Here is a 56,396-nt window from a genome sequence, read left to right as displayed (position 1 = left end):
GGACCACTCGGCACACGACGCTTCCGATGCCGACCCCGACTATGACTCATGGTGCTTCTACCTCTCTCGGTGCCCGGAACAGGCTGGGCGGGAACTCATTCGACAGACCTGATGGACTGGATGTAGGACTTGCCGCCGGTGGTCGTCGTGCGGATGACCTGGCGATAGGTGATGGGCGCAGCGTCGGGCTGCAGTTCGGTGAGCACGACCGAGTACTCGCCGGGCCCGCGGTCGGAGACGATCAGGCAGTGCCGGGTCCCGAGCGGTCGCTGGTTGATGTACTGCTGCATCACATACTCGGAGGCCACCGCGCCAGGGGCCGCGACAGCGCGGGCCGCCCTCGCCGAACGCAACACGTAGTAGGCGTGGTTGAACGCACGGATCGCTCCGGCGCCCGACTCCTGGTTGCCGGCGTCGTCACCGTCGGACACCGTGGTCCCCGACCCCACCGGACGCTGCGTACAGGCAGGCTCACTCGCGACAGCCGACGTGGACGGCATCGAAGAGTCAGCGGCATCGCTGCTCGATGCTGACGCAGTCGTCGGAGCGGGCTCGCTGCCTTGAGTGAGAAACACGCCCAGAACTGTGGCCACAATCACAACAATCGCCGCTGCCGCACCCGCGATTCGTAGTGGTGAACCGAAACCCGAGCGGCGTTCTCCGCGCGTGACCGGCCCGTTCTTGCGCTTCGCACGCACCGACTTCTCGGCTTCGGCCAAGAACGCGTCGAGCTCGGACGAGGGACGGGGAGCCGCTGCGTCCACCGCGCGGGCCGGGGCCCGGGTCGGCTCCTCGACCACCGGCACCGGACGCTCGAGGACGGCCACCGCCGCTGGCTGCGAAGTGGTGTGAGCTGGGCGTACGGAATGGTGTCGGGCCAGGTGAGCGGCCAGATCGGCGGCGGGTGTCGCCTCGAAGGCGGGCCACGGCGGGACGTCGGGAAACCACAATGCGGGAACACGTGGCGGCACCAAAGATCCCTCCCCCCGGCCGGTGATCATGTCGTCGTGAAGTTGCGCTCGACGACGGCACGACGCAGGGGGTCCCCCGAATACGTCGGCATTGCCGTCGCTGACCTCGGGTCACCCTACAACAGCTCTCAGCGGCCTCTCAGCTGTCATCCACAGAGGTGACACGCACGTCGGACCGCAGGTCATGCACGACATCGACCCGCTCGCTAAGGTCGAAGACTGTGCTTCTCACGGCCGCAGTCGTTCGCGGGGTCGCCGACGGAACCGTCGACCTCGCCTTCCGGCGATGGGGCCATCCGCGCATCCATCCGGGCTCGAGCTTCATAGCGCTCACGCACGTGATCGAGGTGACGTCCCTGGAGCGCGTCGACCCCGAACGGATCACACCGGACGAAGCGCGTCGCGCAGGCTTCGACGACGCGGACGCCGTGCGGGCCACCTTGTGCGTCAACGTCCACAACCCGACCTACCGGATCGGACTGCAGTGCATCGGCGAGGACCCGCGGATCGCTCTGCGCGCCGATGACAATCTGTCCGACGACGATGTGGACGAGATCCGGACCCGCCTCGATCGGATGGACGCGCGCTCCACGCGCGGACCGTGGACGCGCGAAGTCCTCGACGTCATCGCCCGCCGCCCCGGTGTGGTGTCGACCGATCTCGCGGCCGAACTCGGCCGGGAGAGAGCAGGATTGAAGCAGGACATCACCAAGCTCAAGAAGCTCGGACTGACCGACAGCCTCGTCGTCGGTTACGAACTGTCGCCTCGTGGCGTCGAATTCCGTCGTCGCGACTCCGGGTAGCGGTCGCCGAAACGCCGTGCCGGACCGTCCGGTCGACGACAATTCTCTTCATGAACCGCATCCGAGCCGGGGTCGCGTCGGCCATGACCGCGGTGGCGGCGATGAGCCTGTGCCTCGTCGCGGGCACCGCGTACGCCGCGCCGTTCCCTGTCACGACCGACGCGGCGACCGCCATCGCCTCCCGGTACCTGAGCCCGGCGTCGGAGTCGCCTGCCGGCTCGAATCGTTTCGACTGCCGGGACCGCGAAGACCGCAACCCCGTGGTGCTGCTGCACGCGACGGCCATGAACCAGGGCGCCAACTGGGCGTACCTCGCGCCCATGTTGGCCAACGCGGGTTACTGCGTGTTCAGCCTGACCTACGGTCAGACCAGTTGGAGCGGCAACACCGGAGGCCTGGGGAACAAGGAGGAGTCCGCCCGTGCGGTCTCCTCCTTCGTCGACCGAGTCCTGACCGCGACCGGTGCCGAGAAGGTCGACCTCGTCGGCCACAGCCAGGGTGGCGCGATCGCTCAGCTCGTCACCCAGATACCTGGACGCGCGGCACAGGTGGGCACGATCGTCGGACTGTCCGCGTCCAACCGCGGATACTCACGTGTCGGTTCGATCACCGACCGGCTGCCGGCCCGCGCTCCCGGTCAGAGCTACTGGGGTCCGCGACACCCCTCGATCCGGTACGTCAATCTCGCGACGCGGTACGACGAGATCTCGACCCCATACGTACTGACCTTGATGCCGCCGGGGCCCAACATCACCAACACCGTGGTGCAGGATGTGTGCCCGGCGTCGAGGATCGGTCATGTCGGGATGGCCTACTCGCCGACCGTCGGGACGCTGGTCCGCAATGCGCTCGATCCGGAGCGTCCGGTGCCGGTGGTCTGCGGTACCGACTTCCCGGGTTGACCCGATCGACGCTCCGGCGGAGCCATCACCTGCCGTCGACGACCCGGGTTTTGTTCGTTCTCCGACCCTCGCTAGACTCGTCAGCGCTGCCTCGCGTAGCACGCCGCCCTAGCTCAGTCGGTAGAGCAATTCACTCGTAATGAATAGGTCAGGGGTTCGATTCCCCTGGGCGGCTCCATTTCTGTCCCGGCTTCGTGCCTTCGACGACCGCCGAGCGACGTTCGAACAGTTACGACCCCGGCGCGTCGCGTAGATGTCCCGATTTGCGTCATTCAGACGACACCATGCCCCCCGTGCATCGTCTACTATCTGAGCGACAAAGAGGGGACCCAGGGGTGGCATCACATCGGCGCGGCACGCACCGCGCCGTCGACAACGACGGCGTCGGTCCTCTTCGGCGACCCTCGGGTTTCGCCGGCACGTCCCTCACCCTCGCCGCGCTCTCGCTCTGCACGGTGATCCCGACGGCAGTCGCGTCGATCAACACCACCACTCTGGTACACGCCTTCGCCGTGCCGGCCACCGTCCAGGTGTCCACCCAATCACCGACCGCATCATTCGGTCCGAGCCGCGCCCCGACGTCGGAGGTCGGGACCGCCTCGCCGGGCACGTCACTCGCGGCGCCGTCGACCGACTCCGGCTCGCTCATCGCACGAGACGTGCCCGTCACGGGCGCACCTCGGACTGTGGTCATCGACCACCCGCAGTCGATCGGCCCCATCATCGTCAGTGGCCCCAGCACCCGCGCCGTACTCTCGACGGAGTTCGACGACGAGACCAAAGAACGCGCCGTGCAACAGAACCTGGCGGTGATGACCGTCATCGCCGGACTGGACGCGGACAGCCCGTTCGTCGTCTACACCGGCGATCCCCAGGCATCCGGCGGCCCGGGCGGGACCGACGGCAACACGAGCCTGACCCCTCCGCCGAGTACCGGCGGGCCGGTCATCGTCCTGGTGTCAGATCCGCGGGGACCGTGGAGTATCCGGGCGTGGCTCGAAACCATCCCGTTCGTCTCGGCACTCCTGAGGTCGCTCGGACGAGACGGCGTCCCCCCGAGAACCGAACGGCCTCACGAGACACCACGGACCGACGTCGACACGCGCGGCGAGCCGGACACCGCCGAACCACCTCGGGGGCGGCCCATCGAGCCGAACCCCGACACCCGCGACACCGACACGCGCGACACCACTTCCGACGCCGGAACCGATGTCGAGACGTCCCGCGACCCCGTGGAACCGCGGCAAGTGGATCGAGACACGCTGCCGGACATCGATGCCGACAGCGTCGAGGGCACGCCGGACGAGCGCGAGGACAGTGCGACCACCGACACCGATTCGCAGTCGGACGATGAGGGCGACGACAGGCAGCCGGAGGAATCCCGCGACTCGGAGTCCGGTGACTCAGCAGGCCATACCGGTTCCGAATCGGGCGACGACGGCTCCGCATCGAGCGACCGCTCCGGGAGCTCCGGTTCCGGCGGCGAGTCCACGGACTCCACAGCCTGATCCGACATCGGCGGTCAGCGGTTCAGCCGAACACGCACGCGAGCGGACCGGCCGAGTCCGGTGACAACGGCGAGGCGAGCATCACCGGCCCCTGAGCCATGAATCGCGGTGTCGCACCGCGGTGTTCGTCAGCTGCATGCACCGTGAACGGGTGGACGACATAGACGTCGCCGGGACGCCCGGTCGCGTAGGCGACCCGACGGTCACGACTCGCCGCATCGAGGAGCGGGCCGACCTCGAAGGCACTCTGCCCCTCGTCGTCGAGGACGTCGACGGCGTCGAGATGCGATCCCACCCGGATGCGGGTCGGCGCGTCGGACGGTCCGACCTCGGACAACAGGGTCAGGACCAGCACGGTGTGGGGCCGCCGGCTCACCACCCACGATCCGTCGTCGCACGGGGTGTTGGCGTCGATGTGCCAGCCTCGGTCATCGACGGTCGGCGGCACCGGGAAGCGAACAGGGATGTTGCCCAGCGCTCCCCGTGGTGTCCAACCCCCGACGCCGCAGATCGCGTCGAGCGCCTCGGTCAGCTCCGGACTGTTTGTCAGCGCTCCGAACGGGCCGGCTCCCACCATGTCCGACGCCCAGCGCACGGGTTCGGTCCAGCCCGCGGGATCGTTCTCCGAGAGTCCCAGTTGGGCCCACAGACCCGCTCGCGCGCGGTCCGCCGCGCTTCGCAACGACGGACGCTCGATCTTGACGAAGCCGTTCTCGACGAAGGTCTCGGCGATGGAAGAGTCGGTGTCTGGGTCGATCACCGTCGCAGGATCGCACCGATCACGATCCATCGCCAGCGATTTTCACACCCCCCCGGCTGGGCCGCGATGAACGACCGCTGTCGATTCCGCACCGGCAAACGATGCACACTCGACGAGGGCTCGTGGCGCGCAACGCCTCCCATGGATTCATGTCAGCGGAGCGCCTGATCGATCAGGACTTCGGCGGCGGCACGCGCATCGTCGGCGGGACGGACCGAACCGGCGATCGCCGCCGTGGTCTGAGCACCTTCGGCGAGGATCGAGAGCTGTGCGCCGAGTCCGCCGGGGGCGCCCAACTCGGCGACCAGGCCGGCGACGTACTGCTGGAAGTCGGCTTTCTGGGCACGGACCGCCGAAGCCACGGACGGCATCTCGGCGCCGAGTTCGCCATAGGCGTTGATGAAGGCACATCCGCGGAACTCGTCGGTGCCGAACCATTCGAGCAGGAAGTCGAACACGGCGAGCAGCTTGTCCCGCGGCGAGGACAGTCCGTCGGCGCACGCGGCGATCCCCGCGTTCCACTGCCGGGTCCGGTCGTCGAGCACCGCGAGGATCAGCGCTTCCTTCGACGGGAACATCGCGTAGATCTTCTTCAGCGACACCCCCGCGGCGTCCCGGACCTTGTCCATCCCGACGGCGTGGACACCGTGGGCGTTGAACAGCTGGTCAGCGGCACGGACCACTCGTTCACGCGGGTCCACGGCATCGGTCACCACACACTCCTCTTCTGCGATTCCCGGCTTGGGGTTGCGCGGGGAACGATCGTTCTCTAGTGTAGCAATCACCGGCGAGAACGACCGTTCTCCACACGCCGTATCCGATACCGATCCCGATCGGATCGCCTCATCAGAGAGAAGTGATCGCAATGGGTTACATCACCGTCGGCACCGAGAACTCCACCGACATCGAGCTGTACTACGAAGACCACGGAACCGGTCAGGCCGTCGTGCTGATCCACGGCTACCCGCTCGACGGCAACAGCTGGGAGCTACAGGCCCGCGAGCTGATCGACGCCGGCTACCGCGTGATCACCTATGACCGCCGCGGCTTCGGAAAGTCCAGCAAGGTCGGCACCGGCTACCACTACGACACCTTCGCCGCGGACCTCAACACCGTGCTGGAGACGCTCGACCTCCGCGACGTCATCCTCGTCGGATTCTCGATGGGCACCGGCGAATTGGCCCGCTACGCCAAGAACCACGGCACGGACCGCATCGCGAAGTTCGCGTTCCTGGCGTCGCTCGAGCCGTTCCTGGTCAAGACCGACGACAATCCCGAGGGCGTCGACCGTTCCGTCTTCGACGGCATCGCCGCAGCCGCGAAGGAGAATCGTTACGCCTGGTACACGCAGTTCTACAAGGACTTCTACAACCTCGACGACAACCTCGGCAGCCGCATCACCCAGGAGGTCGTCGACGCGAACTGGAACACCGCGGTCAGCAGCGCTCCGGTCGCCGCCTACGCAGTCGTCCCGACCTGGATCGAGGACTTCCGGGAAGACGTTGCCGCCGTTCGTGACTCGGGCAAGCCGACGTTGATCCTGCACGGCACGGCCGACAACATCCTGCCGATCGACGCCAGCGGACGCCGCTTCCATCAGGCCGTTCCGGACGCCGAGTACGTCGAGATCCCCGACGCCCCCCATGGCCTGCTCTGGACTCACGCCGCCGAGGTGAACGAGGCGCTGTTGGGGTTCGTTCAGAAGTGAGCACCCCGGGGTGAGTTCAGCCGCGAGCACACCCGCGTGGAGCAGGACGGCCGCCGGATGGTTTCCATCCGGCGGCCGTTTGTCGCATGCGCCCTACTTGACCTCGCCCTCGGCCTGTTCCGGGTCAGCGGCCTCGTCAGACGCGTCCGCATCCTTGTTGTCGGCGAGCGGGTCGTAGCCCGGGACACCCTCGAGCACCGTGAGTTCCTGGTCGATGGCGGCCGAGACGGCCTTGGCATCTTCCTTGATCTTGCGGATGAAGTCCGACATCGCCTACTCCTCGCTCATCGTCGCGCTCGCGGCTCGCGACCGTCGCTTCATGATAGGTCGCCGTCCGGGCCGGCTCCGGCGATCATGTCTAAGCGCGATCCGATCAGTCCCGGAACATGGCCGCGTAGGGCTCGGACAGCGCCGGGTAGTACGCATCCCAGTCAATCGTCGCGACATCGCGGCCGGACTCCGCGGCCACCAGACGATCCAGGTAGTACTCCCAACCGGGACCGACGTTCTCGGCGGACTCGGGTCGCGGCAGCCCTTGCGCGAAGACGAGGGTGGTCGTGCCGTCGGTCTCGCTCAGATCGAGCTCGAGCAGCCACACCTCGTCGCCTTGTTCACCGGTGGTCGTCGACGTCATCGCGAGTCTCTGCGGCGGTACGCATTCCAGGATCGAGAACCGTTCGGACTCGACGTCGTCGCCTTCGGCGGTCATGCGGAAGTCGACGGACCCGGTCGCCGGATCACCAGTCCACGTGCCGATCCACCGTTCCATCCGCGACGGGTCGGTGACGGCCGCCCACACGGCGTCGATCGGTGCGGCGAACGTGCGCTGGAGGATCACATAAGGCACCCCCGCACGAATCTCCCGGCGGCCCGTCGCCGCGATGTCAGTACTCACCCTGTCTCCTTCTGTCTGCTGCTCGAATCTGCTGTCGGCGTGGCGTCGTCGGCGCCCGCCTGCTCACGCACCGTGCGCCGCACCTCGAGATCGAGGGCGTCGAGATGGTGCTCACCGAACCTGGGCGTGGCGGTGCCGGCGTCCACCGCGTCGAGGAACTCGCGCACCTCGGCAAGAGCCCCAGGCACGAGTTCGTAATGACGCTCGCGCCCCTGGTCAACCGCGGACACGACGCCGGCCTGGCCCAGCACCCGCAGATGCCGCGAGATGGCCGGGCGGCTGATCGGATGGTCGGCGGCCAGGTCGACGACACGCGCGGACCCCCGAGCCAGGCGCGCGATGAGCGAGCGACGTACCGGGTCTGCGATCGCCTCGAATCCGTCCATACCCATTGGTAACACATCGGTTACCAATTTCCAAGGGTCTACTTACCGGGACTGAGACCGAGATTCAGCGGGCTTCGACTACACGTCGACCCGTCGCGCGAGCGCGAGTCCGATCCGCGCGACCATGTCGTCGACGGCGAACTTAGGCTTCACGTTCATGTCGAGGGCCTCCCGGCACGCGAGTACGGCCTCGACACATTGGAGCAGCTGCTCCGGCTTGGCGTAGCCGGCGAGCGGGTTCGCGATGTCCTCGGCCTTGTCCGGATGCATCGCAGTGACCTGAGCGCCCACACCGACGACGAGCGCGTCGCGGAAGAGCGCGGCGAGGTCGACCAGGGCGCGGTCGAGGACGTCGCGCCCGACCCGGGTGGCCCGCGACTTCTGTCGCCTCTCCAGCTCCTTGAGCGCGCCGGCACTACCGCGCGGCATCCGTGCGGTGCCCTTGCCGGTACCGCCCGCACCCAGCGCGGTCTTCATCTCCTCGGTCTCGACCACGTCGAGCTCGGCACTGATCGCCTTGGCGGCCTCGTCGGCCGACCGGACCAGGTCCTCGGCGGCGGCGTAGGCCGTCGAATCCCGGGCCGCGGCACGTGCCAGCCCGAGCGCCTTCTCGCGTTGCGTGCGCGCCTCGGGATCGGTCGCCAGCCGACGCGCACGACCGATGTGGCCGCCGCACACCGACGCGGCCCAGTGCGCCTGCTCCGGGTCGAGGCCGTCACGCTCGACGAGGACGCGCTCGATGTCGGCGGTCGTCGGCGTGACGAGTGCGACGTGCCGGCAGCGGGACCGCAGCGTCACCGAGATGTCCTCCGGGTCGACCGACGGCGCGCACAGCAGGAACACCGTTCGCGACGGCGGCTCCTCGACGACCTTCAGCAGGGCGTTCGCGGCCTGCTCGGTGAGCCGGTCGGCATCTTCCACGATCACGATCTGCCACCGGCCCGTCCCCGGTCGGCGAGCGGCGGCCTGGACGATGTCGCGCATGGCCCCCACGGCGAGACTGAGCCCTTCCGGCACCACATGGCGGACGTCGGCGTGGGTCTTGGCCATGACAGTGACGCACGCGCGGCATTCGCCGCAGCCGACGTTCGCGGCGTCGGGCGACTGACACTGGAGTGCCGCGGCGAAGCACTGCGCGGCCACCGAACGACCGCTGCCGGGCGGTCCGGTGAACAACCACGAATGGGTCATCGACGCCCGCGACCACCCCGCGTCGACGGCCGGGATCTCGTCGTCGGGCAGGAACAGGTCGTTCGAGGTCCCCGCGTCGAGCCTCACCGCGAGCACACGAGCGGCACGCGCGGCGGCCCGCAGATCGTCGGCGATGGCCTCTTGCCCGGTCAGCCGATCGAAGACATTTGTCACAGCAACACCCTAATCCGCAGTTCGGACACGCCTGAGACACGGAACCGTGTTTAACGATTGCAAGCAGCCAGCTACCGTAGTCTCCGTGGTTCAACAACGGTCGCGGTGGTCAAAGGGCCTGCATCTGGCCCGATGGCTCATTCATACGCCGTGGCCGATTCTCGCACTCGACATGCTCCGGGCGAACCTCGTCGGCGCACTGTTCACCTTCGCGTTCCTGCGCTTCGGCATGCCGATCCAGGACTCGATCAGCCTCGACGAGATCACCGCGCTGAACCAGGTCATCTTCGCGGCCTACCTGCTGATCGCCATGGTCATCGGGGGCTTCGCCAGCATCCAGCTGTCCCTGCCGGTGCTCATCTGGCATCGTCGCCGCACCCGACTCGACAACGAGGCCGCACGACGACGCGCACTCGCCCTGCCGATGCTGCTGACGGCGGTCAACGCCGCGCTGTGGGTCGTCGGCGGCACGCTGTTCACACTGGTCAACCTGACCGTGTCGTCGAAGAACGCCTTCATCGTCGCGATCGCCAGCACGATCGGCGCGATGGTCACGTGCGCGCTGAGCTACATGCAGGCGGAGAAGGTCATGCGGCCCATCACCGTCGCGGCCATGGCCAACAACCCCGACAACGCGATCGCGCCCAGCGTCACCACCCGTATCACCGCGTTCTGGGTGATCAGCGTCGTGGCTCCGATGCTGGTGATCATCGGGATGATCGTGCTGCATCGACTCGGGATCATCGAGGCCGACTCCACCGGCCTGGAACGCCCCATCCTGTGGATGGCCATCTCCGCACTCGCATTCAGCGTCATCGCGATCGTGCGTGTCGTGGCCGCCATCAACGACCCGATCAAGCAGCTGCGCCGCGCGCAGTCCAAGGTCAGCGAGGGCGACCTCAACGTCGCGGTGAAGATCTACGACGGCAGCGACCTCGGCCTGCTGCAGGCCGGGTTCAACGACATGGTCGCCGACCTGCGCGAACGTCAGGAGCTGCGCAACCTGTTCGGCCGCTACGTCGGCGAAGACGTCGCGCGCCGTGCGATAGAGACCGGCACCGAACTCGGTGGCGAGGAACGGTACGTCGGCGTCCTGTTCGTCGACATCGTCGGCTCGACGCGACTGGCGGTCAACCGGCCGCCACGCGAGATCGTCGAGCTGCTCAACGAGTTCTTCCGGGTCGTCGTCGGTGTCGTCGGACGCCATGGCGGGTTCGTCAACAAGTTCCAGGGCGACGCCGCGCTCGCGATCTTCGGGGCTCCGCTCGACCTCGACGACTTCGCCGGCCGCGCCCTCGCGTCCGCGCGCGAGCTGCGCGCCGAGCTCTACGAGTCCCTCGGTGACACCGACATCGGCATCGGCGTGTCGGCCGGCAAGGCAATCGCCGGACACATCGGCGCCGAACAGCGACTCGAGTACACGGTCATCGGCGACCCGGTCAACGAGGCGGCCCGCCTGACCGAACTCGCGAAAGACGAACCCACACGCGTTCTCGGGTCGGCGCGCGCCGTGTTCCTGGCATCCCACGAAGAAGCCGAGCACTGGGAGATCGGCGAGGGCGTCGAACTCCGCGGGCGCGGGATCGAGACACTTCTCGCACGCCCGCACCTCGAGCCGGACCGGCAGAGCTGAGCGACTCGGCCCAAGGCTGCGAGCTGCAGATCACCGCTGCTCCTACGCGGTACTCCTACTCGGCGTCCGGGGCCGCCTTCTTGGCCGCGGTCTTCTTGGCGGTCGCCTTCTTCGTCGCGGTCTTCTTGGCGGTCGTCTTCTTGGCTGCGGCCTTCTTCGCGGTCGTCTTCTTCGCCGCCGTCTTCTTGGCCGGAGCCTTCTTCGCCGCCTTCTTGGTGGCCTTCTTGGCCGGCCCGCGCGCCCGGCGATCGGCGAGCAGCTCCATCGCGCGTTCCGGCGTGATCGAGGCGACCTCGTCGCCCTTGCGCAGGCTGGCGTTGGTCTCGCCGTCGGTCACATAGGGTCCGAAACGGCCGTCCTTGATGACCATCGGCTTGCCGCTGACCTCGTCGTCCTTGCCGAGCTCACGCAGCGGCGGTGCGGCCGCCTGCCGACCGCGACGTTTGGGCTCGGAGTAGATCTTGAGCGCCTCGTCGAGGGTGATCTCGAAGAGCTGCTCCTCGGAACCGAGCGATCGCGAGTCCGATCCCTTCTTGAGGTACGGACCGTACCGGCCGTTCTGCGCGGTGATCTCGTCGCCGGACTCCGGGTCGACGCCGACGACACGCGGCAACGACAGCAGCTTCAGTGCATCGTCGAGGGTGACCGTCGAGATGTCCATCGTCTTGAACAGCGAGCCCGTGCGTGGCTTGGGACCGGCCTTCTTCGCAGCCTTCTTCGCGGTTTTCTTCGCCGCGGGCTTCGTCTTCGTGGCCGTGCCGCCACCGGGCGCGTCGAGTGGGACGACATCGGCGTCGGCGGAGTCGGAACCTCCGGCGCCACCGCCGGCCCCACCGTCACGCGGTGTCGGGCCCGCGGGAATGGTCGCCGGGGTGTCTCCGTCGTCGTCATCGTCGTCCGACGGCAGGACCTCGGTCACATACGGGCCGAATCGGCCCTCCTTGGCGACGATCTCGTGACCGGTCGCCGGGTCCGTCCCCAGCGAACGGCCCTCTTGCGGTGTGGCAAAGAGCTTTTCGGCCACTGCGAGGGTCAACTCGTCCGGCGTGATGTCGGCGGGCAGGTTGGCACGCTGCAGGTCGGGCTCCGCGTCGGGCGACGTGGCGACGTTGCGTTCCAGGTACGGACCGAATCGGCCGACCCGCACGTAGATCGGGCGTCCCTCCTCGTCGTCGAACAGACGGATCGAGTTCACCTGCCGGGCGTCGATCTCCTCGAGATTGACACCCACGAGCTTCTTCAGACCGCCGTGCTGCGCGATCGCCGACTGGGCGGAACGGCTCTCGCCGTCGGCGGGGCTGCGATCCTCACCGAAGTAGAACCCCGACAGCCACCGCGTCCGGTTCTCGTTGCCGGTGGCGATCTGGTCGAGATCGTCTTCGAGGGTTGCGGTGAAGTCGTAGTCGACGAGGTTCTCGAAGTACGCCTCGAGCAGCCCGACCACCGCGAAGGCGATCCACGACGGCACCAGGGCGTTGCCCTTCTTCACCACGTAGCCGCGGTCCTGGATGGTGCCGATGATCGAGGCGTACGTCGACGGCCGGCCGATGCCGAGTTCCTCGAGGACCTTGACCAGCGACGCCTCGGTGAAACGCGCGGGCGGGTTGGTGGAGTGGCCGTCGGCGGTGAGGTCGGTCGCGGTGAGCGCCTGCCCCTCCGTCAGCTGCGGGAGGCGGTTCTCGGCGTCGTCGGCCTGACCGCCGGTCTGCTCGTCGACGGTCTCGACGTAGGCCGACAGGAAGCCGGGGAAGGTGATCGTGCGTCCCGACGCGGCGAACGTCGCGCGCTCCCCGGAGGAAGCCGTGCCGGCGATCCGCAGGCTCAGCGTGGTGCCCTTGGCGTCGGCCATCTGCGAGGCGACGGTGCGCTGCCAGATCAGCTCGTAGAGGCGGAACTCGTCGGCCTCGAGCTGTCCGGCGACCTGCCCCGGGGTGCGGAAGGTCTCGCCGGCGGGACGGATCGCCTCGTGCGCCTCCTGCGCGTTCTTGACCTTGCGCGTGTACTGCCGCGGCGTCGGGTGGACGAAACTGTCGCCGTAGAGCTCGCGGGCCTGGTTGCGTGCGGCGTTGATCGCCGACTCGCTCAGGCTCGTCGAGTCCGTACGCATGTAGGTGATGAAACCGTTCTCGTACAGCCGCTGGGCGATGCGCATCGTGCGATCGGAGGTGAACCGCAGCTTGCGACCCGCCTCCTGCTGCAGCGTCGACGTCATGAAGGGCGCGTACGGACGGCGCGTGTACGGCTTCTCCTCGACCGACGTGACGGTCATCGCCGCGCCCCGCAGGCCGGCGGCCAGGCTCTCGGCACGATCGGCGTCGAGCACGATCACGCCGTCCGACTTCTTCAGGGCACCCGTGGCCTCGAAGTCGCGTCCGGTGGCCACACGAGCGTCGTCGACGTTGACCAGTCGCGCCTTGAAGGTCTGCGGGTTCGAGTCGTCGGCGCTCTCCGCGTCCATCGTCGCGGAGATGTCCCAGTATTCGGCCGACACGAACGCCATGCGCTCGCGTTCGCGCTCGACGATGATGCGCGTGGCCACCGACTGCACGCGGCCGGCCGACAGCTTCGGCATGACCTTCTTCCACAGCACCGGTGAGACCTCGTAGCCGTAGAGGCGGTCGAGGATACGGCGGGTCTCCTGGGCGTCGACGAGGTCGATGTCGAGGTCCCGGGGATTCTCGGCGGCTGCCCGGATCGCCGGTTCGGTGATCTCGTGGAAGACCATCCGCTTCACCGGGATCTTCGGCTTGAGCGTCTCGAGGAGATGCCAGGCGATCGCCTCCCCCTCGCGGTCACCGTCGGTGGCGAGGTAGAGCTCGTCGACGTCCTTCATCAGCGCCTTCAGTTCGCTGACGGTCGACTTCTTGTCCGGGGACACCACGTACAGCGGTTCGAAGTTGTCGTCGACGTTCACGCCGAGGCGTGCCCAGGGCTGGCCCTTGTACTTGGCCGGGACGTCGGCCGCGCCACGCGGAAGATCGCGGATGTGCCCGCGGGAGGACTCCACCACATAGTTCGACCCGAGGTAGCCGGCGATCTTGCGGGCCTTGGTCGGGGACTCGACGATCACGAGGCGTCGAATGCCCCCACTCGAGCGGGATGCGGTGCTGGTCTCTGCCACCGGGGCGTCCTTTGGTTGACTGGGTGGAGAACGTTCCTGCGTGTCAGGTCAGGTGTGTTCGTTGGGTTTGTACCTTATGTATAGCGCCGTTTGCACATTTGAATTCCGCGACGGATCGGCCCGGGCGACGGATCCGCCGCCACATTGACACGTTCTACCAGCTCAGAAGCCCGAGTGTGGGATGGCTAATGCTCGTCCACCGGCGGCCAGTCCGCGACGGCCTCGGCGCAGGGCGGCACCCCGACGTACTCGTGCAGGCGCGACAGGCGTCGATGGCCGGCGATCCGCAGTGCCGGCGATTGCCCGCGCGTACCGACGAGGGTCGGCGCGATCCCGACTCGCATCAACGCGGTCGCGAGGGCGGCGTGCGACTCCGGGGCGTGAGGATCCAATCCGAGCTGATAGCGGCCGGCATCGCTGTGACCTGCGGCGATCACCCACAGACGCAGCGCCCGATAGCTCGGGACCCAGCCGGACGGCATCGCCTTCACCGCGCCGGACGACCATGCCCTGTGCAACGGGTCCAGCTCATGACAGGAGGCGGTACGTGCCAGGGGCGTGCCCTCATCCGACGTCGTCGACTCGGCGTCGAGGCCGGCGGCACGCATCTCGACGACGATCTGCTCGGCTCGCCAGCGATCGGCGACCACGATCGAGACCCGCGTACCGGTTTCGGAGCGGACGGTCTGTCCGTGCGCCGCGAGCAGCCCCGCGAGGTCGGTGTACGCGGGCTGTTCGGTCTCCGCGGAGAAAAACGACAACTGGCCCACGAGTCGAGACTAGGTCGTCCCCGGGGCCGGAGCCGGGGTTTGGGGTCGGCGGGTTCACGACGCCGCGGAGCACGTGCCGCCCGCGCACGCCGGGCACAGACAACAAACCGCTCCCGCCTCGACGAATCGAAACGGGAGCGGTGGTTTGCCCCGACTGCGTGGTGCAGTCACACGCGGGTGTTCTCAGACGGCGCGGACGCCAGTGGCCTGCGGACCCTTGGTGCCCTGACCGACCTCGAACTCCACCCGCTGGTTCTCCTCGAGGGTGCGGAAACCGGATCCCTGGATCTCGGAATAGTGGACGAACACGTCGTCGGAACCCTCATCAGGCGCGATGAAGCCGAAGCCCTTTTCCGCGTTGAACCACTTCACAGTTCCCTGTGCCATTCTTGCAATCCTTTACATATCAACTGTCGCGACACGATGGGTCATCGTGTCGTGGCCGGTCGACCGCCATACCTCAAAGAGCCCCGCGAAGATCTGCATCGATCCGCCAAACTAACCTCAGTACCACGGCTGCAACATGCTTGTCGCCCACCGGGCGGTGGGTCGCGAAAGCTGCGGCCGGAACCAGTCAATCATGTTCGGTCCCCCAGCGATAGTCACACGAACCAAAGTGAGTGAAAACCTCGTCAAACTTCAGATCAACGACATCAGCCGGTAACATCGCCGCAGGTCAGGGACCACGCAGCGACACTATTTCGAAGAGTTGTCACCAGAAGATGCAGTACTCCACATTCGGGACAGGGCTGCTGGCCCGGACCCTCGCGGGTTCCGACGCCGACCCCTCCCCTCTCACTCACCTGTCGGTAATCCCGTCGCGCTCAGCATCTTTCGACGACTGGCCGGAGTGGGTGCCGCAAGCTCTGATCGACGCCTATGCCGACAACGGCATCGAGAAGGTGTGGACTCACCAGGCGCGCGCGGCCGACGCCGCATTCCACGGAAATCATGTCGCTATTTGCACGGGTACCGCCTCAGGCAAATCGTTGTCGTATCAAATGCCCATTCTCACCGCTTTGCTGAACGAAAAGAATGCGACGGCGCTATACCTCGCACCGACAAAAGCACTCGGCGCCGACCAGATCCGGGCGGTGTCGTCGATCATCGCCGGACGGCCGGAGTTCGGGCATCTGCAGCCGTGCGCATACGACGGCGACACCGACCCCGAGATCCGTCAGTGGGCGCGCGCCCATTCACGCTGGATCTTCACCAACCCCGACATGCTGCACATCGGGATTCTGTCCCATCACCACCGCTGGCGTCAGTTCTTCCGGCATCTCCGATTCATCGTCGTCGACGAATGCCACCACTATCGTGGGGTGTTCGGGTCCCATACCGCGTTGGTGATGCGGCGATTGCTGCGCATCGCGCGGGCGGCCGGCGCCGATCCCATCGTCATCGGGGCGAGCGCGACGGTCGCCGAGCCGGCAGAGGCGCTGGGCAGGCTGATCGGCGAGCCGGCCGTCGCGGTGACCGAAGACGGATCTCCCCGCGGCGAGCGGACCGTCGCCCTCTGGGAGCCCGACTTCCTGCCCGTGGTCACCGGCGAGAACGGCGCACCGGTCCGCCGCTCGGCCGGCGCCGAATCCGCCCGTCTGCTGGCCGATTTCGTGGTCGAAGGGGCTCGCACGCTGTGCTTCGCCCGTAGCCGGCGGGGTGTGGAGCTCACGGCGCTCAGCGCGCGGCACCTGTTGTCGCAGAGCGCCCCCGAGCTCGAGTCCCGGATCGGCGCCTACCGGGCGGGTTATCTCGCCGACGATCGACGGCGTCTCGAGAAGGCCATCTCCGACGGGGAGCTGCTGGGCGTGGCCACCACCAATGCGCTCGAACTCGGCGTCGACATCAGCGGGCTCGACGCCGTGATCGTCAGCGGTTATCCCGGGACGGTCGCCTCGTTCTGGCAGCAGGCGGGGCGGGCGGGGCGCCAGCGCGAGTCCGGCGACTCGCTCGTCGTACTCGTCGCGCGCGACGATCCGCTCGACACCTACCTCGTGCACCATCCCGAGTCGCTGCTCGGCAAACCCGTCGAGGCCACCGTCACCGACCCCGCCAACCCGTACATCCTGGGTCCGCATCTGCTGTGCGCCGCCATGGAGAAACCGCTGTCGGACAAGGAGATCGACGCCTGGAACGCCCGCGACGTGGCGCACGACCTGGCGAGCGAAGGTCTGCTCCGCAAACGCAAGTCCGGGTGGTATGTCACCGCCGGGACCGAGCCCCACGCCGACGTCGACATCCGCGGCGGGATCGGCGGGCAGGTCCTCATCGTCGACACCACGACATCGCAACTGCTCGGTACGGTCGACACCGGTCGTGCGATGTCGACCGTGCACCCCGGCGCCGTCCACATCCACCAGGGCGAAACCTATCTGGTCGACGAACTCGACCTCGACGACGGTCTCGCGCTGGCCCACCCGGAGGATCCGGACTGGACGACGTCGGCGCGGGAGACGACCGACATCACCATCACCGCGACGCTCGCGAGCCGACGATTCGGTCCGTTGACGGTTGCGTTCGTCGAGGTCGACGTCACGCACCAGGTCGTCGGGTATCTGCGCACGTTGCGGACCGGCGAAGTACTCGACGCCGTCGAACTCGACATGCCCGAACAGACACTGAACACCCGCGCCGTGATGTACACCCTCACACCGGAGTCGCTGGCCGACGCCGGAATCGACGAGACCCGGTTGCCGGGCTCGCTCCATGCCGCCGAGCACGCGGCGATCGGCCTCCTTCCACTGGTGGCGACCTGCGACAGATGGGACATCGGTGGTCTCTCCACCGACCTCCACCCCGACACCGGGCTGCCGACGGTCTTCGTCTACGACGGTTACATGGGTGGCGCCGGTTTCGCCGAGCGAGGGCACTCGGCTTTCCTGACCTGGATCGACGCCACCCGCGACGCCGTCGCCAGCTGTGGTTGTGAGAGCGGCTGCCCATCGTGCGTCCAGAGTCCCAAATGCGGCAACGGTAACGATCCGCTGGACAAGAATGGCGCAGTAGCCGTCCTGGATCTTCTCCGTCGGGAATACTTGGCCCATGCATGACGAGGCATCCGACCGGGGGACACATACCTATCGTCAGGTCACTCGACCCTCCCGGGCCTTCTTCCTGCTCGCCCGACCGACGCAGAACACCGACCAGTTGCCGTCCTCCATCGGCGAACGCGATGTGTTCTTCTCCGAGGAGGAGGCACTCGACGCCCTGGACCTCCACTACGCGTGGTGCGCCGCCCGTTCCGGAGGATTCACCGACGTCGTGACGACCGCGCAGTGGTACCTCCAGACGGCGATGGTCGGCCCGCGGGTCACCGCGTCACTCGGCGAGGTCTACCTGGCGTCGTCCGATGCGCAGTCCGGCGAGACGTGGGCAGCGGCAGGAGGTTTCCTCACCGAAGGAGAGCTCATCCACTGGTCGTCGTTCGTTCGGGCCGCCCGGACGTGGATCCCGATGAACACCGGCACCGATGCCTTCGAACTCGCCTACCGCGGTGACACCGACGTGCACTTCCACCAATTGTGGTTTGCTCCCATGCAATCCATCCGGGTGTATCCCAAACGGATCTCGGTGGACGCGGACGGGCGCGGCTAGGTCCGGCGTCAGCAGTCGCCGACTTGACGTCGACTCAGCCGACGGGTCCCGCCCGGGCCTGTGCCGTCGCGTCGTTCGTTCCGAAGCTCCCGAGTTCGACCGGCACCCGTACCGTCACCACCACGTCCTCCCCGACGATGCGGCACCCGACGAGTTCGGCGCCGGAGGATTGCCGCCCGGCCAGGTCTCGCGCGGACGCACACGGATCCACCTCACCGGCGACGTGATCGATTGCCGCGGCCAGCGCCGACAGATCGGCTGCCGACTGGGCCCGATGGCGCGCCAGCACAGCACCCCCGACGTAGATCACCATCACGAGGACACCGGCCAACGCCGCGATCACGAACGCACCCAACACCGTCGCGTGACCATCGTCGTCGGCGACGAGTCCCCGACCGGCCCTCACGGTCCGACCCCGGGCGCGAACACCACCTCGTCGGCACCTGTCGGCTCCTTCGCCGCCACTGCCCGCGCCGAGATCGTCAACCCCGGCAGCATCGCCACGTCTGACCGGACCTCGACGACGACATGCTCGTCCGAGGCCGAGATCGACACCCGGGCATCGTCTCCGGCGAGCTGTTGCGCAGCCTCTCGCGCCGCGACATCTCCCGCGGCGGACAATCGCGCCACCTCGCGCGCCGCGTCGGTGCATCGGATCTGCGTGGTCACCGCGGCGATGGCGCCAACGGCGATCAGTACCATGACGACGATCGCCGCGACGGCGTACGCGGCCTCGACGGTCACCATCCCCGATTCGTCGGCGACGAAGCGTCTCAACCGATTCCGACGGCTCATCAGCCGACCGAGGTGTTGAGAGCCTTTCCGATGATGCCGGTCAACGCACTCACGATGTTGTCTCCGGTGACCACGGTATAGAGGATCGCACCGAAGGCGGCCGCGGCGATCGTCCCGATCGCGTACTCCGCGGTCGACATTCCTTCGTCGTCGGTCATGAGGCGGGTCATGTGTGCGCCGAGACGTCCGATCGTGGCGCCGCGATCGTGCCCCGAAGCGGCAGGGGTGTCGTGGTGAGTCCGGAACATGATGCGTGACATGGTCTCTCCTGGGAGTCGATGGAACCGCGGGAAACGGTGTTGCAAGTACTTGCGGTGTTACAGCTACTTGGACGCACCGCGTCCCGGTTCGGATCCCTCGGATTTCGAGACCATGCCGGGCCTGCGGGCAGACCCGGCCGGAGGTCGGCTACGAGGTCGACCACACCCCGAGTTCGTTGCCGCTCGGGTCCGTGAAATGGAACCGGCGGCCGCCGGGAAACGCGTAGGGCCCGTTGACGATCTCACCGCCCGCGGCACGCACCTTCTCCGCGGTGGCGTCCAGGTCGTCGGAGTAGAGCAACACGAGCGGGCCACCGCGAACGACGGCGGTGTCGCTCGTCGCGAGGCCACCGACCTCGGGCAGATCCGGGCCGCCCGGATTCACGATCCCGGCGTACGCGGGCCCGTAGTCGTTGAACTCCCAGCCGAACGCCGCGGCGTAGAAGGCCTTCGCCTCGGCGGCGTCGGTGACGGTGAGTTCGATGTAGTCGATCGCGTGGTGTCGAGATCCCGAGTCGCTCATGGAGGCCATTGTGCGTCGGCGTACCGACAGTGCGTCAGACCGAACCCAGAACCGTCGAGGCGAGCCCGACGACGACCGGGACGATGCCGAGGCAGATGAACGCCGGGAGGAAGCACAGTCCGAGCGGGCCGCTGATGGCGACACCTGCCCGCTCCGCGGCCGCGAGGGCGTCGTCGTGCGCCCGGCGCCGCACGTCCTCGGCGAGTTCGGCGAGTCCGCCCGCAAGTGACGAGCCGGCCCGCGCCGATCGGCGGGCCATCGCGGCGAGCGCATCGAGATGGTCGTCGGACGACCCGCCCCCGTCGGTGAGGACCGACCATGCCGCGTCCGGATCGGCACCGAGCTGCAGCAGGTCCGCGACGTGGGCGAGTGGGCCGGCCATCGAGGCCGGCGCGCGTTCGGCTACCACCGACGCCGCGGTCCCCACCGGCAACCCGGCGCGCAGGAACACCGCGAACAGGTCGAACGACGACGCGATCGCGAACGGGTCGTCGGGGGCGGGCCCGGCACCCAGCCAGCGCGGCGTGCGAGCAGGGGGTGTCGGCGGCTCGGTCACGCGATACAACAGCCACCGCGGCGCGGGCCAGATCCACAGCGCCGCGGCGAGCAGGACCGCCGAACACGCCGCACCCGTCATCCCACCAGGGGTCAATGCGCCAGCACCTTTCCGGTGATGCGCTCCGACCAGCCGATGCCCGCAGCCACCAGGCCGCACCCGGCCATCAGCAGAATGCCACCCAGCCCTCCGCCGAGGAGGACCTGGATCGGTCCCGCACCCGTTGCCTGTCCCAGCGCTATCCCCAGGAGCGGCAGACCGGCCAGGACCGCTGCGGTTGCCCGGGGCCCCGACAGTCCGGCCCGGGTTCGATCGGCGAAACCCCGCCGGGCCTGTAGATCCGAACGCACCGCACCGAGGAGGTCGACCATCGGCAGACCGCGGTCGTCGGCGATCTGCCAGGCCACTCCGATGCGACGCCACGACTCCCCGTCCGTTTCCCCGCCCACGCGGGCGTCGGCCCCGGACGCCGGGTCGATCACCGAACCGCCCAGTGCGGCACGACAAGCCATCGCCTCCAATCCGTCCGCGATCCCGGACCCGGAGCCCGCATCACCCGGATCACGACGACGGAGTTCGGCGACCGCGACCTCACAGGCCCGCACCGGCGGTGCGCCGACCGACAGTTCGGCGATCATCAGCGACAGCGCGAGAAGCAGTTCGTCCATCCGGCGATCACGTCGCTTCTCGGCCAGTCGCCGTCGGCGGACCCACAGCACGATCGTCACGACGATCCCCGCCGCGACGGCGGCCGGTAACCCGCCCACCAGGAGGGCACCGAACGGCGCCGTCATCGGGAGCAGCACGGCCGGTGTCGACGACCACGCAGGTGCGGTGTGTCCGCACACCGCGAGGAGCCGGGGGGTCGCCCGAGGCGGTGCGGACATCAGCACCGCGACACCCGCGGTGCCCAGCACCAGTGCGACCGCGGCCGGCGTCGACATCATCGACCACTCCCCGACACCGGCCCACCGGCGGCGACCAGCGCGTCGAAGTGTCGACGATCAGAGGTGAAACCACTGTCACGCAACCAGATCGGCACGATCGCCACGCGCCCTGCGTCGTTCCGGCGAACGACCCCGATCTCGACGAGACCTCGTGTGCCACCTGCGTTCCGCGCCACCCCGAGTACGACCTGCAACGCGGCACCCAGCTGACTGTGGAGAGCGTCGCGAGCCATACCTCCCAGTGCGGCAAGCGCTTCCATGCGGGCCGGCACCTCCGACGTCGAGTTCGCGTGAACCGTTCCGGCGCTTCCGTCGTGCCCGGTGTTCAGCGCCGTCAGGAGGTCGATGACCTCACCACCGCGCACCTCCCCGACGATGATCCGGTCGGGTCTCATCCGAAGTGCCTGTCGGACCAGGGTCCGTACCGGGACCTCGCCCACACCCTCGACGTTCGACGCCCGCGCGACGAGCCGCACCACCTGCGGATGCCGCGGGGCGAGTTCGAGCGCATCCTCGACGCAGACGACCCGCTCGCGCGGATCCATGGCACCGATCAGCGCGTTGAGCAGCGTCGTCTTCCCCGTTCCGGTGCCGCCGATCACCAGGAAGGCCAGGCGCTTCCGGAGGATGTCGGCGATGACCGGCACGACCTCGGTCGGGATCGCGCCGCTGTCGACGAGGCTCGGCAGGTCCTTGGACGCCGACCGCAGGACCCGCAACGAGATACAGGTCCCATCCGCGGCAAGTGGCGGGATGATCGCGTGCAGCCGCACGGTGTACCCGCGGCGCCCCACGTTCGACAACTGCCCGTCCACCCAGGGCTGTGCGTCGTCGAGACGGCGCCCGGCGCCGAGTGCCAGCCGACCCGCGAGGCGTCGTACCGATGCCTCGTCCGGAAATCGGATGGTCGTCGACTCGAGTCCGGAACCGCGGTCGACCCACACCTCGTCGGGTCCGGACACCAGGATGTCGGCGATGTCGGGTTCGGCGAGCAGTTGCTCGAGCTTGCCCGCCCCGGTCAGCTCGGTCTGCAGGAATCGAAGCGCGGCGAGCAGGTCGGTGTCACCGAGCACTCCCCCGGCCTCCGCGCGGATCGCGTCGGCGATGACCGCCGGACTCGGGTCGGACGCGTCGGCGGCCAAGCGCGAGCGGACCCGGTCCAGCAACGCCTCGTCGGCCTGACCGTCCGTTCGGGAACGCGTCACGACGCGAGCCGTCCGCGCTCGGCGACCCTCGTGTACACCGTTCGTGCCGCACGACCGAGCGGACCGCGATGTCGCAGCCGCAGCGGGCCGCCCTCCAACCGCACCGCCAGGCGGGGCTCCGGTCGATACGCGGCGAGCAGCGGCAGTCCGATCGCGTCGGCGACCTGCTGTGGGCGCAGACCGCCGGGCGAGGGGCCCCGCACCGCGAGCTCGACGGCCACCTCGTCGCCGACGACACGATCGACGATGCGCCGGGCCGCGGCGCATCCGCCGACGGTGGGAGTGGTCACCACGACCACGACGTCGGTGGACGCGATCGCCGCGCGCACCACCGGGCTGTCGCATCTGGGCAGGTCGAGCACGACGAGATCACCGTGGGTGTGGCCGGCATCGATGACCGCGGTGACCGCCTCGACACTCAACCCGGCAGCCGGGAGGCGCTGAGAGGTCAGCACCGCGAGACCGTCGCCCGCACTCGGCAGCGCCTGGTGCAGTGCCGTTCCGCCGACGACCCCACCGTCGAGCGAGAGATCCTGCCATCGCAGCCCTCGACGACGTTCGAGGCCGAGCAGGAGGTCGGCACCCGCGCCCATGTCGTCGAGGTCGAGCAGCAACGTGGGCGAGCCGGCGTCGGCCGATGCCAGCGCGACCGCGGCGGCCAGTGTCGAGGCCCCGGCACCGCCGTGGGCCCCGATGACCGCGACGACGCCGGCCGGGCGGCGTCGCGGTACCCGGCACTCGGTCAGTACCCGGACGAGGCGTCCCTCCTCGGCCGGCAGCGTCGACGCGTCCTCGACGCCCAGGTCCATCGCCATCCGCCACGTGTGCGCACCCGGTTCGGTTGCACTCACCAGCACCAGACCGGGCCGGCGGGGCGGGCGAACGCGGCTCAGGACAGCGATGGCGGGCGGGTCGACGACCACGGCGCGGGCCGTCAGCCATTCCCGCCGGCAGTCATCGGCGGGTGCCGTCTGTACGAGGTAGCCGGCCGCCGCGGCGCACCGCGCGACATCGTCGTGGAGTTCGGGATCTACGAGAACCAGGAGTTCGTCGGGCATGCGGACGATCATGCGGCCGGAGGAGCCCGTCGACCGGTGGGATTCCGGCGGTCTGGGGATGGGGCCGAAGCCTGTGGACAACGTGCCGCGCTCAGCGCGTTCCACGGGTAGAAAAGACCCCAGACAGAGGACAACCCCGGCCAGGGGGGGAGGAGGCCGGGGTCGTCACGTTTCAGCCCCGGGGGGTCGGGCTGAAACGCACCGGTATGAGAACCGGGTAAGGATGACTATACACACGGATTCGGATTCTTTGCAAGCACAACAATCGCTTTCGCGAATGTCCGTTCTACTCCAGGGTAACAAGAAGCGCGAATGGGCAATCCGAGTTGGGCGTTATCCGAGAAACGCGATTCCGGCGCGGAAAGCACGCAACGTCTTTGCAACGTCCCCTTGACCACCCCGCGGGCCGGGATCGTGCGCGATCAGACCCCCATGCACCCATTCCTCCTCGGAACCCGCTGGGCAACAACATTTTTCGCTGAAGCATGCAAGTTGTCCGACATTCCGACACTGAACGCTTGATGTGACCGGCATCACGGTGTAGAACAGTGGTTACGGAAACTCGGAAGGCCAAGTTCGATCCGGAAGAGAAGGAACGGACCCCCACGCCGAGCACTTCCCAGCACGGGCGGCAAGCACCCACGCGGAGCACGCCGCATATGGCAAAAGTGTTGTGCGCCTGCGACATCGCAGTCAGGACGACCGACCGCCACACTCGTTGCGCCATCGCCTTCCTCCCCTGAGGCGCCAGGCCCGGGAGGAACGGCACACAGCTGGCAGCACGTGGACGGTCCGCAATCCCGACTCGCGGTCAATCGCCGAGGCGGTAACCACAACCCACCAAGCACGCTTGGTAACTTGAGTCCGTGCTACGCGGGCGGCAACCGCGTCGTTTACGACGCCGGCGGCCGCCCGCAGCGCTGTCCGGGACAGAAACGCAACCCCGACCGCTATCCCGCCCGTGCCGCGTCGGCGATCGACTTCGCCTCCGCCGCACCGGCTTCCAGAGCCTCGCAGCAGAAGACGATCCAGTCCCGCAGGCCGGCTTCGGTACCTGTCCCGAAGCTCGTCGCCAACGTGCGATACTCGCCGACCCGCTTGAACCAGGTCACCTCCGGCACGCCGAGGCAGTGCGGGTCCAACCCGGTGGCGGCGGCGACGAGCCGAGACGCGGCGCGGGCGACGACGCCGTTGGCGGTCGGAAAGGCATTCATGGCCAGCAGCTCGCCGTGGACCACCGCGACGAGCACGGGCGCCGGAACCGACGTCGCCCCGGTTGTCAACTGCCCCAACAAATTGAGACGTTCGCCGACATCCGTCCCACTCCGTGGCCGCCCGAGCTCATCGGGGTCGTCGACGAGGTCGGCGGCGGCGAGAGTGTGCAGCCGCGCCAGAGCCTGGGCCGGCGCCCGCCGGATCACCGAGGTCATCGTGACCAGGGAGTCGCCGTCGAGTGCCTGCGACACCCGCATCGCGCCCGCGAGGATCGGGTCGTCGAAGTCGCCGTCACGCCGGAGCTCGACGCTTCCGCCGTCGATGGCGGCCGAGGAGCGACCGGCCCGCCACGAGGCCTCGGTGGCGGTCTTGTCCCATCCTCGCAGGTTGGCGGGGTGCCGGTGGACCGCGGAGAGAGCGTCACGTGCGCGATCGGCAGCCGAGGAGACGCCGGGTAGCTCCAGCAGGGGCAACAATGGGTCGGTGGTCACGAACCGACGATAGTTGCGTCGACGGCCATCCCTTCCAGGACACCCTCGGTCTCGCGCGGTACGGCGGCGACAGAGGCCAGAGGCGCTTCCCCGTTCCCTCGAATCCGGAATTAATGAACCCTCATTGTTAGTCGCCGTTTCGAAATTCCGTGCGGCCTATTGTTCGTACCGCCGAGTCAGTCGCCCGGCTGAAACGAAGCGTCGCCGACTCCGGTCGCCGCCGACGGGCGTCCTACCGTTCGTCGTCACCCACCGGCCGTTCGTCGCGAATCGGTTGCGTTCGCATACGGGACGGTTCCTGGGTCGACGTCGACGTGACTACGCTCACACTGTTTCCCCGTACTGACGTCGGGTCACCTTACTGTTGAGTGACCGCCGTCGACAGCGAAAGGCCCTTCTCACCGATGTCCTCCACCGTCCAGGCATTCCCACCTTCCGACGAGTTCGCCGCCCAGGCCAACGGCACCGCCGAGATGTACGACCATGCTGATGCCGATCGCCTCGAGTTCTGGGCCGAACAGGCCCGGAGGCTGGACTGGGCCACCGACTTCACCACGACCCTCGACTGGTCCGACGCCCCGTTCGCCAAGTGGTTCGTCGGCGGCACCCTCAACGTCGCCGTCAACTGCGTGGACCGCCACGTCGCCGCAGGTAAGGGCGACCGAGTCGCCATCCACTGGGTCGGGGAACCCGGCGACACCCGGGACCTCACCTACAGCCAGCTGCTCGCCGAGGTGAGCAAGGCGGCCAACTACTTCTCGTCCATCGGACTCGTCGCCGGCGACCGCGTCGCCATCTACATGCCGATGGTCCCCGAGGCCCTGATCTCGATGCTCGCCTGCGCCCGCCTCGGACTCACCCACTCCGTGGTGTTCGCCGGCTTCTCCTCGGGAGCGTTGCGCTCGCGCGTCGACGACGCCGAGGCCAAGCTCGTGATCACCACCGACGGGCAGTACCGCCGCGGCCAGCCGGCACCGCTGAAGACCCAGGTCGACGAGGCGCTCGGCACCGGCGACGACGCCGCGAAGTCGGTCGAGAAGGTTCTCGTGGTCCGTCGGACCAACCACGACCCCGACCTCAACTGGGTCGAAGGCCGCGACGTGTGGTGGGAGGACACCGTCGACGAGCAGTCCGACACCCACGAGGCCGAGGCGTTCGACGCCGAGCACCCGCTGTTCCTGCTCTACACCTCGGGCACCACCGGTAAGCCCAAGGGCATCGTCCACTCCTCGGGCGGCTACCTGACCCAGGTCAGCTACTCGTTCCACTACGTGTTCGACCACAAAGAAGGCCGGGACGTCTTCTGGTGCGGCGCCGACATCGGCTGGGTGACCGGCCACTCCTACCTCGTCTACGGCCCGCTCTCCAACGGCGCCACCGAAGTCGTCTACGAGGGAACCCCCAACTCCCCCAACGAACACCGCCACTTCGAGATCATCGAGAAGTACGGCGTCAGCATCTACTACATCGCCCCGACGCTGATCCGCACCTTCATGAAGTGGGGACGCGAGATCCCCGACGCCCACGACCTCTCCACCATCCGGTTGCTCGGCAGCGTCGGCGAACCGATCAACCCCGAAGCCTGGAAGTGGTACCGCGAGGTCATCGGCGGCAACTCCGCGCCGATCGTCGACACCTGGTGGCAGACCGAGACCGGCGCCATCATGATCTCGCCGCTGCCCGGGGTGACCGCGACCAAACCGGGCTCGGCGATGAAACCGCTGCCCGGCATCAGCGCCAACATCGTCGACGACCAGGGCAACCCCGTCGGCGCCGGCGAGCAGGGCTACCTCGTGCTCGACCAGCCGTGGCCGTCGATGCTGCGCGGCATCTGGGGCGACGAGGAGCGCTTCCGCGAAACCTACTGGTCACGCTTCGCCGAGCAGGGCTGGTACTTCGCCGGCGACGGCGCCCGCTACGACGAGGACCACGCCCTCTGGGTCCTCGGACGCGTCGACGACGTCATGAACGTCTCCGGTCACCGCATCTCCACCGCCGAAGTCGAGTCGGCCCTCGTCGGCCACTCCGGTGTCGCCGAAGCCGCGGTCATCGGCGCCGCCGACGAGACCACCGGCCAGGGCATCGTCGCCTTCGTCATCCTGCGCGAAGGCGTGGAGAACACCGGAGACCAGCTGATCGCCGAACTGCGTCAGCAGGTGTCGGTGGAGATCTCGCCGATCGCCAAGCCCCGCGAGATCAACGTCGTGCCCGAACTGCCCAAGACGCGGTCGGGCAAGATCATGCGCCGCCTGCTCAAGGACGTCGCCGAGGGACGCGAACTCGGCGACACCTCCACCCTCGTCGACCCGTCGGTCTTCGAAGCGATTCGCGCGAAGAAGGCCTGATCCCGCCCGGACGACCGTCCCCTGCGGGCCTGTCCTGACTCGATGCGCCACCGGCGAACTCCCGCCGGTGGCGCATCGCACGTTCGGGCACTCCCCGACGCACCCATGGGTGGGCCGCCACGTCAGCGGCGCTCGCATGGCAACATATGGCCATCAGCCGAACAACGGAGGATTCTGTGAGCCCCAACGAGCACGGCCTGCCCGACGCGGGCCGGGACTCCGTCCCGTCGATCCCGCTCTCCGACGCCAATGCCGGCCGTAACGGTGAGCCGACGATCGGAAGCCTGGTCAAGGACGCGACCACCAGTGTCTCCACCCTGTTCCGATCCGAGGTCGCGCTCGCCAAGGCCGAACTCGTCACCGAGGCGAAGAAGGCCGGCGCGGGCACGGGGCTGCTGATCGTCGCCGGTGTGATGGCGCTGTACTCCAGCTTCTTCTTCTTTTTCTTCCTCGCCGAGTTGCTCGACGAGTGGGTCTGGCGCTGGCTGGCATTCCTCATCGTGTTCCTCATCCTGGTGACGGTCACCCTGATCGCGGCCTTTGTGGGCTATCTGTTCTTCAAACGGGTTCGGGGACCGAAGAAGACGATCGAATCGGTCAACGAACTGCCGACCGTCCTGCCGAACCGTCACGCAGAGCACGAGACCTCGCACCCGAGAATCCCGCCCGCCCGCGAAGGGTGATCCGTGAGCGAGGAGCCTGACCCCTCGAGCGTTCGACTCCCGGGCGACTGGGAGCATTTCGACGTCCGCGCCAACGGAGTCCGGTTCCACGCCGTTGCGCCCGCAGGCGTCCCCGCCGGCGACCGCCCGCTTGTGCTGCTGCTCCACGGCTTCGGCGAATTCTGGTGGAGCTGGCGACATCAGCTGACCGCGCTCACCGAGGCCGGCTTCCGCGCCGTCGCGGTCGACCTGCGCGGCTACGGCGACACCGACAAGCCCCCACGCGGCTACGACGGCTGGACCCTGGCCGGCGACACCAACGGACTCATCCGCGCGCTCGGGCACACCCGCGCCACCCTCATCGGGCATTCCGACGGCGGACTGGTCTGCTGGGCGACCGCCACACTGCACCCACGAGTCGTCGACCGGATCATCGTCATCGCGTCCCCGCACCCCCGTGCCCTCCGCCGACGCGTACTGCGCGACAAGACCCAGCGGGCACAGTTCCTGCCGCTGTTCCTGCGCAACCAGATCCCCCGGTTCGGCGAACGACAGATCACCCGCGACGACGCGGCCTTCGTGTCCGACTACTTCGCGGAACGGTCGTCGGCTTCCTGGCGAGCCCAGCCCGATTACGCGCACACCGTGGAACTCAACCGGTCGGCCATGCTGATCCCCAACGTCGCCCACTGCAGCCTGGAGTACCGGCGCTGGGCGTTCCGTTCACAGTTCCGACCCGACGGCGCCCGCTTCATGGAGCTCATGGATCAGCGGCTGCACCTCCCCGTGCTCGCCCTCCGCGGCCGCGACGACCCGTACATCCTCGACCACGCGATGGCCGACAGCCACCGCTGGGCGGCGCACCAGATGTACCGGCAGGTCGAGGACAGCGGTCACTTCGTCCATCAGGAACAACCTGCCGCGGTGACCGAGTACGTCCTCGAGTTCCTGCGCCACGAGCCCGAACCGACCGCGGACGGCCCTCGCCGACCGGCCCGGAAAGTCAGGCGAGGACGCAGCGCTGTGTACTCACCCGTTCGCTTCGCCGCTCGGATTCGTCGAAGTCGGAGCGCACCTGACGGGCGGTGAGCACGAAACCGGTTTCGTCGGCGGCGTTCTCGGCCGCCCCGAAGACCACTCCGAGCACCTCGCCGTCCGAGTTGAGCAGCGGCCCACCCGAATTGCCCTGCCGGATCAGTCCGCGGACGGCATACACCTCGCGGGTCACCTGCCCGGTGCGGTAGATGTCGTCGCCGGTGTGCGAGAACGTCGCACGCACCCGCAGGGGGCTCACGTAGAAGGGGCCGGCCTCGGGGAAACCGAGGGCGATCGCGTCGTCCCCGGTGGATGCGGGGCGTGAGGCGAACCGCAGGGCCGGCGCTCGCAGGCCAGGGACGTCGAGCACCGCGATGTCGTTCTCGCTGTCGAAGAGCACCACCCGCGCGGGAAGCTGTGCCCCGGTCGAGGTCTGCACCTCCAGCCGCTCGGTACCCGCGACCACGTGCGCGTTGGTCATGACACGCTCGGGAGACACGACGAACCCGCTGCCCTCCAGCGCCTGCCGGCAGCTCGGCGCCACACCCTCGATCTTCACGACGCTGGGCCGGGCCTGGGTCACCACCGGCAGTTCGGCCAGCGCCTGATCGGGAGGATCGACGTTCGTCGACGGAGTGCTGACGAACGGGAACTTCGGGAGCCCCGAACTGTCCAGGAGCGCCTTGAAGTCGTCCGGCAGGTCGTCGACCCACTGCGGCGACACCGTGTCGACGCCGGTGAGCACCTTGGAGTCACGCACCGCCCCGGCGATCGCCGGATCGGCCGACTCCCGCAGCGGGATCGCCAGCAGACCGGCGGCCAGCAACACCGCGACCACCTGCAGAAGCGAACCGACGCCGCTGTCGACAGCACGCAGCCCGGGCGACCGGATACCACCGCGTGCGGCACGTCCCAGGACCATGCCGGCCACCTCGCCCACGACGACGAGCACGACCAGAACCAGAATCCCGGCGAGCACCCGCACCTGCAGGTCGTCGAACTGTTCGATCAGGCGAGGCGCGAGCAACAGGCCGGCGACGGCACCCAGTGCGACGCCGATGAACGCCAGCGCCGAGGCGACCGCACCCGATCGGTACCCGCTGGCCGCGGCGAGCAGCGCGATGGCGATCACGATGACGTCGACCCAGGTCGAGCCGGTCATCGCGAACCTCCGGACTCGACATCGGTGGCGTCGACGACCACCCGGTCGTCGTGGTGGAGTTCGGCGAAACCGGACTCCTGACGGCTGCCGGCGAGTTCGATCATCTTCTCCAGCGAACGCACGTCGTCGGAGTCCCACGGACGGTCCCAGCCGGACACCTCACTGATGGCGGCGACGAGCCCACCGGTGAATCCCCACACGAGCAGACGGTCGACGAAGAACGCCGGGCCCTTGTAGACGATGCCCACCGCCTTTCGCCGGACCTGGAACCGGTTGCCCGGGTCGAGCATCTCGCGCAGGTTGATCCGGTCCACCCGGGCGGTCTCTCCCTCGTCGACGACGCGCACCTCGCTCGGACGGTGCCAGTAGCCGATCACCGGGACGACGTCGAACCCCGAGACCCCGACCGGAAAGCTGGGGAGGGTCGCGAGGATGCTCACCCCGGATGCGTCGAGACCGGTCTCCTCGGCCGCCTCGCGAAGCGCTGTGCCCACCGGGAAGTCGTCGCCGGGATCGGCCGCACCGCCGGGGAAGGCCACCTGACCACTGTGCTGGCGCAACGTCGGAGCACGCTCGGTCAGCAGCACCTCGGCGTCCGCGGGCAGACCACCCGGATGGTCGTCGGCCGCCTCCCAGGAGCCGGAGAACAGGATGAGTACCGCCGCCGCCCGCGACTTCGTCGGCAGCATCGACGCCCAGCGCGACCGGTCGCCGCCGCGACCGTCGACACTCCTCGCGACAGCGGTGACGTCGTCGGTGAGGGCTCGTAGCCAGGGCGGGATCTCATCGCGCGAGACCAGCGGCCCGGCGTCGGCAGAGCGACGCCCGCTCATATCCGCACGCCCAGGTGCTCGGCCACCGAGTCCGCGATCTCCTCCGGACTGTCGAAGACCCCGGGATAGACCTCGGCCACCGAGCCGTCGGGTCTCAGGAACACGGTCGACGGGAACACCCGCGGCGCGCTGATGGCCGCGGCGACCTTCCCGTCGAGGTCGAGCACGGACGGCAAACGGACTCCGATCTCGGTGAGCAGCGTCAACGGGAAGAACGGATTGCTGCCGCCTTCCTTGGCGTGCAGGGCCAGCACGGTGACCCGGTCGCCGGCACGAGCGGCGAATTCCTCGAAGTAGGGCAACTCGGTCTTGCACGGACCACACCACTGCGCCCACACGTTGATCACCAGCGGGCGACCCGCCGTCGCCGCACCGAGGTCGTACGGCGCACCGGTGCCCAGACAGGGCTCGACGACGCCCGCGAGGACGGAATCGGGTGACTCCGGCAGACCCGTGACCGGGCAGTCCGGTAGAGCGGCGGCCTTCCGCGCCTCCGCCACGCGCGCCTCGTCGACCGGGGCGTCGATCGGGCGGGTCCCACTCGCCGACGGCGGCGCGCTCGACATCGGCGCCGGCTCGCCGCCGCGCGGCCAGATCGCCACGATCAGCGCGATCATCACGATCACGAACACGGCGCTCCATCGCGCGGCAGGTGGGAAACGAGAATCCTTCCGCGACGACGGACTCGCCTCGCTCCCGGCGGTCTCGGTGTCTGTGGTGTCGTTCACGGCGCGACGACCCCTGCCAACGCGAGAAGATGCTCGGTCTCCGGGCCCTTCACCAGGGCGGCGGCCTCGGCCTTGTCCATCGGGCCGGTCCCCACCGACGGGCAGTCCTTGGCGAGGACGCACACACCGCAGGCCGGCTTGCGTGCGTGGCACACGCGGCGGCCGTGGAAGATCACCCGGTGCGACAGGTCCGTCCACTCGCGTCGCTCGATCAGCTCGCCGATGGCGTGCTCGACCTTCACCGGATCGGTCTCCTCGGTCCACTGCCAGCGTCGTACCAGGCGGCCGAAGTGGGTGTCGACGGTGATGCCGGGAACACCGAAGGCGTTGCCCAGCACCACGTTCGCGGTCTTCCGTCCGAACCCGGGCAACGACACCAGGTCCTTGAGGTTGTTCGGGACCTCCCCGTCGAACCTCTCGACGAGGGCCTGGCCGAGCCCGATGATCGAGTTCGCCTTGTTCCGGTAGAAGCCGGTCGGGCGGATCATCTCCTCGAGTTCGGTGCGGTCGGCACCGGCGTAGTCCGCGGCCGTCCGGTACCGGGCGAACAGCGCCGGGGTGGTCAGGTTGACGCGCACATCGGTGCACTGGGCCGACAGGATCGTCGCGACCGAGAGCTCGAGCGGATCGGTGAAGTCGAGTTCGCAGTACACGTGCGGGAAGGCGACCTTGAGGGTGCGATTCATCCGCCGCGCACGCCGGACCAATCCGAGATGGGTCTCCTGCTTGCGTGCCACGGCCGGTCCCGCGGTCGCAGTCTTGCGTGCGCTCACCTGATTCAGGTTAGCGATGTACTCCGCCAATCCCGATTCCACAGGTGCCCGACCCCGCGACCCGACCGTGACAGCGCGGTCAGACTCGGCGTTTCCGCAGTTCAGGAGGGCGTCCATACCCTCCGGGAGGCCCCTGGGACGATCACGCCGCACAGCCGACCCACAACCTACGGTCAGGTAACAAGTCAGTGACAGCGGCCCTGCGGATGAGGATTCCGGCGGACCCATTGTGTTTACTGGTCCTCATGCACGGTCTCGCGGCGCTGCTGTTCCCGGCTGTACTCATGCTTTTCGCCATGGGCATGGACAAGGTCCAGTCCCGGATCGACCGCTCGGCGGTCTCTCGCGACGAGGTCGAGGACTTCCTCGACTCGGCCGACGCCCAGAACGTCCAGACCCTCGCCCGCGAGGGGATGCCCGCGGCTCTCGACGAACTCCGCGACCGTCGCGTCACCCGTCACGAGTCGGCCGTCGCCGGCCACACCGAGTCGCCGCAACGGGCCAGCTGATCGGTCATCGCGGGTCAGCCGTCGTCTCGCCCCAGGACATCCCGTCGGCAGCTCGACGATCGGACACACGCGCAATGAGCTTCCAGTGACCCATCCAACACATATGCTTGTGCGCGGGGTAGCGTGTCCAAGGGCGCGATCTGACGCGTGGCTGTAGCAAAGATTTCGAGAAAGGTTCCCTAGGTGGAAGAAGTACTGGCGCGGGCGGGCATATTTCAAGGCGTCGAGCCTTCCGCCGTGGCGGCGCTGACCAAGCAGCTTCAGCCCGTCGACTTCCCTCGCGGACATGTGATCTTCCACGAAGGCGAACCGGGCGATCGGCTCTACATCATCATGTCCGGCAAGGTGAAGGTCGGCCGCCGCTCCCCCGATGGACGCGAGAACCTGCTGACGATCATGGGACCGTCCGACATGTTCGGCGAGCTCTCCATCTTCGATCCCGGTCCGCGTACATCGTCCGCGACGACCGTCACCGAGGTGCGCGCGGTGTCGATGGACCGCGACGCGCTGAAGGCCTGGATCAAGGACCGCCCGGAGATCGCCGAGCAGCTGCTGCGCGTGCTGGCACGTCGCCTGCGCCGCACCAACAACAACCTCGCGGACCTCATCTTCACCGACGTCCCCGGTCGTGTCGCCAAGCAGCTCCTGCAGCTCGCACAGCGCTTCGGAACCCAGGAGGGCGGCGCCCTGCGCGTCACCCACGACCTGACCCAGGAAGAGATCGCACAGCTGGTCGGGGCATCACGCGAGACCGTCAACAAGGCCCTCGCCGACTTCGCCCAGCGCGGATGGCTGCGCCTCGAGGGCAAAAGCGTCCTCATCGCCGACTCCGAGCGTCTGGCGCGCCGCGCACGCTGACAGCTGCGCCCGCTCCTCAGGGGACAGGTAGACAGCGCGCTCCTGAGGGACCACGCACACAGGCACCACACGAAGGCCGCCCGCTCCGACGAGCCGGCGGCCTTCGTCGTGTCAGGCCTCTCGCAGATACTCCAACTGCGCCTTCACCGACATCCGCGCGGCGGGCCACAGCTTCTTGTCGACGTCGGAGTACACCTTGCGCACCACCTTCATCGGCTTCGCTTCGCGGGCCGACACCCCCATCGAGTCGAGGGCCGCGACGATCTGGTCAATCCGTTCCTCACGGTGAGCTTTGTAGTACCGCGCGACCGGTCCCAGGTCGGGATGGTCCGGGCCGTGCGCCGGGAGCAGCGACGCGCCTTCACCTTCGACGATGAGGCGGTTCAGCGAGTTCAGGTAGTCGCGCAACCCACCGTCGGCGGGATCGAGCACGGTCGTGCCACTCCCGAGGATCGTGTCTCCGGTCAGGACCGCGCGCTGCTCGTCGTGTTCGACGAGGAAGCTGACGGAGTCTCCCGTGTGCCCGGGCGTCAACAGCACCGTGATCCGTAGGCCCGCCGCCTCGATCACCTCACGATCCCGGAGCGGAGCGCCTCTGCGACAGTACTTCTCGAGGCGAGCACGCACCGGAGCGCCGGTGCGCCGGTGCAGGCGCGACACCCCGCCGGTGTGGTCGTGGTGCCGGTGCGTCACCAACACCAGTGCGACCCCGGGTAGTTCGGCCAGGCGCCGGGCATGATGCTTGTACTTCGGTGGCCCCGGGTCGACGACCACGCATTCATCGCTGCCGGGCGCGCGCAGCACATAGGTGTTCGTGCCGTCGAGTTCCATCATCCCGGAGTTGTCGCACAACAGGACCGATGCGAACGGGGTCACCTCCCGGAGCACCCCGTAGGCCGGGTGTGTCGGTGCGGCGTCATTCGGTGAGCTCATGGTCTCCGAGCCTATCCACTCGGCGTGGTCGCACGGGTGGACCCCGACGATCCGATCGTGCCGGGCCGAACCGCCCGGTCAGTTCTCGCGGACCGGGGTGCCGTTCACGTGGTGCTCATCGGCGATCCGTCGACCGTCGTCGGCGCCACCTGGTCCTGCAGACTCCGCAGCAGCGCGGCGCCCTGGGTGATCACGCCGGTCATGATCTCGTTGACCCCCTCGGCGCCGTTGTACACCGTGAGGTTCGCGGTGCTCAGTCCCTTCGCGACCTCGCCGACGAGCGTCGGCAGGGCCTCGATGAGCTGCTGGTCGAGGGCGATCCGGTTGTGTTGAGCTGCCGCCGCCGATTGGATCTCGACCGCCTTGGCCTCTGCCTCGGCGATGATCTGACGGCGTAGCGCCTCTGCCTCGGCCGGCTTCACGACCTCCGAGATCAGTTCCTGCTCACGGAGTTCGGCCTGCGCCTGCGCGAGCACGGACTGTTCGCGGATGACCTCCTGGTTGACCCGGGCCTGAGCGAGGGGCCCGGCCTGGGCGGCTTCGGCATTGGCCTTGTCGGTCTCGGCCTTGATCGCAGCCCGCTTGATCGCGGTCTCCCGTTCGTAATCGGCCTGATTGCGCAGCGACTCCTGCTGTGCCTTGGCCGACTCCTGATCTGCGCGAGCACGTTCGACGGTAGCCTCGCGCTGCACCTTGGCGATGTTGGGAGCGGCCAGCGCGTTGATGTAACCGGAGTCCATGTCGTCGATCGACTGGATCTGGAACGAGTCGACGACGAGGCCTATCGATCCCATCTCACGTTTGGACGCGTCGAGCACCTGACGGGCCAGGGTGTCGCGTTCGCGGATGATCTGTTCGACGGTCATCGAGCCCACGATGGAGCGCAGATGGCCCGAGAAGACCTGTCCGGTCAGTTGGTTCATCTCGCTCTCCTGCTCGGAGATGAACCGTTGCCCGGCATTCACGATCGACGCCACGTCGTTGCCGACCTTGTGCGCGATGACCGCCCGCACGTTCAGTTGTATTCCCTGCGTGGTCACACAGACCTCACGAATCGTCGCTTCGTGCAGTGCCATCGACAGGAATCGGACCTTCCGGAAGAAGGGCATGACCCATTTGCCGTGTCCCACCACCACGACGAACGGCGCGTTGTCGGCGTCGGACTTGGCGCCCGAGATCAACATCGCCTCGTCGGGTTCGGGAACGTAGTAGCCGAGCATTGGTTTCTCCTCGTGTTCGGCGGAGTCGAGCGCGCCGTGTCTGGCAGTGCGGAAGCGAAGCGGGCAGAGTGTCGCCTGCTTCGCGACAAGGTGACCGATCGGGTGTGTCGGACTCAGATCCTGCCGCATCGAACGGCTTGCCACGATCGGTTGTTCACATGGCGTGTGGCCGGTTCACCGGGGCTCGGGTCCTGGGGTCCGCGCCCACGGTTCGACGTCGACGATGCGGCCGGGCCACTCCGCGATCACCAGGACTGCCTCGTCGAGTCCGATCGGCCCGGCGGCCCGCGCGAGGAACCGCTCGGTTCCGCCCGCAAACGGCAGTTCGACCTCGCCGAGGGGCTCGCCTCCAGGGATGGCCATCGTCACGGTCCCGGTGCGTCCGACGAGTTGCGGTACTGACATCCGACGCCTCCTCGAATCGCCCGACAGTGGACAGAACCCTAGGCCATCGAGGTCCGGCGCCGGTCGCGGACTCCGTCGAGCACGACGTAGGCCGCGGTCACCACGGCGATCACAGCGGCCCCGAGGACCAGCGCCGCGTAACCAAAAGTCCCGACGACTATCCCCGCGACTGCACCCGCGGCCGCGCCGGCCAGACTCATCGAAGTGTCCGAGACACCCTGTGCCGGTGCACGTCGTGCGGTGTCCACACTGTCGGTCAGGAGCGTCGACGCCGCGACCGTCGATGCCGACCATCCGACACCGAGGAGGACCAGCGCCACGACGAGGCCCGTCTGCGATTCCGCGAAGACGAAACCGATGACGCAACTGACGACAAGCACCGCCTGCCCACCGAGGATCACCGGAATCCGGCCGGCCCGATCGGCGAGCAGGCCCATCACCGGTGCGAGCGCGTACATCCCGGCGATGTGCGCGCTGATCGACAGTCCGACCAGCGTCACCGAGGCACCCCCGTGATGCATGTGGACCGGCGTCAGCGCCATCACCCCGACCATGACCGCGTGCGCCGACACCACCGCAGCCATCGCCGCTCTCGCCGGCGGTGAGTGCACGATCGCCGAGAAGCCCTCGGCCAGAGACACCTTGGTGCGCGATCCGCCCGCTTCGCCGAGCGCCACGACGAGCGGATCGGGGCGCAGGCCGACGAAGAGCACTGCCGCCGCTCCGAAACACCCCGCGGCACCGACTAGGAACGGACCCGAGAGATCGGCCATCGCGAACCAGCCGGCGACGGTCGCACCCAGCGGGACCACCGCGGGTCCGATCACCGCGCCGACCATCGTCGTCCACACCACGAGCGAGAGATCGCGTCCGCGTGTGGCCGCCGACGACAGGTCGGTCGCGGCGAACCGCGCCTGCAGACTCACCGCGCTGCCCGACCCCACCGCGGCCATACCGACGAGCATCAACGCGAACCAACCGCGGTCGACGGCGATGGCCACGATCAGCGTCCCGAATCCGGCGATCAGCAGACCCGTGGTCAACGCGGGACGACGGCCGCGCCCGGCCGCCAGCGACGCCAGCGGCAGGCCCGCGGCGGCCGCACCGAGCGTGACCACGGTGGTCGGCAGGCCGGCCAGCGAATCCGTCCCCGACAGCTCCTGACCGAGGATCGCACCGAGCGCCAGTGCCCCGCCCATCGACAAGCCGGCGAGCACCTGGGCCACGCAGAGCAAGACGATGGTTCGCCGCTGCAGGGCGAGGCGGCCGGAGGCTACGTCGATCTTCACCCGATCAGCATCGACGCTGCCCCCTGCCTCCGCCAACCCCTGGCGGGTGACGGAGCGTGCTCACCCGGCGATCAGGTCGTATCCGAGCTTCCCGACCATGACCACCACCACCGCGAGCAGAACCCAGCGCACGAACGAGCTCCCCCGCCCGATCGCCATGTGGGATCCGATCTGGGCGCCGACGACGTTGGCGACGGCCAACCCCAGTCCCAACAGCCACAGCACATTTCCCTGCAAGCCGAACACCGCCAGAGCGCCGAGATTCGTGCCGGTGTTGATGACCTTGGCCATCGCCGAACTCTCCAGGAAGCTCGTCCCGACCAGGGCGGTCAGGCTGATGATCAGGAACGTCCCGGTCCCGGGTCCCATCACCCCGTCGTAGAAGGCGACGACGACACCGGCCAGTACGAGGCCGGCGATCGTCGAGACGCGCGACCGCGGTCCCGTCGACGCGTCACCGCCGAAGCCGGGATTGAGCGCGACGAACAGCCCGACGCAGACCAGCATCACCAGCACGATCGGTGTGAAGATCTCGGTGGGCAGAACGACGGCCACCGTCGCGCCGAGCGCCGAGAAGACCAGGGCCGCAACGAACACCGGGATCAGGCGACGCAGATCGATCCGGACATGCCGCGTGTAGCGCCATGCGGCCGACGCGGTGCCGAACACCGCGGCGAGCTTGTTGGTCCCCAGGGCCGTCGCGGTGGGCAGCCCCGGTTGGACGATCAGCATCGCCGGGATCAGGACAAGACCACCGCCGCCGACCACGGCGTCGACCCACCCGGCCGCGGCGGCAGCGGCGATCAGCAGCGCGACGTCCAACGAGACGTCAGGCCACTTCGACGATCAGTTCCACCTCGACCGGCGCACCCAGCGGGAGTTCGGCGACGCCGACAGCGGAGCGGGCATGCACACCGGCGTCGCCGAAGATCTCACCGAGGACGTCCGACGCCCCGTTGATCACCTTCGGCTGGCCGGTGAACCCCGGCGCGGACGCGACGAAGCCGACGACCTTGACCACGCGCACGATCGCATCGATCCCGACCAGCGCGTCGATCGCGGCGAGGGCGTTGAGCGCGCAGACCCGGGCGGCCGCGGTCGCCTCGTCCGGACGAACGACACCCTCGGCACCCTCGTGCACCTTGCCGCGCGCCGACAGCTCGCCGTCCACCATGGGCAACTGACCCGAGGTGTAGACGAGGTCGCCGGTGCGCACGGCCGGTGTGTAGCTGGCCACCGGCGGCACCACGGACGGGAGCTCGATACCCAGCTCGGCGAGACGATCGGTCCACGTGGTCGCCATGTTCAGCCCTTCGGTCGCTTCAGGTACGCGACGTGCTGCTCGCCCGTCGGACCGGGCAGAACCGAAACCAGTTCCCAGCCATCGGCACCCCACTGATCGAGGATCTGCTTCGTGGCGTGCGTCAGCAGCGGCACCGTCACGTATTCCCACGCGGTCACTTCACTCATGGACTCACCCTATCTGGCGACGGTCAATGGATAAGGTGTTGCGGTGGCCAATGAACAGGGCTCGCGATCCGGGTCGGGTGAGTCGCTCGAATCCGGCGTGACAGACGACGCCTCCGGCAACGGCGTGACAGACCGCTCTTCCGTCGCGGGAGAGAACGAGTGGCCGAAGGCCGCTGCCCGCGCCCGCCTGCATTTCGTGTCGGGCAAGGGCGGTACGGGCAAGACCACCGTGGCCGCGGCGCTGGCGCTCGCGCTCGCCGCCGACGGCAAGAAGGTGCTCCTCGTCGAGACCGAGGGGCGACAGGGCATCGCGCAGGTCTTCGACATCGCCCCGTTGCCCCCGACCGACACCCGCATCGCGACCGCCGAAGGCGGCGGCGAGGTGTCCGCGCTGGCCATCGACATCGAGCACGCCCTGCTCGAGTACCTCGACATGTTCTACAACCTCGGCTTCGCGGGCCGTGCGATGAAGCGGATCGGCGCCATCGACTTCGTCACGACCGTCGCTCCCGGGCTTCGTGACGTGCTGCTCACCGGCAAGATCAAAGAGCGGATCATCCACACCGACAAGCAGGGCAACCGCGTGTACGACGCGGTGGTCGTGGACGCACCGCCGACCGGCCGGATCGGGAACTTCCTCGACGTCACGCAGGCGATGGCCGATCTGGCCAAGACCGGACCGATCCGCAACCAGAGCGAGGGCGTCGTCCGGCTCCTGCATTCGGAGGAGACGATCATTCACCTCGTGACGCTCCTCGAGGCGATGCCCATCCAGGAGACCATCGAGGCCATCGACGAGCTGCGGGGCAAGAACCTCAATCTGGGCAGCCTCGTCATCAACCGCGTGAGCGCCCCGCACCTACCCGCCGAGGTGATCGACGAGATCGCCGAGGGTCGGATCGACGCGGGGCGAGTCGAGGACAGCCTGACCGCTGCCGGGCTCAAGCTCACCGACGGGGACCTGGCCGGCCTGCTCACCGAGACCATCGAGCACGCGACCCGGCTGCAGGCACAGCAGATCGCGAAGGCCCAGCTCGACGAGGTGGAACTACCGACGCTCGAACTGCCGTCCCTCGGGGACGGTGTCGACCTGGGTTCCATCTACGAGCTGGCCAACCTCCTCCAGAAAGCGGGTGCGTGATGCCACTCGACCTCAAGATGGGCTCGGTGCTCACCGACCCGTCGACCCGCGTCGTGATCTGTTGCGGCGCCGGTGGAGTCGGTAAGACGACCACCGCGGCGGCGATGGCGATGTACGCCGCGGAGCAGGGCCGGACCGTGGCCGTGCTGACCATCGATCCGGCCAAACGCCTGGCCCAGTCCCTGGGGATGTCCGAACTCACCAACGATCCGCAGCCGGTCGCGATCGACGGCACGGGCACGCTCGACGCCATGATGCTCGACATGCGACGCACCTTCGACGAGATGGTGCTCGAGTACTCCTCGCCCGAGCGGGCCGAGGCGATCATGGAGAACGCCTTCTACCAGACCGTGGCCTCGTCGTTCTCCGGCACGCAGGAGTACATGGCGATGGAGAAGCTCGGCAAACTGCTCGAGCAGGACCACTGGGACCTGATCGTCGTCGACACCCCGCCGTCGCGCAATGCGCTCGACTTCCTCGATGCCCCGCAGCGGCTGGGTTCGTTCCTCTCCGGCCGCCTCATGAAGGTGCTGGTCGGTGGCGGCCGCGGGGTGGGCCGCATGGTCACCGGCGCGATGAGCCTGGCCATGCGCGGTGTGGCGACGATCATCGGCGGCGACATGCTCCGCGACGTCGCGATGTTCGTGCAGTCACTGGACTCGATGTTCGGCGGGTTCCAGGACCGTGCCGCGAAGACCTATGCCCTGCTCAAACAGCCGGGCACCCAGTTCGCCGTGGTCGCGGCGGCCGAGGCCGACGCGCTGCGTGAGGCCGCGTTCTTCGTCGACCGGTTGTCGGAGGAGTCGATGCCGCTGGCCGGGCTGATCCTCAACCGGACCCATCCGAACCTGACGTCGATCCACGAAGAGGCCGCGCTGGTCGCCCTCGAGTCGGTCACCGACGACCTCGCCCGGGGCGTCCTCGAGATCCACGCCGATCGGGCGGCCACCGGCAAGCGCGAACTCCATCTGCTGCAACGGTTCACGGCCTCGCATCCGCGGGTGCCGATCGTCGGGGTGCCGGCGTTGCCGTTCGAGGTGGCGGACGTGACCGCACTGCGCGCGGTGGCCGAGCAGATCACCGGCCGGGGCTGACCTCGCGCTCAGCTGCTCGATGGAAAAAGGTTTCAGACCGCGTCGCGGTGGCGCCGGCGCTGCGCGGCGAAGAACGCCGACCAGGACGTGACCTCCGGATGCTGGCGGAGGAGGGCGCGGCGCTGACGTTCGGTCAGTCCGCCCCAGACGCCGAACTCAACGCGGTTGTCGAGGGCGTCGGCACCGCATTCGAGCTGCACGGGGCAGTGGCGGCAGATCGTGGCGGCCTTGCGCTGGGCAGCGCCTCGCACGAACAGATCGTCGGGGTCTCCCCCTCTACAACGCGCCTGAGCAACCCACGCCAAGCGATCCTCTTCGTTGGAAACTGCCGCTGTCGCCATCCGCCACCCCTACCTGTCGTATCTGCGTAGCTGCGAGAACGTCTCTCCCTCGCTGCTCAAGCCACATTTGCAGCGAACTGTTAAGTGAGTCACATTCTGCACTCAATCTAGGGATCTGTGCTGGGGGGCGCAACCCCTGGAAGCAACAAAGTGGGACAACCGTGCAAACTCATCCGTTCGGACGGTCCGCACTCGGCCCTCCCCCGAGCGGGAGCGGCCGGTCGCGCCGACTCCCCGGCGGCCGGTCCACCGCCGCCCTCCACCGACGCCGCGGGCGAGGCAGGGCGATGTTCAGAGGGAACGCACGTATCCTGTCGGGGTGATGTCGAAGAAACTGTGGTCGCTGGCGTGGGCGAGCCTGCTGGCCGGAGTTCTCGTCGCAGGTCTGCTCTACCCGGTGGCCAGCGGAATCGGCGTCGTCTCCAACCGAGCGGCGGCCGCAGTCGAGAACGTGTCCTCTGAACTACTCAACGGCACGTTGCCAGAGGTCACCACGATGACCGACGTCGACGGAAAGCCGATCGCGGTGCTGTTCGACCAGTACCGCTACCAGGTGGGCTACAACGACATCTCTCCCGACATGATCCGGGCGATCATCTCGGTCGAGGACCGGCGGTTCCTGGAACACGACGGCGTCGACTGGAAGGGCACCATCCGTGCCGCTCTGAAGAACTCGTCGTCGGGCGAGGTCCAGCAGGGTGCGTCGACGCTCGACCAGCAGTACATCAAGAACTACCAGCTCCTCGTGCTCGCCCGGACCGAGGCCGATCGCCAGGCCGCGGTGGAGACCACCCCCGCGCGCAAGCTCCGCGAGGTGCGCATGGCGCTCACCCTGGAACAGACCCTGATCGATCAGGCCAAGCGCGACAAGGGACTCGACGACGCCGCCGCCAAGCAGGAGGCGAAGAAGCAGATCGTCACCCGCTACCTCAACGTCGTTCCCTTCGGCAACAACGCCTACGGCATCGAGGCCGCCGCGCAGACCTACTTCGGCATCCCCGCCAAAGATCTGCGCGTTGAGCAGGCCGCCCTGCTCGCCGGCATGGTCCAGTCCAGCTCCGCACTGAACCCGTACTCCAACCCGGAGGCCTCCCTCGCCCGCCGGAACGTCGTGCTGGACACGATGATCGAGAACTTCCCGGAACGCCGCGACGAACTCGTCGCGGCCAAGGAGAAGCCGCTCGGCGTGCTCCCGCGCCCGCAGACCCCGACGCAGGGATGCATCGCGGCGGACAACAACGGCTTCTTCTGTGACTACGCGCTGCAGTTCCTGGCCGAGAACGGCATGTCCCGCAACTCGGTCCTGCGCGGCGGCTACATCATCCAGACCACGCTCGACCCCGAGGTCCAGCGCTCCACCGTGCGGGCGGTGAAGGCTCAGGCGAGCCCGACCGCCGACGGTGTCGCCGACGTGATGAGCACCCTCCGGCCCGGCAAGAAGTCGCACGACGTGCTGTCGATGGCGTCGAGCCGCGACTACGGCCTCGACCTCAATCGCGGCGAGACGATGCAACCACAGCCGTTCTCCATGGTCGGTGACGGCGCCGGCTCGGTGTTCAAGATCTTCACCGTCGCCGCCGCGATGGAAAAGGGCCTCGGCGCGGGGTCCAACATCCCCGTCCCCGGGTCCATCGCCGTCGAGGGCATGGGCAACAGCGGCGGAACCAACGGGTGCCCCGCCAACGCCTACTGCGTCAAGAACGACGGCCGCTATCCGGCGTCGATGTCGGTGACGAACGCCCTGGCACAGTCGCCGAACACCGCGTTCGTGAAGCTGCTGCAACAGGTCGGCGTCAAGCCGGCGGTCGACATGGCGGTCCGCCTAGGCCTGCGTTCGTACACCATCCCCGGTTCGTCGGGGTATGGCGAGAAGAGCATGGCGCAGTACGTCAAGGACGGGAACTTCGGCTCCTTCACCCTCGGCCCCCTGCCGCTCAACGGCCTCGAGCTCGCGAATGTCGCAGCCACCCTCGCGTCGGGCGGCACATGGTGCCCGCCCAACCCGATCAAGTCCATCAGCCGGATCAATCGAGACCAGTACGGCAACCCGGTGATGGGGCCCGACGGGCAGCGCGCCCTGACGGCGGTCCCGTTCACGCCGCCACCGTGCGAGCAGGTCGTGGACGAGGGTCTGGCGCACACCCTCGCCAACGCGATGAGCAAGGACGACGTGGGCGCCGGCACCGCGGCCGGTGCGGCCGGATCCGCGGGCTGGACGCTGCCGATGGCGGGCAAGACCGGCACCACCGAAGCACACCGCTCCTCGGCGTTCGTCGGTTTCACCAACCAGATCGCCGGCGCCGCATACGTCTACAGCGACGGCCCGAACCCGCAGGGCGTGTGCAGCAGCCCGCTGCGCTCCTGCTACGACGGCGACCTCTACGGCGGTATGGAACCGGCCCGCACCTGGTTCCAGGCCGTCAGACCGGTGGCGACGAAGTTCGGTCCCGTCAACCTGCCCCCGATCGACCGTGAGTACTGGAACGGCAGCGACCGCGGTCGCATCCCGCAGGTCAGCGGCCTGCCTGCGAGCGAGGCGACGTCCCGTCTGCAGGGCGCCGGATTCAAGGTCAGCGAACTCGAGGTCGACAGCGGGCGTCCGCAGGGCACCGTGGTCTTCACCGCTCCCTCCGACTCGGCCATGCCCGGCAGCACCGTGACCATCTATGTCAGCAACGGCCGCCGCGCCGGTGGTGACGAGGGCGGTCCCACCGAGACCACGGTCGTGGTGCCCGGCGTCGGACCGGTGGTGATCCAGCTACCCGGCTGACCGCGATCGGTGAATCGACGCACCGTCCGCGCCGCTGGAGAAACCGGGACGGAACCGTCGCACGGGATGCGTATTCTGGGGTGATGCAGCACTCCGAACTCGACTTCGCACGCCTCGGCATCCCCCGCCTCGGTACGTCCGGTTCCGGGGTACCCGCCCGCGCTCTGGCCGGCGTGGCGGGACTCGCCGCGGCCGGGCTGTTCTACTCGACGGTGATCGAGCGCAACGCATTCGCGCTGCGTCACACGACGCTGTCGGTACTCGAACCCGGCGCCACGCCGCTGCGGGTCCTGCACATCAGCGACCTGCACATGATGCCCGGCCAGCGTCTCAAGCAGGCATGGATCGCCGAGCTCGATGCGCTCGAACCCGACCTCGTCGTCAACACCGGCGACAACCTCGCACACCCCCAGGCCGTGCCGTCGGTGATCCAGGCGCTCGGCGGGCTGCTGTCGCGGCCCGGTTTCTTCGTGTTCGGGTCCAACGACTACTTCGGTCCCAAACCCAAGAATCCGCTCAAGTACTTCAAGAAGAACCATCAGCGCACCCAGGGCGAACCCCTGCCGTGGCAGGACCTGCGGGCGGCGTTCACCGAGCGCGGGTGGCTCGACGCGACACACACGGTCCGCGAGCTGGAGGTCAGCGGGGTGCGGGTCGTCGCGGCCGGCGTCGACGATCCCCACATCGAACGGGACCGGTACGAGACGGTCGCCGGCCGGCCGAATCCGCTGGCTCACCTGCGGCTCGGACTCACCCATTCACCCGAACCGCGTGTCCTCGACCGGTTCGCCGCCGACGGCTACGACCTGGTCATGGCGGGCCACACGCACGGCGGGCAGCTCTGTCTGCCGTTCTTCGGCGCGCTGGTGACGAACTGTCAGCTCGATCGGTCCCGGGTCAAGGGCCCGTCGAACTGGGGGTCGTCGATGAAGCTGCACGTGAGTGCAGGCCTGGGCACGTCGCCGTATGCCCCCGCGCGTTTCTGTTGCCGCCCGGAGGCCAGCCTGCTCACCCTCACCCCGGTGTCGCACGGTGACGCCGACTACGACGCCGACCAGTCGCTTCCGCAGCTGGCCCGGGAGACCATGTGAGCGCTGACCTTCATCCCCGTGTGAAGGTCCTCGCTTTCGACACGTTCGGGACGGTCACCGACTGGTTCACCGGCATCTCCGGTGCCGTCCGGGCGATCGTCCCGGGTGTCGACTCCGCAGCGTTCGCCAAGGAGTGGCGACGCCGGTATTCGCCGATCCTGGCCCGGGTCGAGGCCGGCGAACTACCGTGGCGGCGCCTCGACGATCTGCAGACCGAGACGCTGCACGACGTCGCCGCGCTGTACGGGATCCCGCTCGACGACGCGCAGGCACGCTCTCTCGTCCGCGCCTGGCGGACGATCCCCGGCTGGCCCGACGCCGCCGACGGCCTCCGGCACCTGAAACGCGACCACATCATCTGCGCGCTGAGCAACGGCACCGTCGCGCTGCTCACCGACATGGCCCGCCACAACGGATTCCCCTGGGACGTCATCGGCGGCTCCGACCTCTGGCGGCACTACAAACCGGCGCGCGAGACCTATTGCGGGCTGGCCGATCTGCTCGAGGCCGAGCCCGCCGAGGTGATGATGGTGGCGACCCACCAGAGCGATCTCGACGCCGCGCGGTCCTTCGGGCTGCGGACGGCGTTCATCGAGCGACCGGACGAGTGGGGCGGGGACGAGAAAGACGATTCCGGCTCGCCGGACAACGACTTCCACGCGACGGATCTGCTCGATCTCGCGCGGCAGCTGAGCAGCTCCGAGAGCGCACCTCTCGGATGACACTCGACGACCTGCTGCGCTGGGAGGACTCCGGGGCGTCGTGGCGGGTGGTCCACCACGGACCGGACGGGGTCACGCTGGGTCTGCTGCGATGCGACGGCGGCGAGGAGGTGGACCGCATCCTCACCGACGACCCGATCATCCTGGCCCACATCGGCGGTCGGGTCTCGTCGGACGAGGACCTCGACTGACCTGCAGAAACGAGGAGGCCCTGACCGGATTTCTCCAGGCCAGGGCCTCTACTGCTTCTCAACCAAAGCGTCGGGGTGGCGGGATTCGAACCCACGACCTCTTCGTCCCGAACGAAGCGCGCTACCAAGCTGCGCCACACCCCGTGTGTAGCCTGCGATAGCTTATACCCCACTTCGGGCGAGTACTAAATCGCCTGGTCAAAGATGTGCCCGGTGTGGCTCAAACACTGTGCGGAAGTGTGTCGCACACCCCATTCTTGTTGTGGTCCATCCGTACCAGAGCCGCCGCGCCGTCGGTCGGGACCAGGAGTCGGCGTACCACCACTGAAAGGACACGCCAAACCATGAGCGCTTCCCCTGACCAGCAGGCCAGCTCGTCTGCCAAACAAGGCTTCGCTTTCGGGATCGCGATCGTGGCCGCCGCGCTGCTGTTCGTAGCCGGTCTGGTCTCGATCTTCCAGGGCATCTCCGCGATCGCGAACGACGATCTGTTCGTGGCCAGTCCCAACTACATCTTCGAGTTCGACCTCACCACGTGGGGCTGGATTCACCTGATCCTGGGCATCGTCGGCATTCTCGTCGCCGGTGGTCTCGCCGTGGGCGCCGACTGGGCGCGCATCTCCGCGATCATCATCGCGTCGTTGTCGATCATCGCGCAGTTCCTGTGGCTGCCCTACTACCCGGCGTGGGCGATCCTGATCATCGTCCTGGATCTGATCGTGATCTGGGCCATCTCCACGTGGAACCCCACCAACGAGTACAACCTGTGACCGACCGGCTCTGAGCCGGTGACCGGAGATCGCTGAGACGAGGCCTGCGGGGGACCGACCAATCCACGACGCGCATCGGGTCCGAATCGTCTGATGACGCTGCTCCACCGAGGGAGCGGCGCGAACGACGTATCGCACGAAAGGAACACCATGCGCATCACCCGGTCCCTTGCAGCCCTTGTCGCCGGCGTACTCCTCAGCGTCGGCTTCGCAGCTGGGGCGGGGTCGGCCCAGGCCGCGCCGCTGGCCCCGGTGGCGAAGGTCGAGGTGGACCGCTACCTCGGCACGTGGTGGCAACTGGCAACCGTGCCGTCGTTCTTCGGCGTCACCTGCGCCCGGGACACCAGCGCCACCTACACCTACATCGACGCCAAGACCATCGGTGTCGACAACAAGTGCACCGGCCCGACCGGCATGCGAGGCGGCGTCGTCGGACGTGCGACCGTCGTCGACCCCCAGACGAATGCCCAACTGAGCGTTCGTTTCCCGCAGACCCCGGGGAGCATCAACCCCGGCAGCGCACCCAACTACATCGTCGCCTACCTCGAAGACGGTGCCGACCCCACCGGGCCCTACCAGTACGCGATCGTCGGTGACCCCAGCCGCGGATCGGGATTCCTGCTCTCGCGCGACAAGGTGGTGCCCAACTCGGAATTGCGTCGCCTGACCACGGAGATCGAGAAGGTCGGGTACAACCCGTGCACCTTCCTCGTGTCCCCGACCACCGGCGGGCGCAGCGACTATTCGCCCTTGTGCACGGTGTGACGGCCACCGTCAGACGATGACCAGGTTCCGGCGCGGGCATGAAAATGCTTGCGCCGGAGTCGTTTCAGCTCGCCTCGGCGTCCGGTCCCGAGACCGGTGCCATGCGGCGGAATTCGTCGGGGGTGCACCCGAACTTCGACCGGAAGCGATTGCGCATCGTGGCCGTCGAGGCGAATCCCGATGCGTGCGCGATGGCCTCGAGTTTCAGGTTGCCCGGACCCAGGAGCAACCCCTGCGCCCATTCCAGGCGGCGATCGGCGATCATCTCGGCGAGCGAGGTGGTGCCGCCGGCGAGTACCCGGTAGAGGTGACGGCGACTCACGTGCAGGTGCCGGGCGACGATCTCGACACTGAAGTCGGGATCACGGAAATTGCGCTCGATGAGGTCGGTGACCGCGGCACGCAAGTACCGCTCACTCGTCCGCATGTCCGACCGTTGAGCACCCGAATTCGATTCCGGCACAACACGTATCGACTGCATGTCCCGACCATTGAGGATTGCGGTCACTGGGTTCCTTCCACACGAGAGCCTGCTCCCACCCGATACCGAGTTTATCGACGCGCACCCTCCCGGTCTTGGGCCTTTGGTCCCACTTTCAAGGATTCTGGTCCCGGGATCGTGCTGCGCGACGACGATTTCCGTGCCACGCGACGACGAGAGACCTGGTCGGGCGTCCAACATCAGGGCCCGGCCGGAACACTCGTCGTAGGGTGTGATCCGTGACCACCGACGACGCCGCAGCCGCTCGACGGACCGAGCTCCGCACGGCCGCGATCAGGGTCGCCGACCAGGTCTTGTTCCCGGTGGCCGGTGAGACCGACCGCACCGGCTCGGTGCCCGAGTCCCACTGGCAGGTACTGGCCGACGCCGGTCTGTACGGCATCGCCGCACCGGTCGAGGCCGGCGGGCCGGGACTCGAGTTCGGCGAGGTCACCGAGATCCTGGAGGTGCTGACCAGCGGTTGCCTCGCCACCGCCTTCACCTGGATTCAGCATCACGGCGTCGTGCTCTCGCTGTCCCGGACCCCGAACACCGACCTGCGCGCGGAACTGCTCGATGCGACAGTGACCGGGCGGCTGCGCGCGGGAGTCGCCTATGCCGGGGTCGTGCCCACGCCGCCGCGAATGACCGCAACCGCCACCGACGGCGGCTGGATCCTCACCGGCCACGCACCGTTCGTCAGCGGCTGGGGCGTGGTCGACCTCCTGCAGATCTCGGCGCGCGACGCCGCCACCGACGACGTCGTGTCCGCGATCCTGCGCATGCCCGACCTCCTCGACGGCGCGTCGGCCGGTGCGGTCCGGGCCACGCCCGTCGACCTGTCCGCGGCCGCCGCGACCCAGACGGTGTCGCTGCGCGTCGACGGCCTGACCGTCCCCTCCGATCGCGTCGTCACCCGCCTGGGTCTCGAGGAGTTCTCCGCGACCCAGAACGTCGGCGTCCGGCTCAACGGCACGCTCCCGTTCGGCCTCGTGCGCCGCTGCACCGCGCTGCTCGATGTCGGCGGCCACAGCCGGGAGGCGCGGGCCCTCCGTGAGCGTGCCGACATCGTCCGGACCGCACTCGACGCGGGGATGGCGGATGCCACCGCGCTGCTGGCAGCCCGGGCCGACGCCGCCGGCCTCGCACTGGACGCGGCCGCCGCGCTCGTGGCAGCCACCGGGGGTCGCGCACTCGTGCGCGGGTCCGACCCCGAACGCCTGTTTCGCGAAGCCGCGTTCGTCCTGGTCGCCGCCAGCCGGCCGGAACTGAAAGCTGCTCTGGCGCAGCGATTCAGCGGCCTCTGAGTCGTGCGCTGAGTGTTACCTGCGGGCCGCCGCCCCGCGGGCGCCGAAGTCGCGTAGGAAGATGGCCTCGGCCAGCGCGATCCGTTCGATCTCCGACGGATCGACGCTCTCGTTGGGCGCGTGGATCAGACACCGCGGTTCCTCGACACCGAACAGCATGATCTCGGCCTCGGGGAACAGCGACTGGAGGACGTTGCACAACGGGATCGACCCGCCCTGTCCCTGGATGAGGACCTCACTGCCGTAGGCGGTCGACAGCGCGTCGGTCAAGGTGTCGTACGCGGGGCCGTCGGTGGAACCGACGAAGGGCGACCCCACGGCCTCACGCTCGAAGGACACTCGCGCGTTCCAGGGCGTGACGCCGCGAAGGTGCTCGATGAGCGCGTCCTGCGCATGCACGGGGTCCATCCCCGGCGGCACCCGGAGGTTGATCCGCGCCCGCGCCCGCGGCTGCACCGCCGCCGATGAGCCGACCACCGGCGGGCAATCGATGCCGAGCACCGTGGCGGCCGGGCGGGCCCACACCATGTCCGAGACCGATCCCGAACCGACCAGTCCGACTCCGTCGAGAACCGTTGCATCGCTGCGGAACCGGTCGGGCGGATAGGACACACCGGGCCATCGGGCGTCGGCGTCGAGTCCGCTGACGGTGGTGTTGCCGTGCTCGTCACGCAGGGTGGCGAGCATCGAGATGAGGGCCGCGAGTGCATCCGGGGCGGCACCGCCGAACATCCCGGAGTGCATGGCCGACTCGAGGGTCTCCACCGACACCACGATGTTCGCGATGCCCCGCAGCGTGGTCGTCAAGCTCGGCTTCCCGACGGCGAAGTTGCCGGAGTCCGCGATCAGGATCGCGTCGGCGCGAAGCAGTTCCGGGTTCCGGACCGCAAAGTCCTCGAGGCCACCGGTCCCCTGCTCCTCCGACCCCTCGCCGATGATCTTCACGGTCACCCCGGCGCGGCCGGCGAGTGCCCGCAGCGCGGTGAGGTGTACGACGATGTTGCCCTTGCAGTCCGCCGCTCCGCGGCCGTACCAGCGCCCGTCACGGTCGGTCAATTCCCAAACGGGAGAGTCCCATTCGTCATCGCCGAGGGGCGGCTGCACGTCGTGGTGAAAGTAGAGCAGGACGGTCGGCGCACCCTCCGGGCCGGGAATGGACCCGGTGATCGCCTTGCTGCCGTCGCTGGTCACGTGTGCGGTGACGTCCTCGACACCGACGGCATGGAACGCTTCCAGCAGCCAGTCGACCATCCCGTCGCACTCCTCGACCGGGAACTGGTCGGGATCGTGTACCGAACGGAACCCGACCATCTCCGCGAGATCCGATCTCGCCTGCGGCATCAGCTCGGCCACCCGCTCCCGCAGTGCTGTCTCGGTCTCTCGCGCAGTCGATTCCACCGGCGATCTCCCCTCTGTCGTCGAATCCGGCGGTTGCGGCCGGCCTCAGCTCTTTCCCTCTGCCGCCAGGTCGTACACCTCGAGCTCACCCCGGCCGATGGCTTCCATCATCCTCGAATGATCGGAGTCGTTGAGATCCGCGTAGCCGATCGAGAACTCCGCGATGGCGTCGCTGAAACCTCTCGTCGTCTCCAGGTAGTGGGCGATCTGCGAGCGACTCGCGGTGCGCGCATGTGCCTGACCCAGGACCAGTCCGCACAACTGCGCGTACAGCTTCATCCCGTCCGGGCTCAGGGCCTCGACGACGACCGAGCCCTTGCCGTCACGAAGCTGGCGCACGTAGAAGTCGCGTCGCTCGCCGTTCTCGTCGGTCCCTGTCGACCAGCCGAGGAACAGGTCGCTGGTCGCCTGGAGCAGCCGCTGACCCTCGACCACCCGCTGCCCCTGATTGTCGAACCCCGACGCGGGCACATGGTCGGCGAGAACCGACCGCTGCGCCTCCTTGACCTGGAGGAACAGCGGGTCACCCATCTCCTTGCCGGTGAGCAGGATGATCCACGCCCGCGTGCCGACGCTGCCGACGCCCACCACCTTGAACGCGATGTCGACGATCTCGAACTGGTCGAGGAGGGCCTGCACGTGCAGCGGCACGGTGTCGCGGTAGGCCTCGATCCGCTCCCGGACCCTCTCGGCGACGATGTCGGCGGTCTCGGCCGGAAACCGTTCGTGCAGCGGCACCAGCAGCGGCGGTTCGCTGCGGATGTGCGCGGACCCGTCGGCATCGACCACGCAGAGCTTCGCGAGGGCCTGAGCACTGTCACGATGCCGGGCCTTCTTGAGCGCCTTCTGCGTGCGCTCGCTCATCGACGTGTCCAGCTTCGGTCCGAAGTCCGTCAGAAAGGCGTCGGCGTCGATCCCGGCGTACCAGTTCTCGAGCGTCGTCTGGGTGGCGCTGCGAGCGATGGCCCGCCGATACGCCTTGGCGACGGTCTTGGCGACCTTGCGGTTGGTCGCGTCGTCGAAACCGTTGTTGCGTCCGGCGATCGTGAAGCTCGCCGCGAGACGTTTGACGTCCCACTCGAACGGACCGACATGGGTCTCGTCGAAGTCGTTGAGATCGAACACCATCCGACGTTCCGGGCTGAAGAACAGACCAAGGTTGCTGAGGTGCGCGTCGCCGCACAGTTGCGTGATGATCCCGGTGTTCGGGGTTCGCGACAGATCGTCGGACATCACCGCTGCCGCACCGCGATAGAAGGTGAACGGGGTGGCCGACATCCGCGCGTGCCGCACCGGGATGAGGTCGGCGACACGGTTCTGCGCCTGTGCCGCGAGGATTTTCAACGGGTCGGCCCGCTCGGTCGGCGTGGGGCACGCGGCGAGTTCGGCAGCGGCGGGCAGCGTGGACAGGGGTGTCGCCACGGGGTGCTCCTTCATATCGGTGCGGCCCCGCCACCGGCGGAGTTGCAGTTCTCCGGGTCCCGACCGGGGCCCGCGGGAGAACTGCCGCGAACGACGTCCGTCGGATCCGGGCCGCCCGGTGACGTCACAGAGTCACTGGTACGACACGAACCACGGTGACGGGCGCACCGCCAGCGTGGTCGCGGGCGAGAACGTCGGCTTGTCCTCCGTGTAGAAATTCTTCCAGCCCATCCACATCCCCGCCGGGAGATCGGTGACCAATCTGCGCCACGTTTCCATCTTCACGTCCGGTGTGCCGTGTCCGTCGGCGTGCAGGACCACCTGCAGTTCCTCGCGACCGGTGACGATCGCCGGCCGGTTGTCGAGCATCCCGGCGTCGAACTGGTGCAGGACGAACAATTTCTGCGGCAGGTGCCGGCTTCGGACGAGTCCGGCGAGCCATTCCGAGGTCCGGTTGACCTCCTCGGCGCCGACCGAACCGATCTGCGTGAGGTGGACCTGATCGGGTTCGAGTCGCCACTCGGGGTCCAGCGCCAGCCCGACGTGGGGTTGCGCCAGCAGGTCGGCGTAGCGACGCGCCTGCGTCAGGAAATCCATCCGCCCGGGCTGCAGATCGAGGGTGACGTAGACCCCGGCGCGGCCGGCGGCCTCGACCCACGGCCGGAGGGTCTCCGGATCGATCATGTTCGTGTACGTCGACCCCGGGCCCGGCTCGGCCGATGCGACGGAGGCGATGATCTCGAATGCCGGGATCACCGGTTCGGCACTCACCCGCTGGTAGTCGGCGGCGAGGCGGCGCACCCGGTCGATCGACGCCGCGATGCCCTGTCGTCCGAGCGGACCGAGCGCGGGCGCGCCCGGCGATCCGTACAGCGCGACCATCCGCCTGCCCGGGAAGACGATCTGCCCGCCGCCGGGCAGTTGCGGTGTGCCGCGGGCTTGTTCGACGCGCCGGGCGAACTCGTCGGCCGAGCCGAACCCGGGTCCGACCGCCCGCACGGCGGTCCGTTCGGTCGCCGCCGCCTCGATCGTGGCCACCGATTCGGCGGTCGCCCGCGGATCCGGTACGGGCACCTCGACGACCCGGGCCGCCGACCGTGCCGTCATGATCGCGTCGGCTGGGGCGTCGCGGGTCAGCATCACCAGCGGGGCGGCCCCCGACCTCGGTGCGTTTCCGCGTAGGTCGTCGAGATCCGCGGCGGAGCGCGAGTCCGACACGCCCTCGACCCGGCCGAGACGGACCTGGGTGTTCACCCCGAGCCGTCGGAGCTCGTCACCGACGCTCGACGCCGTCTGCGACGTCACGGCCAGCACCGGCACGTGCCTGTCCTGCGCGACGCGCGCCGCAGCGGTCCGGATGACGGCATCGTCGAGGGCATCGCGACCCAGCAGGATCGCTTCGTCTGAGCGGGCATACAGCTCGCGACTGAGCAGGACCGCCTCCGGTGCATGACCGGACAGCACGTCGACACCCGGAGCCGGGCTCGTGTACGCGCCGCTCCCCGAGGGCCCGATCCCATGGGCACCGACACCCGTTGCCGAGGCACTCACGACGAGGCCCACGACCGCGCACAGGATCGACGTCCAGATCATCCGAGCCCTCACCCGCACATCCCTCCCGTTCGTCATCGAACCTCTCGCGCCGACGGCGCCGGGCTCTTCCCGGTCGGCTCCGTTCCGGCACAGACGGTCGCCCAACCTAGCAGCGCCCGCACCCCGGGCCCGACCGTCGGCGGGGGCAAGGCCGTGACCGGCCACGACGAGGGCACCCTGTGACCCGCTTCACGACTGCAACAGGTTCTAGTTGTAGCGTGAACGCCGTGGACTACCGGGGTGTGATGGTCGGGTTGGGACTCTTGGCTACGGCGTTCGGCGTCGTCGGGTTCGTGCGATACCGGGAACGGGAATCGACGACCCTGCAACGCCAGACCCAGCTGGCCCGGGAACTGCGCGACCTCGCGGGCGACGACGAGGTACGGCTGGCCGCGGTCGACGAGTTCTCACTGACCATCTACCAACGGCTCTTCTACGCCTCGGTGGTCGCACCGTGGATTCGCAGTGCCGCGTGGGCGCTGCTCGGCGCGGTGCTCGCCGGAGCCGGGGCGTTGGCGGTTGGTCCACTCGACGGCGCCTTCGCGACCGTCGTGCATGTCGCGGCCATCGTGGCCACCGGGATGTTCGCCGTGGCGACCCTGGTGTACACGGGAATCGCGCTGTACCACTCGGCGACCACCCCGAGGGTGTCCTTCAGCGACTCCTACGCCACCGAGGACACCGAACCGGACCCGGACGGTCCGGCGTCGGAGGTGCCGGACCCCGACGCCGGGGTCTCCGCGCGGTCCGTCGACTGACCGAGCCATCCGAGACACAACGAACCCCCGCCGGGCCGGAGCTCGGCGGGGGTTCGTTGCTGTGAGAGGGTCAGGCGTTCTCGCTAGGCGATCTGCGCCTGCCACATCCAGTGCAGCTGTTCGAGTTTCGAGGCGAACGAGATCAGCAGATCCTGGGTGACCGGATCGGCCTGCTCGGTGACCCCGATTCGTTCGCGGAGACCCGCGACCACTGCCTTCAGATTGGCGACGATCGCCTCGACGACGTCGCTGTCCTTGGTCCATCCCTCACCGAATCCCTTGGTGTGGGCGGTCTTCGCGACGGTCTCGGCGCGACCGTCGGGGCTCACGCCGATCGCGGTGGCCCGTTCGGCGGCCGCGTCGGTGAACTCCCTGGACACGGTGACCAGTTCATCGAGGTCGAGATGCACGGAGCGGAACTGCTTGCCGACCACGTTCCAGTGCGCCTGCTTCGCGATGAGCGACAGGTCGATGAGGTCGACGAGAGTGTCCTGCAGCGCCTTTCCGGCGACGGACTGCTGCTCGTCGGTGAGTGTGCTCGTGATCGGGGTGGTGGTGGTCATGATCAAGAACTCCCTTCTTGTCATAGCTGTGTGCAGTCGTGATCCGACTGCCGTTGTGCGGCAAGGGCTGCGGTGCGATCACACGTGAACGGTGACCGCCGAACCGGTGTAGCCCCTGATCGCCTGTTCCAACCCACCCCGTCCGCGGAACATTCCGGCGACACCGTCGCCCGCGGGGTGATGATCACGACACCGGCGTGCGACGTCGGCACACCACTAGCGTCCGCGCATCACCCGTGTGGGTTTCATCCGGGTCGACTCCGGCAACCACTGGTTGACCGGGCGCCGGAGGGTGCAGAGG

60 protein-coding genes and 2 tRNA genes (2 of these 62 cut by a window edge) are annotated in these 56,396 nt (G+C 68.2%); 23 read left to right on the top strand and 39 right to left on the bottom strand.

What is annotated here, in order from left to right; all coding sequences use genetic code 11:
• Together KTR9_RS26800 and KTR9_RS03085 are read right to left on the bottom strand one after the other, a co-directional pair.
• On the bottom strand, positions 1-14 hold the start of the coding sequence (locus KTR9_RS26800; protein ID WP_014925164.1) for a hypothetical protein. Its footprint begins 1,129 nt before the window's first position; only the first 14 of its 1,143 coding nucleotides appear in the window; it begins with the start codon at positions 12-14; its stop codon lies beyond the left edge, outside the window.
• An 81-nt stretch (positions 15-95) separates the two neighbouring features.
• Complete coding sequence (locus KTR9_RS03085) at positions 96-971, bottom strand: hypothetical protein (protein ID WP_238554021.1); 876 nt, start codon at positions 969-971, stop codon at positions 96-98.
• A gap of 221 nt (positions 972-1,192) precedes the next feature.
• Here KTR9_RS03085 and KTR9_RS03080 point away from each other — a divergent pair, with 221 nt between their 5' ends.
• The 4 genes from KTR9_RS03080 (at position 1,193) to KTR9_RS03065 (ending at position 4,184) form a co-directional block, all read left to right on the top strand.
• Positions 1,193-1,774, top strand: a complete 582-nt coding sequence (locus KTR9_RS03080; protein ID WP_014925162.1) for a hypothetical protein — start codon at positions 1,193-1,195, stop codon at positions 1,772-1,774.
• A 50-nt stretch (positions 1,775-1,824) separates the two neighbouring features.
• Positions 1,825-2,676, top strand: coding sequence for an esterase/lipase family protein (locus tag KTR9_RS03075; protein ID WP_044505745.1), 852 nt, complete (start codon positions 1,825-1,827; stop codon positions 2,674-2,676).
• A 102-nt stretch (positions 2,677-2,778) separates the two neighbouring features.
• Positions 2,779-2,854 (top strand) — tRNA-Thr (locus KTR9_RS03070).
• 157 nt (positions 2,855-3,011) lie between these two features.
• The gene (locus KTR9_RS03065; protein ID WP_014925160.1) at positions 3,012-4,184 is read left to right on the top strand and encodes a hypothetical protein; all 1,173 of its coding nucleotides are present in this window, start codon (positions 3,012-3,014) and stop codon (positions 4,182-4,184) included.
• A 22-nt stretch (positions 4,185-4,206) separates the two neighbouring features.
• Here the strand turns inward: KTR9_RS03065 and KTR9_RS03060 are convergent, their stop codons facing one another.
• Both KTR9_RS03060 and KTR9_RS03055 read right to left on the bottom strand, forming a co-directional pair.
• Complete coding sequence (locus KTR9_RS03060; protein WP_014925159.1) at positions 4,207-4,974, bottom strand: phytanoyl-CoA dioxygenase family protein; 768 nt, start codon at positions 4,972-4,974, stop codon at positions 4,207-4,209.
• 122 nt (positions 4,975-5,096) lie between these two features.
• Entirely contained in the window at positions 5,097-5,660 is a 564-nt protein-coding gene (locus KTR9_RS03055) for a TetR/AcrR family transcriptional regulator (protein WP_010844235.1), read from the bottom strand.
• A gap of 149 nt (positions 5,661-5,809) precedes the next feature.
• Here KTR9_RS03055 and KTR9_RS03050 point away from each other — a divergent pair, with 149 nt between their 5' ends.
• The gene (locus KTR9_RS03050; RefSeq protein ID WP_014925157.1) at positions 5,810-6,652 is read left to right on the top strand and encodes an alpha/beta fold hydrolase; all 843 of its coding nucleotides are present in this window, start codon (positions 5,810-5,812) and stop codon (positions 6,650-6,652) included.
• A gap of 93 nt (positions 6,653-6,745) precedes the next feature.
• Here the strand turns inward: KTR9_RS03050 and KTR9_RS27690 are convergent, their stop codons facing one another.
• The 4 genes from KTR9_RS27690 to KTR9_RS03035 all read right to left on the bottom strand — a co-directional run bounded on the left by KTR9_RS27690 (position 6,746) and on the right by KTR9_RS03035 (position 9,298).
• Complete coding sequence (locus tag KTR9_RS27690; protein ID WP_014925156.1) at positions 6,746-6,922, bottom strand: hypothetical protein; 177 nt, start codon at positions 6,920-6,922, stop codon at positions 6,746-6,748.
• Positions 6,923-7,025: 103 nt separating this feature from the next.
• A complete protein-coding gene (locus tag KTR9_RS03045) occupies positions 7,026-7,547 on the bottom strand; it encodes an SRPBCC family protein (RefSeq protein ID WP_014925155.1) in 522 nt (173 codons plus the stop codon).
• Complete coding sequence (locus KTR9_RS03040; protein WP_010844239.1) at positions 7,544-7,933, bottom strand: ArsR/SmtB family transcription factor; 390 nt, start codon at positions 7,931-7,933, stop codon at positions 7,544-7,546. Before KTR9_RS03040 ends, KTR9_RS03045 begins: the two co-directional genes overlap by 4 nt.
• Before the next feature lie 78 nt (positions 7,934-8,011).
• Positions 8,012-9,298, bottom strand: coding sequence for a DNA polymerase III subunit delta' (locus tag KTR9_RS03035; RefSeq protein WP_010844240.1), 1,287 nt, complete (start codon positions 9,296-9,298; stop codon positions 8,012-8,014).
• Between the two features lie 172 nt (positions 9,299-9,470).
• On the opposite strand from KTR9_RS03035, the gene KTR9_RS03030 reads away from it, so the two are divergent.
• On the top strand, positions 9,471-10,931 hold the full coding sequence (locus KTR9_RS03030) for an adenylate/guanylate cyclase domain-containing protein (protein WP_083888927.1): 1,461 nt from the start codon (positions 9,471-9,473) through the stop codon (positions 10,929-10,931).
• A 55-nt stretch (positions 10,932-10,986) separates the two neighbouring features.
• On the opposite strand, the gene topA is transcribed toward KTR9_RS03030, so the two are convergent.
• From topA to KTR9_RS03015, 3 genes are all read right to left on the bottom strand, one after another.
• Positions 10,987-14,052, bottom strand: coding sequence for a type I DNA topoisomerase (topA, locus tag KTR9_RS03025; protein ID WP_014925151.1), 3,066 nt, complete (start codon positions 14,050-14,052; stop codon positions 10,987-10,989).
• A gap of 185 nt (positions 14,053-14,237) precedes the next feature.
• Complete coding sequence (locus KTR9_RS03020; protein ID WP_010844243.1) at positions 14,238-14,822, bottom strand: hypothetical protein; 585 nt, start codon at positions 14,820-14,822, stop codon at positions 14,238-14,240.
• Between the two features lie 183 nt (positions 14,823-15,005).
• Positions 15,006-15,209, bottom strand: coding sequence for a cold-shock protein (locus KTR9_RS03015; protein WP_004022110.1), 204 nt, complete (start codon positions 15,207-15,209; stop codon positions 15,006-15,008).
• Between the two features lie 335 nt (positions 15,210-15,544).
• Between KTR9_RS03015 and KTR9_RS03010 the strand changes: the two genes are divergently transcribed.
• The gene (locus KTR9_RS03010; RefSeq protein ID WP_014925150.1) at positions 15,545-17,872 is read left to right on the top strand and encodes a DEAD/DEAH box helicase; all 2,328 of its coding nucleotides are present in this window, start codon (positions 15,545-15,547) and stop codon (positions 17,870-17,872) included.
• The gene (locus KTR9_RS03005; protein ID WP_035718080.1) at positions 17,865-18,416 is read left to right on the top strand and encodes a hypothetical protein; all 552 of its coding nucleotides are present in this window, start codon (positions 17,865-17,867) and stop codon (positions 18,414-18,416) included. Before KTR9_RS03010 ends, KTR9_RS03005 begins: the two co-directional genes overlap by 8 nt.
• 34 nt (positions 18,417-18,450) lie before the next feature.
• Here the strand turns inward: KTR9_RS03005 and KTR9_RS03000 are convergent, their stop codons facing one another.
• The 9 genes from KTR9_RS03000 to KTR9_RS02960 all read right to left on the bottom strand — a co-directional run bounded on the left by KTR9_RS03000 (position 18,451) and on the right by KTR9_RS02960 (position 25,466).
• Positions 18,451-18,822: an Rv3654c family TadE-like protein gene (locus tag KTR9_RS03000; RefSeq protein WP_044505733.1), complete on the bottom strand. Its 372-nt coding sequence runs from the start codon at positions 18,820-18,822 to the stop codon at positions 18,451-18,453.
• Complete coding sequence (locus KTR9_RS02995) at positions 18,819-19,211, bottom strand: TadE family type IV pilus minor pilin (protein ID WP_014925147.1); 393 nt, start codon at positions 19,209-19,211, stop codon at positions 18,819-18,821. The genes KTR9_RS03000 and KTR9_RS02995 overlap by 4 nt, the downstream gene beginning before the upstream one ends.
• Positions 19,211-19,471, bottom strand: coding sequence for a DUF4244 domain-containing protein (locus KTR9_RS02990; protein WP_238554020.1), 261 nt, complete (start codon positions 19,469-19,471; stop codon positions 19,211-19,213). Before KTR9_RS02990 ends, KTR9_RS02995 begins: the two co-directional genes overlap by 1 nt.
• A 148-nt stretch (positions 19,472-19,619) precedes the next feature.
• Positions 19,620-19,994: a VOC family protein gene (locus KTR9_RS02985; protein ID WP_014925145.1), complete on the bottom strand. Its 375-nt coding sequence runs from the start codon at positions 19,992-19,994 to the stop codon at positions 19,620-19,622.
• A 34-nt stretch (positions 19,995-20,028) separates the two neighbouring features.
• The gene (locus tag KTR9_RS02980) at positions 20,029-20,631 is read right to left on the bottom strand and encodes a type II secretion system F family protein (RefSeq protein WP_014925144.1); all 603 of its coding nucleotides are present in this window, start codon (positions 20,629-20,631) and stop codon (positions 20,029-20,031) included.
• A gap of 11 nt (positions 20,632-20,642) precedes the next feature.
• Entirely contained in the window at positions 20,643-21,497 is an 855-nt protein-coding gene (locus KTR9_RS02975; RefSeq protein ID WP_014925143.1) for a type II secretion system F family protein, read from the bottom strand.
• Positions 21,494-22,702 (bottom strand): TadA family conjugal transfer-associated ATPase, encoded by a 1,209-nt coding sequence (locus KTR9_RS02970; RefSeq protein ID WP_014925142.1) that lies wholly within the window; start codon positions 22,700-22,702, stop codon positions 21,494-21,496. Before KTR9_RS02970 ends, KTR9_RS02975 begins: the two co-directional genes overlap by 4 nt.
• A complete protein-coding gene (gene ssd, locus KTR9_RS02965) occupies positions 22,699-23,760 on the bottom strand; it encodes a septum site-determining protein Ssd (protein ID WP_044507553.1) in 1,062 nt (353 codons plus the stop codon). The genes KTR9_RS02970 and ssd overlap by 4 nt, the downstream gene beginning before the upstream one ends.
• 950 nt (positions 23,761-24,710) lie before the next feature.
• Positions 24,711-25,466 (bottom strand): hypothetical protein, encoded by a 756-nt coding sequence (locus KTR9_RS02960; RefSeq protein WP_010844253.1) that lies wholly within the window; start codon positions 25,464-25,466, stop codon positions 24,711-24,713.
• 404 nt (positions 25,467-25,870) lie between these two features.
• Here KTR9_RS02960 and acs point away from each other — a divergent pair, with 404 nt between their 5' ends.
• From acs to KTR9_RS02945, 3 genes are all read left to right on the top strand, one after another.
• Positions 25,871-27,811, top strand: coding sequence for an acetate--CoA ligase (acs, locus tag KTR9_RS02955; RefSeq protein WP_010844254.1), 1,941 nt, complete (start codon positions 25,871-25,873; stop codon positions 27,809-27,811).
• 176 nt (positions 27,812-27,987) lie between these two features.
• Complete coding sequence (locus KTR9_RS02950; protein WP_014925140.1) at positions 27,988-28,494, top strand: phage holin family protein; 507 nt, start codon at positions 27,988-27,990, stop codon at positions 28,492-28,494.
• A gap of 3 nt (positions 28,495-28,497) precedes the next feature.
• Positions 28,498-29,562, top strand: a complete 1,065-nt coding sequence (locus KTR9_RS02945; protein ID WP_014925139.1) for an alpha/beta fold hydrolase — start codon at positions 28,498-28,500, stop codon at positions 29,560-29,562.
• Here the strand turns inward: KTR9_RS02945 and KTR9_RS02940 are convergent.
• Genes KTR9_RS02940 through nth form a run of 4 tightly spaced genes read right to left on the bottom strand, consistent with a single transcriptional unit; the run spans position 29,477 to position 32,917 of the window.
• Complete coding sequence (locus tag KTR9_RS02940; protein WP_010844257.1) at positions 29,477-30,670, bottom strand: MarP family serine protease; 1,194 nt, start codon at positions 30,668-30,670, stop codon at positions 29,477-29,479. The two genes, KTR9_RS02945 and KTR9_RS02940, sit on opposite strands and share 86 nt — an antisense overlap.
• Positions 30,667-31,503 carry an NUDIX hydrolase gene (locus tag KTR9_RS02935; RefSeq protein WP_014925138.1) on the bottom strand — a complete coding sequence of 279 codons (837 nt, stop codon included), beginning with the start codon at positions 31,501-31,503 and terminating at the stop codon, positions 30,667-30,669. The genes KTR9_RS02940 and KTR9_RS02935 overlap by 4 nt, the downstream gene beginning before the upstream one ends.
• Positions 31,500-32,231, bottom strand: coding sequence for a TlpA family protein disulfide reductase (locus tag KTR9_RS02930; RefSeq protein ID WP_010844259.1), 732 nt, complete (start codon positions 32,229-32,231; stop codon positions 31,500-31,502). The genes KTR9_RS02935 and KTR9_RS02930 overlap by 4 nt, the downstream gene beginning before the upstream one ends.
• A complete protein-coding gene (gene nth / locus KTR9_RS02925; protein ID WP_231632811.1) occupies positions 32,228-32,917 on the bottom strand; it encodes an endonuclease III in 690 nt (229 codons plus the stop codon). Before nth ends, KTR9_RS02930 begins: the two co-directional genes overlap by 4 nt.
• Before the next feature lie 332 nt (positions 32,918-33,249).
• Here nth and KTR9_RS02920 point away from each other — a divergent pair, with 332 nt between their 5' ends.
• On the top strand, positions 33,250-33,513 hold the full coding sequence (locus tag KTR9_RS02920; RefSeq protein WP_014925136.1) for a hypothetical protein: 264 nt from the start codon (positions 33,250-33,252) through the stop codon (positions 33,511-33,513).
• A gap of 183 nt (positions 33,514-33,696) precedes the next feature.
• Positions 33,697-34,371 (top strand): Crp/Fnr family transcriptional regulator, encoded by a 675-nt coding sequence (locus tag KTR9_RS02915; RefSeq protein ID WP_004022089.1) that lies wholly within the window; start codon positions 33,697-33,699, stop codon positions 34,369-34,371.
• 111 nt (positions 34,372-34,482) lie between these two features.
• On the opposite strand, the gene KTR9_RS02910 is transcribed toward KTR9_RS02915, so the two are convergent.
• The 7 genes from KTR9_RS02910 to KTR9_RS27210 form a co-directional block, all read right to left on the bottom strand.
• On the bottom strand, positions 34,483-35,304 hold the full coding sequence (locus KTR9_RS02910) for an MBL fold metallo-hydrolase (protein WP_014925135.1): 822 nt from the start codon (positions 35,302-35,304) through the stop codon (positions 34,483-34,485).
• A 104-nt stretch (positions 35,305-35,408) separates the two neighbouring features.
• Positions 35,409-36,524, bottom strand: coding sequence for a flotillin family protein (locus KTR9_RS02905; RefSeq protein WP_044507552.1), 1,116 nt, complete (start codon positions 36,522-36,524; stop codon positions 35,409-35,411).
• Positions 36,525-36,698: 174 nt separating this feature from the next.
• Positions 36,699-36,929 (bottom strand): hypothetical protein, encoded by a 231-nt coding sequence (locus KTR9_RS02900; protein WP_010844264.1) that lies wholly within the window; start codon positions 36,927-36,929, stop codon positions 36,699-36,701.
• A 38-nt stretch (positions 36,930-36,967) separates the two neighbouring features.
• Positions 36,968-38,218, bottom strand: a complete 1,251-nt coding sequence (locus KTR9_RS02895) for an MFS transporter (RefSeq protein WP_044505729.1) — start codon at positions 38,216-38,218, stop codon at positions 36,968-36,970.
• A 60-nt stretch (positions 38,219-38,278) separates the two neighbouring features.
• Positions 38,279-39,040, bottom strand: coding sequence for a TSUP family transporter (locus KTR9_RS02890; protein WP_014925132.1), 762 nt, complete (start codon positions 39,038-39,040; stop codon positions 38,279-38,281).
• A gap of 7 nt (positions 39,041-39,047) precedes the next feature.
• Positions 39,048-39,521 (bottom strand): RidA family protein, encoded by a 474-nt coding sequence (locus KTR9_RS02885; protein ID WP_010844129.1) that lies wholly within the window; start codon positions 39,519-39,521, stop codon positions 39,048-39,050.
• A gap of 2 nt (positions 39,522-39,523) precedes the next feature.
• Entirely contained in the window at positions 39,524-39,688 is a 165-nt protein-coding gene (locus KTR9_RS27210) for a DUF4177 domain-containing protein (protein WP_004022081.1), read from the bottom strand.
• A 43-nt stretch (positions 39,689-39,731) separates the two neighbouring features.
• Between KTR9_RS27210 and KTR9_RS02880 the strand changes: the two genes are divergently transcribed.
• Together KTR9_RS02880 and KTR9_RS02875 are read left to right on the top strand one after the other, a co-directional pair.
• Positions 39,732-40,829, top strand: coding sequence for an ArsA family ATPase (locus KTR9_RS02880; protein WP_014925131.1), 1,098 nt, complete (start codon positions 39,732-39,734; stop codon positions 40,827-40,829).
• Positions 40,829-41,923 (top strand): ArsA family ATPase, encoded by a 1,095-nt coding sequence (locus tag KTR9_RS02875; RefSeq protein ID WP_044505726.1) that lies wholly within the window; start codon positions 40,829-40,831, stop codon positions 41,921-41,923. Before KTR9_RS02880 ends, KTR9_RS02875 begins: the two co-directional genes overlap by 1 nt.
• A 32-nt stretch (positions 41,924-41,955) precedes the next feature.
• On the opposite strand, the gene KTR9_RS02870 is transcribed toward KTR9_RS02875, so the two are convergent.
• Positions 41,956-42,264: a WhiB family transcriptional regulator gene (locus KTR9_RS02870; protein ID WP_004022078.1), complete on the bottom strand. Its 309-nt coding sequence runs from the start codon at positions 42,262-42,264 to the stop codon at positions 41,956-41,958.
• A 322-nt stretch (positions 42,265-42,586) separates the two neighbouring features.
• Between KTR9_RS02870 and KTR9_RS02865 the strand changes: the two genes are divergently transcribed.
• From KTR9_RS02865 to KTR9_RS02850, 4 genes are all read left to right on the top strand, one after another.
• Complete coding sequence (locus tag KTR9_RS02865) at positions 42,587-45,034, top strand: penicillin-binding protein (RefSeq protein WP_035718026.1); 2,448 nt, start codon at positions 42,587-42,589, stop codon at positions 45,032-45,034.
• Positions 45,035-45,117: 83 nt separating this feature from the next.
• Positions 45,118-46,125 (top strand): metallophosphoesterase, encoded by a 1,008-nt coding sequence (locus KTR9_RS02860; RefSeq protein ID WP_014925129.1) that lies wholly within the window; start codon positions 45,118-45,120, stop codon positions 46,123-46,125.
• A complete protein-coding gene (locus KTR9_RS02855) occupies positions 46,122-46,847 on the top strand; it encodes a haloacid dehalogenase type II (protein WP_014925128.1) in 726 nt (241 codons plus the stop codon). Before KTR9_RS02860 ends, KTR9_RS02855 begins: the two co-directional genes overlap by 4 nt.
• Entirely contained in the window at positions 46,844-47,038 is a 195-nt protein-coding gene (locus KTR9_RS02850) for a hypothetical protein (protein WP_010844121.1), read from the top strand. Before KTR9_RS02855 ends, KTR9_RS02850 begins: the two co-directional genes overlap by 4 nt.
• 70 nt (positions 47,039-47,108) lie before the next feature.
• Here KTR9_RS02850 and KTR9_RS02845 read toward each other — a convergent pair.
• Positions 47,109-47,182: transfer RNA gene (locus KTR9_RS02845), tRNA-Pro, on the bottom strand.
• A 200-nt stretch (positions 47,183-47,382) separates the two neighbouring features.
• Between KTR9_RS02845 and KTR9_RS02840 the strand changes: the two genes are divergently transcribed.
• Both KTR9_RS02840 and KTR9_RS02835 read left to right on the top strand, forming a co-directional pair.
• Positions 47,383-47,808: a DUF7144 family membrane protein gene (locus tag KTR9_RS02840; RefSeq protein WP_014925127.1), complete on the top strand. Its 426-nt coding sequence runs from the start codon at positions 47,383-47,385 to the stop codon at positions 47,806-47,808.
• A gap of 150 nt (positions 47,809-47,958) precedes the next feature.
• Positions 47,959-48,573: a lipocalin family protein gene (locus KTR9_RS02835; RefSeq protein WP_010844119.1), complete on the top strand. Its 615-nt coding sequence runs from the start codon at positions 47,959-47,961 to the stop codon at positions 48,571-48,573.
• A gap of 64 nt (positions 48,574-48,637) precedes the next feature.
• On the opposite strand, the gene KTR9_RS02830 is transcribed toward KTR9_RS02835, so the two are convergent.
• Positions 48,638-49,081: a helix-turn-helix transcriptional regulator gene (locus tag KTR9_RS02830; protein WP_010844118.1), complete on the bottom strand. Its 444-nt coding sequence runs from the start codon at positions 49,079-49,081 to the stop codon at positions 48,638-48,640.
• A gap of 212 nt (positions 49,082-49,293) precedes the next feature.
• Between KTR9_RS02830 and KTR9_RS02825 the strand changes: the two genes are divergently transcribed.
• Positions 49,294-50,361, top strand: coding sequence for an acyl-CoA dehydrogenase family protein (locus tag KTR9_RS02825; RefSeq protein WP_014925126.1), 1,068 nt, complete (start codon positions 49,294-49,296; stop codon positions 50,359-50,361).
• A gap of 15 nt (positions 50,362-50,376) precedes the next feature.
• Here KTR9_RS02825 and KTR9_RS02820 read toward each other — a convergent pair whose 3' ends face one another.
• From KTR9_RS02820 to KTR9_RS02810, 3 genes are all read right to left on the bottom strand, one after another.
• Positions 50,377-51,759 carry a dipeptidase gene (locus tag KTR9_RS02820; protein ID WP_014925125.1) on the bottom strand — a complete coding sequence of 461 codons (1,383 nt, stop codon included), beginning with the start codon at positions 51,757-51,759 and terminating at the stop codon, positions 50,377-50,379.
• A gap of 45 nt (positions 51,760-51,804) precedes the next feature.
• Positions 51,805-53,196, bottom strand: coding sequence for a DUF2252 domain-containing protein (locus KTR9_RS02815; RefSeq protein ID WP_014925124.1), 1,392 nt, complete (start codon positions 53,194-53,196; stop codon positions 51,805-51,807).
• Positions 53,197-53,313: 117 nt separating this feature from the next.
• On the bottom strand, positions 53,314-54,774 hold the full coding sequence (locus tag KTR9_RS02810) for a hypothetical protein (RefSeq protein WP_193363223.1): 1,461 nt from the start codon (positions 54,772-54,774) through the stop codon (positions 53,314-53,316).
• Positions 54,775-54,992: 218 nt separating this feature from the next.
• On the opposite strand from KTR9_RS02810, the gene KTR9_RS02805 reads away from it, so the two are divergent.
• Positions 54,993-55,532 carry a hypothetical protein gene (locus tag KTR9_RS02805; RefSeq protein WP_044505721.1) on the top strand — a complete coding sequence of 180 codons (540 nt, stop codon included), beginning with the start codon at positions 54,993-54,995 and terminating at the stop codon, positions 55,530-55,532.
• Positions 55,533-55,615: 83 nt separating this feature from the next.
• Here the strand turns inward: KTR9_RS02805 and KTR9_RS02800 are convergent, their stop codons facing one another.
• Positions 55,616-56,095, bottom strand: coding sequence for a Dps family protein (locus KTR9_RS02800; protein ID WP_010844112.1), 480 nt, complete (start codon positions 56,093-56,095; stop codon positions 55,616-55,618).
• 216 nt (positions 56,096-56,311) lie between these two features.
• Positions 56,312-56,396, bottom strand: partial view of a hypothetical protein gene (locus KTR9_RS02795; RefSeq protein ID WP_014925121.1) — the final stretch only. Its footprint extends 620 nt past the window's final position; the window shows 85 of its 705 coding nt (coding positions 621-705); the start codon falls outside the window, past its right edge; its stop codon occupies positions 56,312-56,314.

It is taken from the genome of Gordonia sp. KTR9, assembly GCF_000143885.2.
Taxonomy (GTDB): Bacteria; Actinomycetota; Actinomycetes; order Mycobacteriales; family Mycobacteriaceae; genus Gordonia.
This window is presented reverse-complemented; position numbering and strand designations above follow the sequence as displayed.

Excerpts from the sequence above, each read along its gene's own strand:
- nth (WP_231632811.1), bottom strand. The coding sequence starts at position 32,917 with ATGAATCGCACCCTCAAGGTCGCCTTCCCGCACGTGTACTGCGAACTC.
- KTR9_RS02800 (WP_010844112.1), bottom strand. The coding sequence starts at position 56,095 with ATGACCACCACCACCCCGATCACGAGCACACTCACCGACGAGCAGCAG.
- KTR9_RS02990 (WP_238554020.1), bottom strand. The coding sequence starts at position 19,471 with ATGTCACGCATCATGTTCCGGACTCACCACGACACCCCTGCCGCTTCG.
- KTR9_RS02940 (WP_010844257.1), bottom strand. The coding sequence starts at position 30,670 with ATGACCGGCTCGACCTGGGTCGACGTCATCGTGATCGCCATCGCGCTG.
- KTR9_RS02840 (WP_014925127.1), top strand. The coding sequence starts at position 47,383 with ATGAGCGCTTCCCCTGACCAGCAGGCCAGCTCGTCTGCCAAACAAGGC.
- KTR9_RS27690 (WP_014925156.1), bottom strand. The coding sequence starts at position 6,922 with ATGTCGGACTTCATCCGCAAGATCAAGGAAGATGCCAAGGCCGTCTCG.
- KTR9_RS02985 (WP_014925145.1), bottom strand. The coding sequence starts at position 19,994 with ATGAGCGACTCGGGATCTCGACACCACGCGATCGACTACATCGAACTC.
- KTR9_RS02875 (WP_044505726.1), top strand. The coding sequence starts at position 40,829 with ATGCCACTCGACCTCAAGATGGGCTCGGTGCTCACCGACCCGTCGACC.
- KTR9_RS02980 (WP_014925144.1), bottom strand. The coding sequence starts at position 20,631 with ATGACGGGTGCGGCGTGTTCGGCGGTCCTGCTCGCCGCGGCGCTGTGG.
- KTR9_RS03060 (WP_014925159.1), bottom strand. The coding sequence starts at position 4,974 with ATGGATCGTGATCGGTGCGATCCTGCGACGGTGATCGACCCAGACACC.
- KTR9_RS02910 (WP_014925135.1), bottom strand. The coding sequence starts at position 35,304 with ATGAGCTCACCGAATGACGCCGCACCGACACACCCGGCCTACGGGGTG.
- KTR9_RS02920 (WP_014925136.1), top strand. The coding sequence starts at position 33,250 with ATGCACGGTCTCGCGGCGCTGCTGTTCCCGGCTGTACTCATGCTTTTC.
- KTR9_RS02860 (WP_014925129.1), top strand. The coding sequence starts at position 45,118 with ATGCAGCACTCCGAACTCGACTTCGCACGCCTCGGCATCCCCCGCCTC.
- KTR9_RS02995 (WP_014925147.1), bottom strand. The coding sequence starts at position 19,211 with ATGAGCCGTCGGAATCGGTTGAGACGCTTCGTCGCCGACGAATCGGGG.
- KTR9_RS02865 (WP_035718026.1), top strand. The coding sequence starts at position 42,587 with ATGTCGAAGAAACTGTGGTCGCTGGCGTGGGCGAGCCTGCTGGCCGGA.
- KTR9_RS02870 (WP_004022078.1), bottom strand. The coding sequence starts at position 42,264 with ATGGCGACAGCGGCAGTTTCCAACGAAGAGGATCGCTTGGCGTGGGTT.
- KTR9_RS03075 (WP_044505745.1), top strand. The coding sequence starts at position 1,825 with ATGAACCGCATCCGAGCCGGGGTCGCGTCGGCCATGACCGCGGTGGCG.
- acs (WP_010844254.1), top strand. The coding sequence starts at position 25,871 with ATGTCCTCCACCGTCCAGGCATTCCCACCTTCCGACGAGTTCGCCGCC.
- KTR9_RS02815 (WP_014925124.1), bottom strand. The coding sequence starts at position 53,196 with ATGAAGGAGCACCCCGTGGCGACACCCCTGTCCACGCTGCCCGCCGCT.
- KTR9_RS03010 (WP_014925150.1), top strand. The coding sequence starts at position 15,545 with ATGCAGTACTCCACATTCGGGACAGGGCTGCTGGCCCGGACCCTCGCG.
- KTR9_RS03040 (WP_010844239.1), bottom strand. The coding sequence starts at position 7,933 with ATGGACGGATTCGAGGCGATCGCAGACCCGGTACGTCGCTCGCTCATC.
- KTR9_RS03030 (WP_083888927.1), top strand. The coding sequence starts at position 9,471 with ATGCTCCGGGCGAACCTCGTCGGCGCACTGTTCACCTTCGCGTTCCTG.
- KTR9_RS02905 (WP_044507552.1), bottom strand. The coding sequence starts at position 36,524 with ATGCTCGGCTACTACGTTCCCGAACCCGACGAGGCGATGTTGATCTCG.
- KTR9_RS02885 (WP_010844129.1), bottom strand. The coding sequence starts at position 39,521 with ATGGCGACCACGTGGACCGATCGTCTCGCCGAGCTGGGTATCGAGCTC.
- KTR9_RS02975 (WP_014925143.1), bottom strand. The coding sequence starts at position 21,497 with ATGATGTCGACGCCGGCCGCGGTCGCACTGGTGCTGGGCACCGCGGGT.
- KTR9_RS03015 (WP_004022110.1), bottom strand. The coding sequence starts at position 15,209 with ATGGCACAGGGAACTGTGAAGTGGTTCAACGCGGAAAAGGGCTTCGGC.
- KTR9_RS03005 (WP_035718080.1), top strand. The coding sequence starts at position 17,865 with ATGCATGACGAGGCATCCGACCGGGGGACACATACCTATCGTCAGGTC.
- KTR9_RS02900 (WP_010844264.1), bottom strand. The coding sequence starts at position 36,929 with ATGTCAGTACCGCAACTCGTCGGACGCACCGGGACCGTGACGATGGCC.
- KTR9_RS03050 (WP_014925157.1), top strand. The coding sequence starts at position 5,810 with ATGGGTTACATCACCGTCGGCACCGAGAACTCCACCGACATCGAGCTG.
- KTR9_RS02850 (WP_010844121.1), top strand. The coding sequence starts at position 46,844 with ATGACACTCGACGACCTGCTGCGCTGGGAGGACTCCGGGGCGTCGTGG.
- KTR9_RS02810 (WP_193363223.1), bottom strand. The coding sequence starts at position 54,774 with ATGATCTGGACGTCGATCCTGTGCGCGGTCGTGGGCCTCGTCGTGAGT.
- KTR9_RS02935 (WP_014925138.1), bottom strand. The coding sequence starts at position 31,503 with ATGAGCGGGCGTCGCTCTGCCGACGCCGGGCCGCTGGTCTCGCGCGAT.
- KTR9_RS02835 (WP_010844119.1), top strand. The coding sequence starts at position 47,959 with ATGCGCATCACCCGGTCCCTTGCAGCCCTTGTCGCCGGCGTACTCCTC.
- ssd (WP_044507553.1), bottom strand. The coding sequence starts at position 23,760 with ATGCCCGACGAACTCCTGGTTCTCGTAGATCCCGAACTCCACGACGAT.
- KTR9_RS27210 (WP_004022081.1), bottom strand. The coding sequence starts at position 39,688 with ATGAGTGAAGTGACCGCGTGGGAATACGTGACGGTGCCGCTGCTGACG.